This is a genomic window from Microbacterium sp. X-17, from assembly GCF_039615055.1.
Window position 1 is genome coordinate 12,379 of record NZ_JBDHNI010000013.1, and the last position, 48,463, is coordinate 60,841.

A 48,463-nucleotide genomic window follows, 5' to 3' on the forward strand; every position below is an offset into this window, starting at 1 on the left:
CCCGACCCGCCACGGGCTCGTACGCGACCTCCGTCCACTGGAGATCGAACGGCACCGTGAGCACGATCGGACGACGCTCGACCTCGGCCCGCCGGACCGCGACCGCGATGTCCTCCGCGTACGTGTCCGCCGCACGGACCTGCTCGAACCCGGCCCCGGTCGCGACCACCACTTCGCGCTGCGGGATCTTCTGCAGGTTGTGGCGGTCGACGAGCGCCGTGTCCCCGGCGACGAGCAGCAACGGCGTGCGGTTCCGGACGGCCTCGACGAGCGCCGTGACCGTGTTGGTGAGACCCGGTCCGTGCGTCACGGTCGCGACGCCGAGCCGACCGCTCGTGCGCGCGTATCCGTCGGCGGCCAACACCGCGCCCTCCTCGTTCGAGAACGAGGAGTAGCGACCGGCCGTCACCCGCTCGAAGCTGCTCATGATGTACATGTTCGCTTCGCCGAGCACCCCGAACACCTCGGTGATGCCCTGGTCGGCCAACGCACGCGCGAACGCCTCGTGGAAGTGCATCGTCACTGCTCCTCGCTCCCCTTCGCGTCATTGAATCGTTCCGGCACGCTCACGTGAACATCGGTTCGCTGAACGAACCGATGTTCACTTCTTGGCCGGGCATATCGCAAACGTATCGAGAACCGCATACGGCCCTGCAACACCCATCCGCGTTCACTGGGACGCATGGCGAGCAGGGGTATCTCCGTGTACGGGTGCGGGCCGGACGAGGCCGCCTCGTTCCGGGCGATCGCGCCGCGCTTCGGGGTCGTGCCGACCATCACGGACGAAGCCGTGTCCGTGTCGAACGTCGATCTCGCGCGGGGGAACCGGTGCATCAGCGTGGGCCACAAGGCCCGGCTCGCCCCGCCGGTGCTGCGGGAGCTGAGCCGCGCGGGTGTCGCGTACGTCTCGACGCGGAGCGCGGGATACGACCACATCGACGTCGACTTCGCGCGGAGCGTCGGGATCACCGTCGGAAACGTCGCCTACTCCCCCGACAGCGTCGCCGACTACACCCTCATGCTCCTGCTGATGCTGGCCCGGGACACCCGGTCCGTCCTCCGGCGGGCCGACGCGCACGACTTCCGGCTCGGTGCCGCGCGCGGCAGGGATTTGCGCGACCTGACCGTCGGCGTCGTCGGCACCGGACGGATCGGCACCGCCGTCGTGGCGCGGCTGCGCGGGTTCGGCAGCCGTGTGCTGACGCACGATCGCGGGCCGGCCACGGGCACGGAGCACGTCCCGCTCGACGACCTGCTGCGGGAGAGCGACGCGGTGACGCTCCACACGCCGCTCACCCCGGAGACCCACCACCTCCTCGACCGCGGCCGCCTGGCGCGGATGAAGCGGGGCGCGTTCGTGGTGAACACGGGGCGCGGGGCGCTCCTCGACACGGCGGCCCTCGCGGACGCCCTGGAGAGCGGCGCCCTGGGCGGTGCGGCGCTCGACGTGCTCGAGGGCGAGGACGGCGTCTTCTACGCCGACCACCGCGGAAGCCGCCTCGAGTTCCCGCTGCTCGCGCGCTTGCAGCGGCTGCCGAACGTGATCGTCACGCCGCACACCGCCTTCTACACCGAGCGCGCGCTGGACGACACGGTCGAGAACACGATCCTCACCTGCCTGGCGTTCGAAGGGATATCAGCATGAGCAGACCGAGAGTGGCGATCCTCTTCGGCGGCGACTCGGAGGAGCATCCGATCTCCGTCAAGTCGGCCCGGGAGGTCGCGCGCAGCATCGACACCGCCGCATACGAGCTGATCTACGTCGGGATCACGCGCGGCGGCGCGTGGCGGCTCTGCGCGAGCCCCGACGACGACCTGGATGCCGCCGGCGGCCGGTCCGTCGCACTGTCGCCAGATCGCGGCATGCACGGCCTGCTGGTCGATGGCGAACACTCGCCGATCCGCCTCGACGCCGCGCTCCCGGTCCTGCACGGCCGGCACGGCGAGGACGGCGCGATCCAGGGGCTGCTGGAGCTGGCCGGCATCCCGTACGCGGGCTGCGACCTCCCGAGCTCCGCCCTGTGCATGGACAAGTCGCTGGCCTACGTCGTCGCGCGGAGCGCCGGCATCCGTACGCCGGAGTTCCGGATCGTCACACCGGACGCGGACGTCGACGCGAGCGCGCTCGCGTATCCGGTGTTCGTGAAGCCCGCCCGCTCCGGCTCGTCGTTCGGCGTCAGCCGGGTGGATCGAGCTGAGGATCTCGCCGCCGCCGTGGCGGATGCCGCGGCCTACGACGCGAAAGTGCTCGTCGAGGGGGCGGTCGCCGGCAGCGAGGTGGGATGCGCGATCCTCGAGACCGAGCGGGGGCTCGTCGTCGGCGAGGTCGATCAGGTACGCCTCTCCCACGGCTTCTTCCGGATCCACCAGGAGGATGCGCCGGAGCAGGGCTCCGAGAACGCGACGATCGTCGTGCCCGCCGACGTCCCGGCCGAGACACGCCGGCGGGTCCAGGAGGCGGCGAAACGGATCTACCGCGCCCTCGGCTGCCGGGGGCTCGCGCGCGTCGACATGTTCCTCACCGCCGACGGCGAAGTGGTCCTCAACGAGGTGAACACGATGCCCGGGATGACCTCGTACAGCCGCTACCCGCGCATGATGGCGGCCGCCGGGCTCTCCCTCACCGCCGTGATCGACGGGATGCTGTCGTTCGCCCTGCGCGGAGGCCGGTCGTGAACCGGGACTTCGTCCTCGTGGACGAACTGGTATCCGGCATCCGCTGGGACGCCAAGTACGCGACGTGGGACAACTTCACCGGCCGCCCGGTCGACGGGTACCTCGCGAACCGGATCGTCGGCACGAAGGAGCTGTGCGCGGCGCTCGCCCGCGCACGCGACGACGCGGCATCCCGCGGATTCGGCCTGCTCCTGTGGGACGGATACCGCCCGCAGCGCGCCGTGGACTGCTTCCTGCGCTGGTCCGCGCAGCCGGAGGACGGCCGCACGAAGCGCCGCCACTATCCGAACATCGACCGCGCGGACATGTTCGCGCGCGGGTACGTCGCGGCGAAGTCCGGCCACAGCCGCGGCAGCACGGTCGACCTCACGCTCTACCGCCTGGACACCGGCGAGCTGGCCGCGATGGGCGGCGACCACGACCTCATGGATCCGGTGTCGCACCACGGCGCACCGGGCATCGCCCCGGCCGCGTCGCGCAACCGCGCCCACCTCCGCGCGGTCATGGAGGCAAGCGGCTTCCGCCCGTACGCGAGCGAGTGGTGGCATTACACCCTGGCCGACGAGCCCTACCCCGACACGTACTTCGACTTCCCGATCGCCTGACGCCCCCGCCCCCGGCGCGGTTCTGGCCTCCTCCGCCCACCGCCTCCTTCTCGCGACGAAGGGAGGAAATGTGACGAGCGGAGGATCGATTCGAGGTATTCGCTCCTCCCTTGGTGTCATCTCCTCCGCTCGCTACGCGGCGGGGAGGCGGACCGTCACACGGAGGCCGCCGGCCTCGCCCGGCTCCAGCATCAGCGTCCCGTCGTGGGCACGCACGATGCTGTCGACGATCGCGAGGCCGAGGCCCACGCCGGGGTGGTCGCCGCGGATGCGCTCGCCGCCGCGCTGGAAGGGCTCGGCCAGCGTCGCGACGAGCTGCGGGGCGAGCTGCGGTCCGCTGTTCTCGACCGTGAGCACCGCGAACGCGCCACGGGTCTCGGTCGCGATCCGCACCGTGCCCCCGGCCGGGAGGTTGTGCACGATCGCGTTGTGGAGGAGGTTCGTGCCCACCTGAAGGAGCAGCGCCCACGAGCCGAGGACGGGGGCCGCCTCCACCGCGGTCTGCACCGTCACGCCCTGCTTCTCCGCGAGCGGAAGCAGGCTCTCGACGGCCTCCTCCGCGACGAGCGACAGGTCGACCGCCTCCGGCACGAACGCGCGCCGCTCGGCGCGGCTGAGGAGCAGCAGCGCCTCGGTGAGCTCGATCGCCCGCGTGTTGACGACGCGGAGGCGCTCGATGAGCGCGGCCGTGTCGCGTTCCGGATCCGCGCGCGCGACGTCGAGGAGCGTCTGCGTGATCGCGAGCGGCGTGCGCAGCTCGTGCGACGCGTTCGCCGCGAACCGCTGCTGCTCGGCGACGTGCGCCTCCAGCCGCGCCAGCATGGCGTCGAAGCTGTCGGCCAGCTCGCGGAACTCGTCCTGCCGTCCGTCCAGCTCGATCCGGTGCGAGAGCGACCCGTTCGCGGCCCGGCGTGTGGCATCCGTGATCCGCCGCAGCGGGGCGAGCATCCGGCCGGCGAGGAACCACCCGCCCGCGACCCCGATCACCAGGAGGAAGGCGAGCGCCCAGGCCGCGGCGGGCACGAAGGCCCGCTCGAGGTCACCGCGGTTGGGGATGAAGGGGCCGAAGTTCGTGATCTCCCCCGACGGCACGTAGCGCAGGAGGAAGACCCAGACGACCGTGAGCAGCACGGCGCCGGCCAGCAGCACGAGACCCGCGTAGCTGAGGGTGAGCTTGAGGCGGACGCTGATCCCCGGCGCCCGGGTCATCGCTGCGCGTCCGGGTCGATGCGGTAGCCGACGCCCGGCACGGTCGCGATGAGCCACGGCTCGCCGAGCCGCTTGCGGAGCGCCGACACCGTGATGCGGACCGCGTTCGTGAAGGGATCCGCGTTCTCGTCCCACGCGCGTTCGAGGAGCTCCTCCGCGCTGATGACCCCACCCTCGGCGCCGACCAGCACCTCGAGCACCGCGAACTGCTTGCGGGTGAGAGCCACGTAGCGGCCGTCGCGGAACACCTCGCGGCGGAACGGATCCAGCCGGAGCCCCGCGATCTCCCGCACCGGTGGCCGGCTGTGCGCCCGGCGGCGGTCGAGCGCGCGGAGCCGGAGCACGAGCTCCGGCAGCTCGAACGGCTTGGTGAGGTAGTCGTCGGCGCCGATCCCGAAGCCGGACGCCTTGTCATCGAGCCGATCCGCGGCGGTCAGCATGAGGATCGGCATCCCGGTGCCGCCGGCGACGATGCTGCGTGCAACGTCGTCGCCGGACGGCCCGGGGATGTCACGGTCGAGGACCGCGATGTCGTAGGCGTTGATGCCGAGGAGCTCGAGCGCGGTGTCGCCGTCACCCGCGATGTCCGCCGCGATCGCCTCGAGGCGGAGCCCGTCGCGGATCGCCTCCGCCATGTAGGGCTCATCCTCGACGATCAGCACGCGCATGATCCGATGCTACGAGCGGCGGCATATCGCGGGCGTACCGAAAACCCGGTCAGTGCGCGACGACGACCGTCTCGCTCGGCTGCGCGGTCTCCGGCTCGTTCCCGCGGCGGCGCCGCGCGATGAGCTCGGACGGCAGGATGACCGCGACCACCAGCACGAGCGCGATGACGAGCATCCCGGCCGCTCCGGCGAGTCCGAGGTTGACGGTGCCGACGAGCTGCGTGACCCGGTCGCCGCCGGACACGCCCGCGGTGAGGGCCACGAGGACCGCGAGCCCGATCGACAGGCCGAGCTGCTGCGCGGTGTTCGTCATGCCCGATGCCGCACCGGCATCCTCGGTCCGCACGCCCTGCAGGCCGTAGTCCGTCATCGGGGCCAGGGCGAGGCCCTGACCGGCGCCGACGAACATCATCGGGATCGCCAGGTCGACGAAGAACGAGCTGTCGGCGTGGACGAACGACAGCCAGGCCATGCCGACGAGCGTGAGCAGGACGCCGATGCCGAGCGTGGTGAAGAGTCCGATCCGGTTGACCACCGCGGTGACCGCCATCGCCACCGCGAAGTTGACGACCGTCATCGGGAGGAAGCCGAGGCCGGCTTCCAACGCGTTCCAGCCCAGGACCTCCTGGAGGTACTGCGTGAGGAAGAAGAAGAAGCCGATGAACGCGCCCATGTAGAGCAGCCGGATGGCGTAGGCCGACGACCGCACGGCGCTCGCGAAGAGGCGCAGCGGCATGATCGGCTGCGGTGCCCGCCATTCGTTGACGACGAACCCGCCGAGCAGCAGGATCCCCGCGACGATCGGGACGATCGTGGTGGGCGCCGCCCAGCCGCTCAGGGCCGACTCGACGATCCCGAAGATGAGCGCGCTCATGCCGAGCGTGGAGAGCACGGCGCCGGCGATGTCGAACCGCCCCTTGATGCGGTTCGCCTCCGGCACGAAGCGGGCGGTCAGCACGATCATGACGATGCCGATCGGCACGTTCAGCAGGAAGCCGGCGCGCCACGAGATGAGCTCGGCGAACGCGCCGCCGAGGATGAGGCCGAGGCTCGCGCCGATGCCGGCGACCGCCGCGTACAGCATGACCGCGCGCGAGCGCTCCGGCCCCTCGTCGAAGGTCGCCATCAGCAGGGAGAGCGACGTCGGTGCGACGATGGCCGATCCGATGCCCTGCAGGGCGCGGGCGGCGATCATGAACGCGGGATCCATGGCGACCGCCACGAGGACCGACGCGATCGTGAAGATGACGAGCCCGACGATGAACAGCCGGCGGCGGCCGAGGATGTCACCGGCCCGCGCTGCGAGAAGGAGCAGGCCGCCGAAGGTGAGGGTGTACGCGTCCTGGACCCAGGCGAGTCCGGCGGCGCTGAACTGCATCTCGTCGCGGATCGCGGGGAGCCCCGTGAAGATGATCGAGTTGTCGAGGATCACCATGAAGAAGCTGATCAGGATGATGGCCAGGATGGCCGTCTTGTGGACCGACGTTCGCGGCCGTGCAATCGATGTCATGAGTTCCGTATCTCGGTGAAGGGACGCGCGCATCGAGAAGACGCGAGCGCGCACTCTTCATCCAAGGACGGCAGCGACAAAGCTGGGAGTCCCCCGTGTGCCAGGTACTGGAGGACCTCCCCTCCCGAGACGACTCAGCGGGAGGCGCGGGACGGGGTCGGGACGCCGAGCTCGTCGAGGAGGGCCAGCACCCGGCGTTCGATCTCGTCGCGGATCGGGCGGATGTCGGAGAGCTCGAGCCCCGCGGGATCGGCCAGCACCCAGTCCTCGTACCGTTTGCCCGGGAAGACGGGGCACGTGTCGCCGCAGCCCATCGTGACCACGACATCCGCCGTGCGGACGACCTCGTCGGTCCAGGGCTTCGGGTACTCGCGGGAGATGTCGATGCCCCGCTCGCTCATGGCCGCGATCGCCTGAGGGTTGACCTCGGCGGCCGGCTCCGATCCTCCCGACCACGCCACGGCGTTCTCGCCGGCGTAGTGCTGGAAGAAGCCGAGCGCCATCTGCGACCTGCCCGCGTTGTGCACGCAGAGGAACAGGACCGTGGGCGTGCTGTCAGGGTTCATGATGTCTCTCTCCTAGGACGCCACGAGGCGGGGCGCGACGTCGGTGATGCGGTGGTCCAGCTCGGCGTAGGCGGCCTCGAACGCGGCATCCGTGCCGACGCGGACCGGGTCGGGGATCGACCAGTGCAGATTCGCGCTGACTCCCGGACGCTCATGCGCGTTGTCGCACACCGTGATCACGAAGTCCGATCCGGTGAGGACCTCGCCCAGCGCCCGAGGCCGGGCGTTCTCCAAGACGAGACCGTGGCGCGCGGCGACCGCGACTGCTCCCGGCGCGATCCGCTCGGCCGGGAGGGTCCCTGCAGAGGCGGCCGGGATGTCGCTCCGGGCCGACCACAGCGCGGCGGCGAGCTGCGAGCGCGCGGAGTTCGCGGTGCAGACGAACACCACCTTCGAGGCACGGACGGCCGCGCTCGGAACGAGTCCGTCGAGGGCGTCGCCCATCAGATGGATGTAGCTACGGCGGCGATCCGCCTCCGACGTGGTCCGGGCGATCATGCCGACCGATTCCAGCACGTTCAGGTGGTGCGCGACGAGGTTCGACCCGAACCCGAGCGCGAGACGGATCTCCGTCGGGGAGAGGTCGCCGAGCGTCAACAGGTCGACGATCCGCAAACGCGCCGCATCGCCGAGCGCCGCGTGCTTCGCCGCACGCGCTGCGACCTCGGGAGGAAGCTCATCGTTCATTGCCTCAATCTTGACTGAGCTATCTCGGATTCGTCAAGATGTCAGCGATGAACCACACACCCCTCTGGCGTCCGCTGCTCGCGGAGTTCCTCGGCACCGGCCTCCTCGTCGCGATCGTGGTCGGCTCCGGCATCGCCGCCCAACGCCTCTCCCCCGGCGACGTCGGCCTCGAACTCCTGGAGAACTCCCTGGCGACGGCATTCGGGCTCGCCGTGCTGATCGCGCTGCTGCAACCCGTCTCCGGCGCGCACCTCAATCCCGTGGTCACGCTCGCCGACCGCGCGCTCGGCGCGCGACTCGCCCCCGGAAAGATCGTCGCGTACCTGCTCGCTCAGACCGCCGGAGCCATCGGCGGTGCGGTGCTCGCGAACGCGATGTTCGAGGTCCCGACCACGCTGTCGATGAAGGATCGCGCGACGCCGGGCGCCTTCCTCGCCGAGGTGGTCGCCACGGCCGTTCTGCTGCTCGTCATCTTCGGCCTCGTCCGCGCGGGTCGCGTCCTCCTGGTCGCACCCGCGGTCGGCGCCTACATCGGTGCCGCGTACTGGTTCACCTCGTCGACGTCGTTCGCCAACCCCGCGGTCACGATCGGCCGCATCTTCACCGACACGTTCGCCGGCATCGCCCCGATCTCCGCCCTGTGGTTCCTGCTCGCTCAGGTCCTCGGCGCGGCGGTCGGCGTCTCCCTCATCGTGCTCCTCTTCCCGATCCGTCGAACCGCCCCCACATCCTGACCCCGCGCGATCCGGACGGGCTCAGGCGCCGACGGCCGTCTCGGCGTGCGCCCGGGCGCGCTGGCCGAGCCACGCGAGGCTCGGCTTCGGCGTGCGGACGAACGTCTCGCGGTCGACAGCGATGAGACCGAACGTGGGCTCCCAGTGGCCCCACTCGTAGTTGTCGAGCAGGCTCCAATGCAGGTAGCCGCGCACGTCGATGCCGTCCGCGACCGCGTCCTCGAGACCGGCCAGGGCGCCCTCGGTGTACGCGATCCGGCGGGTGTCGTCATCCGTCGCGATGCCGTTCTCGGTGACGAGCAGCGGGATGCCGCCACCGACCTCCCACGCGTGACGGAGCGCGATGCCGAGCGCGTCCGGACGGTACGCCGACCCGACGAGCGTGTTGTCCGGGTGCGGCGGATGCGGCACGGGCCCGTTCGCGTCGACCGGCTGCGAGGAGTACGACTGCACGCCGATGAAGTCGTCGCCGGCCGATCCCTCCAGGTAGAGGTCCTCCCACACGTGCGACACCTCGGCGTACGTCGCCTCGTTGCCCGGCGTCGGGGTGAAGGCCTGGTTCGCGATCGTCCAGCCGACCTTGGCGGTCGTCCGCGCGCGCAGGATCCCGACGGCCTGGCGATGGAGCGCGATGAGCGCGCGACCGACCTCGGGATCGGGCGTGGGCAGTGAGGCGACGAGGCCTGCGTGATCCGACGTGTCGACCTCCAGCGTGGGGCTCTGCCACTCGTCCATCGCACCGGACGCGGCCAGCTCCGCGAACGCCGTCATGAGCGCGAGCATGTTCGGCTCGTTGAACGTGATGATCCACTCCACGCCGTCGAGGATCTCCGTCACCCGCTCGACGTAGGCACCCCAGCGCTGCGCCGCGGTCGGGCCGGTGAGCCCGCCGCCCTCGTCGGCGAACCACGCCGGCGACGTGAAGTGGTGGAGCGTGACGACCGGGGTCAGGCCGAGCTCGAGCGCGGTGTCGATCATCCGCCGGTAGTGTGCGAGCTCCGCGCGGGAGAACAGGTCCGGACGCGGCTGGATGCGCGCCCACTCGATGCCGAACCGGTACGCCGTGAGGCCGGCGTCCGCCATCAGCTGCATGTCCTCGCGATAGCGGTGGTAGGAGTCGCAGGCGTCGCCGCTGTATGTCGCGCCGGGCATGCGGGTCTCGGTGCGCCAGAAGTCGGCGTTGACGTTGTTGCCCTCGACCTGGTGCGGCGCCGTCGCGGCGCCCCACAGGAATCCGGGTGCGAGCGTGGTCATCGGAATGCCTCCAGAGTGATGGGATCGGTGCCCGCCGCGTTCAGCGGGCACCCTTGACCGGGATGATGGCGATGCCGGCGATCGCCACGAGCACGAACGCGGCGACCCAGATGAGTCCGTAGCCGCCGGTGAGCGCCACGATCTGCGCAGCGAGGATGGGGCCGAGCGCCTGACCGAGGTTGCTGCCGAGGGCCGCGACGCCGAGGTCGCGCCCGGCGGCGTTCGGGTCCGGGAGCACGTCGACGAACAGCGCCTGGTCGATCGGCAGGTAGATGCCGAACGCGATGCCGGCGGCGATCGCCTGGATGAACAGCGCCGGCACCGCGGGCCACACGAACGGCACGATCATCGACAGCGACATGAGGATCGACGCGGCGATCACGAACGGCTTGCGACGGCCGATCCGGTCCGAGATGCGCCCGACGACGATCACCGCGATGAGCGTGCCGGGGACGCCGGCGAGGCTCAGCAGCGGGACGAGGCCGGTCGCGGCCTCGACGCTGAGCGTCGGGCGCACGTAGCTCTGCAGCATGTACAGCGCGAGCGCGGTCGACACGGTGTAGCCGAACGTGAGGAGGAGCCGGGCGATCCACACCCAGCGGAAGTCCGCGGCGCGCAGCGGGATGAGGAAGCCCTTGAAGAACGCGCCCCACTTCAGCGGCGGGATGGCGAGGTCCTTCGACGAGCGGTCCCGCAGGATCAGCACGAACAGCACCCCGAGCAGGGCCACCGCGGCCGCGAACACGAAGTAGAGATCGAGGCCCACCGCGCCGAACGCGATGCCCGCGCCGACGCCGCCGATGATGCCGCCGGCGAACGTGCCGAGCGCGACCATGCTGGAGACGGTCCCGCGCTTCCGCTCGGTCACCCGGTCGGCGAGCGTGGTGTTGAGCGGCGCGAGCGCCATGTTGAGCACGACCTGTGCGATCGTCCACAGGATCGCCGCGAGCGCGATGGTCGGCGCGAAGCGCAGACCGGCGAGGAACGCCCCGCCGACGAGCACGCCGAAGAGGATCCAGGGCGCGCGCCTGCCGATCCGCGAGCGCGTGCGGTCGGACAGGACGCCCACGATCGGCTGGATCAGCATGGTGCCCACGACACCGATCGCCGTGACGAGCGCGAGCGACTGCGCGCGAGCGCCGTCGAAGCCGGCGAGGATGCTGAGCTGCCGCGCCTGGTCGGCGGTCGCCGTCGCCGTGCCGGCCGCGATGTCCTGCTGGAGCTGCTGCAGTTGCTGGAGGTTGACGGTCGCGTCGGAGCCGACGAACCAGTTCGCGAACTCGATGATCTGCACCTGGTTCGGCAGGAGGATCGTCGAGACGCCCGCCCAGATGGCCGTGAACGCCGCCGTGCTCAGGGCGAACCAGAGCGTGTAGCGCCGCAGCGGTGCGCCCCGCAGGTACTTCATGGAGGTGCCGACGGTGGTCGGCTCCTCGATCGTGGCGAGGTCGGTGCCGACCGCCTTGGTGGTGAGTGCTACTCGTGCCATGTCAGTTCCCAATCTTCATTGATTCGGTTCAGTGCTCGGCGGCGGTGCCGTCGAGAAGGGCGGAGAGGCCGCCGTCGCCGCCGAACTGCGCGACGCGCGCGAGCGGGATCGAGGCCAGCATCCGCATCATGTCCATGCCGAGCGTGTCGCCCGCCGCGGCGTCGACGCCGCCGGTCCCGGCCGCGAGCAGCGGCAGGATGGTCTCCGCGGCGGCGGGGTCGGCCATGATCTCGCCCAGCGTCGTGGATCGGGACACGATGAGCGGACGCTCGTCGCCGACGACGGCGACGGAGCCGGAGAGCCGGATGTCGCGGCTCGATGCGGCCGCGTGGACCTCGTACTCCCCCGTCTCCAGCGTCCACGCGCCGTTCCGGAGGTCCCAGTAGGCGAGGTCGGCACGACGGAGGAGGACCGTGGCGGTCACGCTCTCCCCCGGCTGCAGGGTGACGTCCGTGAAGCCCTTGAGCTCGCGGACCGGCCGCCGCACGGCCGAGTCGGGCTTGCCGACGTAGAACTGCACGATCTCGCGTCCGGCCCGCGTGCCGGTGTTGGTCACCCGGACCGCCGCCGTGATGCCGTCGTCGCACGCGGCCAGCTCCAGCCCGGAGTACGCGAAGGTCGTGTACGAGAGGCCGTGGCCGAACGGATACGTCACGGCGAGGTCGCGCGCGTCGTACCAGCGGTGCCCGATGTGGAGCCCCTCGCCGTAGAGGATGCGGGAGTTCTCGCTCGGGAAGTTGAGGTAGGCCGGGACGTCCTCGATCCGTTCCGGAACGGTCTCGGTGAGCTTGCCCGAGGGGTTTGCCGCGCCGACGAGGACGTCCGCGATCGCCGCGCCGCCGCCCTGGCCGAGGAGCGCCGCGGCGAGGATGGCCCGCGCGGTGCCGGCCACCGGGGCGAGGCGCACGACCCCGCCGTGCGAGAGGACCACGACGATCGGCGTGCCGGTCGCCGCGAGTACGTCGAGCAGCTCGCGCTGGTCGGCCGGCAGCTCGATCGTGTCCCGGTCGAAGCCCTCCGACTCCTGCCGGGCGCCGAGGCCGAGGAAGAGCACGACGACCTCGGCCCGCGCCGCCGTCGCGACGGCTTCGGCGCGGAGCGCCGCGGCGTCCAGGCTGTCGTCGGTCGTGAAGCCCCGCGCGAACTCGACCCGGTCGAACCGGGTGCGCAGCTCCTCGAGCGGCACGTCCACGCGCGTCGGGTTGACGTGCGAGCTGCCGCCGCCCTGGTAGCGGGGCTGCTCCGCGAACTCGCCGATGACGGCGATCCGCCGCTCCCGCGCGAGCGGGAGGATCCCGTCCTCGTTCTTCAGCAGCGCGATGGACTGGGACGCCGCCTCGCGGGCCAGCGCGTGGTGCGCCTCGTGATCGACCGTCACCTCGCGGCGTGCGGCCCGGGCGCGGAGCGCGAGCTCGGCGACCGCGTTCGCGGCGCGATCCACCGCCGCCAGGGACAGGCGTCCGTCCTCGGCCGCCGCGAGCGCGAGCGCGTCGGACGCGCCGCCGTTGCCGGGCATCTCGAGGTCGAGTCCCGCCTCGACCGCGGCGACCTTGTCGTCGACTGCGCCCCAGTCGCTGACGACGACGCCGTCGAAGCCCCACTCGTCGCGGAGGAGGCGCGTGAGGAGCCAGTGGTTCTCGGCCGCGTAGACGCCGTTGATGCGGTTGTACGAGCACATGACCGTCCACGGCCGGGCATCCTCGACGACCCGCTGGAACGGACGGAGGTAGAGCTCCCGCAGCGTGCGCTCGTCGATCTCGGAGCTGGAGCGCATCCGGTCGTCCTCGGACTCGTTCGCCACGAAGTGCTTGACCGAGGCCCCGACGCCCTGCGCCTGGAGTCCGGTGACCCACGCGGCGCCGAGCGCGCCGCTCAGGATCGGATCCTCCGAGAAGTACTCGAAGTTGCGTCCGGCCCGGGGGTCGCGCTTCAGGTTCACGCCCGGCCCGAGCAGCACGCTGACGCCGGCTGCCTGCGCCTCGCGTCCGAGCGCCTCGCCGATGCGACCGGCGAGGGCTGTGCTCCAGGCCTGCGAGAGGCCGGCCGCCGGCGGGAAGCAGGTCGCGGGGAGGCTGCCGCCGAGGCCGAGGTGATCGCCGCCGTCCGCCTGCATCCGGAGTCCGTGCGGTCCGTCCGTGAGGTGGATGGCCGGGATCGCGCCGACCGCCTCGGTCTTCCAGAACGAGGCGCCGCTGGCCAGCGACACCTTCTCGGCGAGCGTCAGGTCGGCCGTTGCGGGAGACGTCTTCGTCACGGGGTTCCCTCTTCGTCGGGGGGCAAGAACGAAGAAACTGTACGTCATACACTTTTTTGATGCAAGCGCCGCCGTGAGGTGCCTATAGTGGCGGAATGGCCAGGAAGGGCACGTACGCGAAGGGCGTCGCGAAGCGCGAGGAGATCCTCGACACCGCGCTCGATGTGATCGCGCGCACGGGGTACTCGAGCGCGACCGTCAAGGAGCTCGCGACCGCGGTGGGGCTCACGCAGATGGGGCTGCTGTACTACTTCGGGACGAAGGAGGCGCTCTTCGCCGAGATCGTCCGCCGGCGCGACGAACGCGACTCGGCGGAGTTCGACCACGGCGGGCTGCCCGCGGCCGGAGGTCCGCAGGACCTCGGTGCCGAGCTCGCGAAACTCGTGAAGCACAACGCCGACGTGCCCGGTCTCGTGCAGCTCTACAACAGCCTCACCGCGGAAGCCGCGACGCCCAGGCACGAATCGCACGAATACTTCACGCAGCGCTACCAGCAGGTGGCGGTGCGGATGTCGGTCGTTCTCGAGCAGATGCAGAAGGACGGCAGCCTGCGCGCCGACATCGATCCGCGGATGATCATCGCGATGAGCAGCGCCCTGATCGACGGCCTCCAGACCCAGTGGCTCTTCGACCCGACCCTCGACATGGCCCGCCACGTCGAGTTCTTCTGGGAGACGATCGATCTCGCCTACGGAACGCGCCGCGATCAGTAGCGCTCCCGTGCGGGCCCCGCGCCGCGGCGCACAACTCCTGCACCCACCCCCGCAGAGACGGTCCCAGGCGCGGAACCGCGCGGGAGCCGGGCCCGGGTGAGCCCCGGAGTGCAGGAGTTGTGCGGGACGGACCCGAGCGACTCAGGCGGGCGCGGCCTCCGCGAGCGACCGGAGTGTGAGCGCCAGCACGTGCGCGGGGCTGTCGACGTCGTCGTGCTCCGCCCACCAGATCATCGCCGAGAGGCCGGCGGCGACGAGGGTGCGCGCGACCAGTTCGGGCGGCGCCGACAGGCCCGTGGCGCGGCCCACGGCGGCGGTCATCCGCTCGTGGAGGGTGTCGAGAGTCGTGTGCCGCATGAGCGCGGGGGTCGCGCCCACGAGCCTGAGCCGCCGTCGTAGCGAGGTCACCTGCGCCGGGTCCGCCAGCTCCGCCGGCGTCCGGAACACCCGATGCACGATCTGAGCCAGCGTCTGGGGCTCCGGGTCCGCGGTGACGGCACGGAACGCGCGATCCAGCCCGTCGTCCAGGTCGTCCCACACGAGGTCGGCCTTCGAGGGGAACAGCCGGAACAGGGTCTGCTTGCTGATCCGGGCAGCATCCGCGATCTCGTCGACGGTCGTCTGCTCGTACCCGCGCTCCTCGAAGAGTCGCAAGGCGGTCTCGCGCACGGCGGCGCGATCGATGGTGGCGGGTCTTCCGCGTGGTTTGCCCATTTATGTTACCCAGTACTATATTTCAGATGCTCACACGAACCTACCGGTTCACGAAGGGACGGACAATGACGACGCTCGAAGGAAAAGTAGCGATCATCACGGGAGCACGCCGCGGCATCGGCCGGGCCGAGGCACTGACGCTCGCGGGCGCCGGCGCGAAGGTCGTGGTGTGCGACATCGTGTTCGACGACGAGATGACCTCCTTGCAGGACGAGATCGCCGCCGCGGGAGGCGAGAGCCTGGCGTTCGCGTGCGACGTGACGAAGAAGGACGACATCGACCACGTCGTGGCGCAGACGATCGCGACGTACGGGCGGGTCGACATCCTCGTCAACAACGCGCAGACCGGCCTGACGCCGGTGCCGTGGGAAGAGCTGAGCGACAAGCTGTTCACGCAGTCGTTCGAGTCCGGGCCGCTGGCGTCGTTCCGGTTCATGCAGGCCTGCTTCCCGTACATGAAGGCGCAGGGCTGGGGCCGCATCATCAACACGTCGTCCGGCGCCTCGCGCGGCGGGGTCCCGAACTTCGGCCACTACGCCGCGGCGAAGGGCGCCATCGCGTCGCTCACGTACGCGGCCGCCACGGACTGGGGCCAGTACGGCATCACGGCGAACGTGATCTACCCGGCGATCCTCACGCCGGCGCTGAAGGGATACCTCGAGGCAGAGCCGTCGCGCCGCGCGGAGATGGAGGCGCGCGTTCCGGTGCGCTACGTCGGCGACCCGCTCGACGACCTCGGCCCGATCGTGCTCTTCCTCGCCAGCGACGCCTCCGGCTACCTCACCGGCCACCCGTTCTTCGTCGACGGCGGTGCCGGCCAGGGTCCGCGCTGATCGGGACTTCGCGCCGGACGTGCGCGGGCCGCTATTCTCGCGGTCGTGTGCACCCGGATCCTGTGGAATGACAATGGCGTCGCGAACGCCGTAAGCCGCTGCATGGACTGGGCGGTGACCGACGAGCCCGAGCTGTGGTTCGTGCCGCGCGGCACGGCCCGCTCGGGCGGCGACGCCGAGACCGCGCTGGAGTGGGTGTCGGCCTACTCCAGCTTCGCGGTCAGCATGTGGGGCGTCGGCACGGTCGACGGGCTGAACGAGAAGGGCCTCGCCGCCCACGCCCTCTACCTCGAGCCCGAGGACAACGGCGGGGCGGCGGATGACGGCCGTCCGTCGGTCGCGCACACGCTGTGGGCGCAATACCTGCTGGACACCTTCGCCACGGTCGCCGAGGCGGTCGCCGCGATCGACGACGTGCGGATCGCGTTCCCGCCCCTGCGCGGCGAGCACCTCGGCATCCACATCGCGATCGAGGATGCGAGCGGCGATTCCGCGATCATCGAGCCGATCGACGGGGAGCTCGTCGTGCACCACGGACCCGAGCACACCGTGATGACGAACTCTCCCCCGCTGGACCAGCAGCTCGAGAACCTCGCGCGGTATCGCCCCTTCGGCGGCGAGCTGCCCCCGCCCGGCGACATCACGTCGCGCGACCGCTTCGTGCGCGCCTCGTACTTCCTGCACTATCTCCCGGCCCCCGCCTCGGCCGAGCAGGCCATGGCGGGCGTGTTCCAGCTCATCTCGAACGTGTCCGTGCCGTTCGGCGCGCCCTACGACGACGGCGGTGTCTACCCGACCTGGTGGCACTCGGGCGCCGACCTGACCCACGGCACCTACTACTTCGGCGCGACGGACAGCCCGAGCATCTTCTGGCTCGACCTCGATGCGCAGAAGGACGGCCGCGAGGTCCTGCGGCTCGACCCGCGCGATCCGTCGCTCGTCGGCGAGGCGTCGGCCCGTTTCGAGCCCGCCACCCTCCGCTACTGATCCGCCGACGGCTCAGCGTGCGGGCGCGGCGAACGGCTCGACGAGGTAGTGGACGTTGCCGACGCCGTCGCGGAAGGCGGCCTCCCAGGCGCCGAGCGGGGGTCGCAGGCCCGCCTGCATCGGCACCACCGTGGTCGCCGGCGGCGCCACGAACTCGACGCCGGCGGCGCTCAGCTCCTCGTAGGCGCGGCGGCAGTCGTCGGTCGTGAGCCCCCACCCCGGCATCTCGTGCCGGCCGAGGGCGGCTCGCAGCCCGACGGCGTGGAGGTCGTCGAACCAGGCGTTCGGCACGAGCAGACACGCCTGCACCTCCGGGTGCGCGGGGTGGTGGATGGTGACCCAGCGGTTCTCGCCGTTCGCGCTCACCTCGTCGGCCCCGACCTCGAAGCCCAGGACGTCGCGGTAGAACATCACCGCCTCGTCGACGTCGGCAACGAAGAGGTCGAGCATGAACACCCCGCCGAGGGCCGCGGGGTGGGCGCCGGCCGCGGGGATAGCCGGCCACTTCTCCCGATCGTCGGACAGCGTGCCCGGCTCGATGAGGATGTGGAGGTTTCCGCATCCGTCGGTGATCAGGGCCTCCACCTCGCCGAGCTGACGCCGGAAATCGCGGGAGACGTCCGGCGCGCGGCGCACCGGCTCCTGCAGGAACCGCACCCCCGCCTCGGTCAGCGCACGGTGGCTGCGGTCCATGTCGGTGGTGACGAGGCCGAGCGAAGCGTGTTTCGCGATGGAGAGCGCGTGCTCGAGGCCCGTTCGCAGAACCGGGCTCAGCCGCCCCCCCGGCCGGGTGAGACGCAGCTGCAGCGACGGATTCGCCGGATGCCCGACGGTGAGCCATCCCTCCGCCGGCCTAGAACCGGGGAGGTCCGCGACCGTGTCGAACCCGAACGTCTCGACGTAGATACGCTGGGCCGCGTCGACGTCGAGCGCGTAGACGTCGGCGACGGAGATCCCGGTGACGGCGCGATCGGCATCCCTCGGCCCGTTCATCGCGCCGCTCCCACGCGCCGTTCGATCCAGTCGATGATCACGTCGGCGACGACCGTGTTGTTGCGGTCGAACATCATCATGTGGCTGTTCCCTCGGATGTCGTGCTCGGGCAGATGGACCACGTCGACGCTGCCGCCGACCCGCTCGATGCGCAGGGCGAGCTCGCGGGCCGCGAGCAGCAGCTCGGTCCACACCACCCCGGGGAACACCTCGGCCTTGTCGAGGTTGTCGCCGAAGAGCATGAGGATCGGCACGCAGGCGAGCAGCTCCACCTCCTCGTCGGTGTACTCGCGGCAGAGCCCCTCGATCATCACGGTCCCCCGCACACTGGTGGGGTCGGCGAAGACCGCCTCGAACGGGAAGGCACCGGACTCGGAGTGCCCCACGACCACCGCGCCGCCGATGTCTCGCGCGAGCTCGGCGACGCGCAGCGAGGTGGGGTTGGGCGCGGGGCGCACGGCATAGGCCGGGATCTGATGCTTCGTCAGTTGCTCGAAGGCCTCGGCGGGGAACTCGTTGCCCTCGAACGGCACCCCCAGCTCGGGGCCGATGCGGTTCACGGTCCAGCACGCCTCGTTGCTCACGCGATAGAACGTGGGCGCCTGATCGGCCGGCAGCGTCCCGTCGTGCACGTCGTTGATGGGGCCCTGACGGAAGCCCGATCGGGCCCGGCCGACCTGGTCGGCCAGGTACACCGGGAATCCGCGTCGCGCGAAGTACTCGTCCCAGCCCATCCGCCCGTCGGGGGTCGTCCGCCAGGAGCTGGCGGAGATGCCGCCGCCGGGGACCATGACCACGGCGGTGTCGTTCCCGGTCACGGGGATCAGGTACTCGACGTACATCGGATCGTCGACCACGTGCCCCCCTCCCAGCTGGCCCAGCTGGGAGGGGGTCTGCGCCACCCCCGTGTCTCCGCCGACGTAGAAGTTGCCGATCCGCTCCAGCACGAGCGGACCTCTCCGTGCGGCATCCTGCTCGATCGCCATCGCGTGTCCTTTCACTCGGCGGGCGCGTCCACGGCGTGCCGGTCGACGTGCCGACGCGGCACGAGGAACAGCCACACCACGCCCAGCGCGAGGATGAGCAGCCCGCCGAGCAGGAAGCCGAACGAGATGTTCGGCAGCGGGATGACGCCGTTCTCGTCACCCGTGCCGATGACGTTGATGACGATCGCCGTCGACACCGACGCCACGAGCGACCCGGCCGCGTACTGCATGCCGACCGTGACCGCGACGTTGTCCTGCCGCGTGGATGCGGCGGTGAGGGCCATGCTGCAGTGGTACACGGTCAGGAGGCCCAGCCCGTAGACGAAGACCCACACGAAGAACTCCCCGTAGGAGTCGTTGAACCAGGCCAGACCGACGAACGCGCAGGTGGTGACGACGGCGCCGCCGAACATGACGACGCGCGGACCGAACGCCCGGAGCAGCAGGCCCGACGTGACCCAGGTCACTGCCGCGGCCGGGAGCAGCATCAGCAGGGGCAGCGTGGACTCCAGCACGCCGAGCCCGAGCCCGTAGCCCGAGCTCTGCGGCGCCTGGAGCATGATCGGCATGAGCGAGAACATGAACGCGGACGTCAGGTAGATCGACCAGGCCCCCGTGTAGCCGCTCAGCATCAGTCGGGCATCGTCGCGGTGGAACGCCATCAGTCGGTGCGGGTTGCGCACCTGCTGCACGACCCACAGCACGCACAGCACCGCGGCCACGATCAGCACCGTGACGGTACGCGGGTCGCCGTACCCGTCGTCGATGCCCCACGACATCCCCAGCAGCAGCGCGAACAGCCAGAGACCGAGCCCGATGCCGCCGACGAGGTCGAACCGCACCGCGTCACGGGACACCTGCGCCTCGGGGGTCGCGATGACCAGCCCGATGAGCAGGACGTAGCCGGCCGCGGTGACCCAGAAGATCGCTTGCCACGGGATGCCGCTGACGATGAAAAGGCCGCCCAGGAGCGAGGCGACCGCGACCACCGCGAAGGAGGTGGTGGCGTTGAGGAAGGAGAACCGCTGCACCTGTGCCGCGGATGCCCGCGGGCGGATGAGGCCCCAGACCAGCGCCACCGCGGCCAGGCCCATGCCCATCATCACGCGGCCGATGAGAAGGACCGGGAACGACCAGGCGAAGCCCGCGAGCACCGCGCCCACCAGTCCGATCCCGGAGATGATCAGGAGCATGCGGCGCTGACCGAACGAGTCGCCGGCGCGGGCGAGGAAGCCGGAGAACGCCGCCCCGGCGAGGGTGTAGCCGTTGAGGATCCAGCCGACGTCGGCGGCGTTCAGGGAGAGGTCGTGCATCATCGTGGCGATCAAGGGGCTCAACGCCGAGCCCTGCATGTCGTTCACGATGACGGCGGTGACCATGGTCGCCGCCAGGAGTGCGACGAGCGCGCGCGTCGCCGGCACCGCGTGTGCGATGGCGACCCCGCTGCGGGGGCGTACGTCTGTCATGTCAAACCTCGGTTCAGATATGAAGCGGGTACTGCAGGTCATCGGTCGCCCGCGCGGGCGCGACCGTATTCCTGACGAGGCATGTAGCGCCTGTCAGGACGGAGAAGCAGGTCAGGAGGGCGTGATCAGGAGTCGACGACCGCGTCGTTGCCGGCCGCGTCATAGCGGGCGTGGACGCCCACGGGGAGGGTGATCGACTTGGCGTTGGAGAACGCGCGCAGACCCTCGATGCCGAGCTCGCACCCGTATCCGGAGTTCTTCACCCCGCCCAGGGGCAAGTCGATCGCGGTGTCGGCGAAGGGCTCGTTGACGCTGACCATCCCGGTGTCGAGGCGCTTGGCCACCTCCACCGCGCGGCCGACGTCGCGGCTCCAGACCGATCCGCTCAGGCCGAACGGCGAGTCGTTCGCGAGCTCGATGGCCGCCTCCACGTCCGGGACGCGGAACAGCATCGGCACCGGTCCGAAGATCTCCTCGTAGTAGACCGGGCTCGCCGCGGTGATCCCGGTCAGGAGGGTCGGCTGGACGAAGGCGCCGGTGTCGGGGACCGGGACTCCGACCTCCGTCGCGGTGGCGCCGGCCGCGACGGCCGCGGCGATCTGCGCCTTGACGCGATCGGCCTGGGCCTGGGACGACAGGGGCGCGAGCGTCGTCTCCGGCAGGAACGGATCCCCCGGCTGGAGTTCGGCGATCGCGGCGGTGAATCGCTCGACGAAGGCGTCGTAGACGGCGTCGAGAACGATCATCCGCTTCGCGGAGATGCAGACCTGGCCGCTGACGAAGAACTTCGCGAACATGGCGCCGGTGATCGTCTCGTCGAGATCGGCGTCGTCGAGCACGATGAACGCGTCGGATCCGCCGAGCTCCAGCACCGACTTGCGCAAAGCGGCCCCCGCCTTCGCCCCGATCACCCGCCCGGCGCGCTCGCTGCCGGTGAGGGTCACCGCGCGCACCCGGGGATCGGCGATGATGCGGTCGATCTGGTCGTGGGTGGCGTAGAGGTTCTGCCAGACGCCGGCGGGCAGCCCCGCGTCGCGAAGCAGCTCGATCAGCGCGGCGGCGCACTGGGGCACGCTCTCGGCGTGCTTGAGGATGACGACGTTCCCGGCGACCACGGCGGGCGCGAAGCCGCGGATCGCCTGGTAGATCGGGCCGTTCCAGGGCTCGATCTCGAGCACGATCCCCTCGGGCTGATAGACGACCATGAACTCCTGGTCGGCGATCGAGGACGCGATCGGCACGGGCTGCAGGGCCTCGGCGGCGTTCGCGGCCACCCAGCTGAGGATCGCGCCGGACAGGTCGCGCACCTCGACGAGCGATTCCGAGTACAGCTTCCCCATCTCGAGCGTGCTCAGTCGCGCGAGCTCGTCGGCGCGCTCGTCGATGAGCTCGGCGGCCCGGGCGATGATCGCGGCACGCTCGGCCAGGGGCACGGACCGCCACGACTCGAAGGCGTCCTGGGCGGCATCCAGGGCCGCATCCACCTCCTCGTCGGTGGCGAACGGGAAGCTCTCGACGAGCTCGTTGGTGTACGGGTTCACGCTGGCGTAGCGCGGCGAGAGTGCGGTGGTAACGGTCACGAGAGGACTCCTCAGAGGGGTGCGGACGGCGGTGTCGAGCCCGGAGCGAAAGAGCCGACGCTGAGCGAATCGGACGTTAGCCAACTCTCGGAAGCCCGCGAACGATGCTCGGTCCGCTGAGCGGAACGCTCCCCGCCTCCCCGGTTACCGCCGCGCGTCGACGATCAGCCCGAACAGGCGCGTCGCATCCGCACGATCCACGGGCTGATCGGCCATCATCGCCGCGGTCTGCAGACCCGAGATCGCCGCCGCGAGCAATCGCGCCGTCTCGGCGTCGACGAGGCGCAGGAGACCGGTCGGGATCACCTGGTCCCACCGGGCGCTGATCGGCCGCAGATCCTCGATCCACAGCGCGGCGTAGTAGAGCTCGTTCTTGACGATCAGGTCAGCGGGAACCGCGCTGTGCCGGCCTCCCGTCCGGGCGGCGATCAGGTCGGCCAACCGGGTCGGAAGGGTCTCGAGCGTGACATCGCTCAGCCACTCGTCGAAGTCGGCGCGCGACTGTCGCAGCGCGTCCTCCATCACCTCGGCGAGCAGCAGCTCGCGGGTCTTGAAGTAGTACGTCGTGAGTCCCACCGACACCCCGGCCTGGGCGGCGACCGCGCGGTGGGTCAGGCCCGTGATCCCCCGCTCAGCCAGGACGGCGAGCGTCGCGGCGCGGATCTGCTCCCGACGCGAGACCGCGTCGCCGGCGTCGGGCTCTTCGCGTGGTGGCATCGCTCCATCCCATCGCATCGGGAAGAGCGCGGGCTCTTGACACGCCTGGCACATCGTCCCTACGCTCTCGACCATCGCGTTTGAACAAACGTTCAATACCCCAGGACTCGACCGGCAGGAGGCCGCGTGACCATCGACACTTCCCCGCTGCGCTCCCCCCAGACCGAGTTCACGGGGCCGCCGCGCGACTGGTACTTCGGCGAGGAGTGGTTCCGCCGCGACATCGAGGCCGTCTTCCGTCCGCGGTGGCAGGTCGCCGCCCACGCCGAGCAGCTCCCCGAGCCGGGCGACTTCCGGACGTACGCGATCGGCGACCACCAGTGCGTGATCGTCCGCGACCGCGACGGGCGCATCGCCGCCTACCAGAACGTCTGCTCGCACCGCGGGGCCCAGCTGTGCACGGCACCGTCGGGCACGCTCCCGGGGCGTCGCGCCATCGTCTGCGGGTACCACGGCTGGACGTTCTCGCCCACCGACGGAGCGGTTCAGGGAGCCCCCGCCATGCACGAGGACTTCGACCGTTCCGCCTGGGGCCTCCAGCCCGTGCACGTCGACGAATGGCTCGGCCTGATCCTCGTCTGCTTCGACGACGACCCGCCCCCCACCATGGCCGAGCAGCTCGGCGTCAACGACTTCAACGGATACCTCCCCGACGGCATCCGGCTGGCCGAGGCGCGGACGTTCCGCTTCGAGGCGAACTGGAAGATCATCGCCGAGAACAACAACGAGTGCTACCACTGCGCGATGAACCACCCCGAGCTGACGTCATCCATCGACTGGCGCAGCATGGAGCTGCACGGCGACTTCGAGGAGTACGTCGGTGGGCGCGCGGCGGCGACCGACGCCCGACACAGCCCCTCGATCGGGGAGGCGACCCTCACGATCGGCAACGGCAGCGTCTGCGCGGTGCCGCTTCCCCAGACGGACCCCTCCCCAGACGCGGAGAAGAAGACGTGGGGAGCCAGCTGGGAGCCCGGGTGCGGCGTGCGCCTGTCGTACGAGCACGGGTTCGTCCAGATCGTCCGCCCCACCGGGCCGGCCACCACCGAGGTCGACACCTACTGGCTCGTCGCGAAGGATGCCGTCGAGGGACGCGACTACGACCTGGCGGAGTTCACCGAGCTGTGGGACGCCACGGTGCAGCAGGACCGCGACCTCTGCGAGATGGTCCAGCGCGGCATGCAGAACCCCGCCTACCGACCGGGGCCGCTGAACCGCCGTCACCAGGCGAGCAACGCCGGGTTCCTCTCCTGGTACGAGACGCAGATCGCGGCCCGCTTCCCCGAGGTCTTCGCCGAGCTCGCGTGACACCTCTTTATATGTACGAATCCCGCGGGTACCTATATGTACGAGTCCCGCGGGTATCTATATGTGCGAGTGCCGCGGGTGCATACGCACGAGTCCCGCGGTCACGCTCAGCGGGCGCCGAGCAGCTCGCCGAGCTTCGCGTAGAAATCGGCCGGATCACCGGCGAGCGACGCCTTCACCATGGCCGACCAGTCGTCGACGATCACTTCGATGGAGCCGTTCGACAGACCGTCGAGCGAGCGACGCGGCACGTCCCGGGGGTCGATCTTCGGCCCGTCGTATCGCGCGGAGAGATCCGTGTCGGCGGATCCGAGCAGCACACCCTGGACGAACGTGCCCTGCGGCGCGAGCTCCAGGCGCACACTATTGGTCATGCTCCATTCGGCCGCCTTGGCGGCCGAGTAGGAGCCGCTGGCCGGCGTCGCGAACCACGACAGCGCCGAGAGGACGTTGACGATCGCGCCGCCGCCGTTCGCGGCGAGCAACGGGCTGAAGGCGCGAATCACGTCGAGGGTGCCCCAGAAGTGCGTGTCCATCTCACGGCGCACGTCGGCGAGGTCGCCCGTGACCAGGCGGGCGCCGGTCGAGATGCCGGCGTTGTTGACGAGGAGGGTGACATCGCCTGCGGTCGCTGCGGCCGCGACGACCGACTCGTGATCGAGCAGGTCGAGTCGCAGCGGCACCACCCGGCTGTCGTCGATGTCGAGGCTCTCCGGACGGCGCGCCGTCGCGTAGACCTTGCGCGCACCGCGCTCGAGGAGTTCGAGGACGAACTCGCGGCCGATGCCGCGGTTGGATCCGGTGACGAGGGCGATCTGGTCGGCGACATCCATCTGACCACCTTAAGACGCCACGTCGATGTCACGGGCCGCTCAAAAGGTAACGCAAAGGGCGCGCACAGAACCGTGCGCGATTCATGCAGATGTCATTCGGGTTTCAGGGTTTGGCCACATCCGATCGAGAGCGTTCTTAGGGAGCGCGGGTGACAGGGGGCGCTTGTCAGGGCGCCACCACTCGCGCCGATGAGGGAGGAATCCTATGAACAGCAAGGTGAAAACTCGGGCGGTCGTTGCCGCCACGGGCGCCGTGGCCCTGGCCGCGGCGCTCACGAGCCTCACGACCGCGAGCAGCGCCTCGGCGACGGCCCACCCGGCGGGAGCGGGCCGATCCCCGCACGTGCTGCTGATCTCGGTGGACGGCATGCACCAGAGCGACCTCGACTGGTATGTCACGCAGCATCCGAACTCGACACTCGCAAAGCTGACTCATGGCGGCAGCGAGTACACGAATGCGGCAGCCTCGAACCCGTCGGACTCCGACCCTGGCGGCACCGCCCTGATGACGGGCGCCAACCCGAAGACGACGGGCGTGTACTACGACGTCGAGTACAGCCACAAAGTCGACGAAGCGGGCGCCCCCTGCACCCCCGGCCAGCCCGCGACGGGCGGCGACGTCATCTACGACTCGCCCGACGACGCGCTCGCCTCGGTCAGTGACCTCATTCCGGGCGCCAGCGGCTCGTTCCCCTCGTTCGACGAGAACGGCAGCGTGTTCGCGAACGGCGTCGACACGAATCCCGCCGCGATCATGAACCTGACCTTCGACCCGAAGACGTCGCTGAACCCGGCGACGTTCCCGGTGGACCCGAAGACCTGCTCGCCCATCACGCCGTGGGATTACCTCGGCGCCAACACCATCTTCCAGGTGGCCCACGATGCGGGCCTTCGCACCGCATGGTCGGACAAGCACGAGGTCTACGCGTCGTTCAACGGCCCCGGTTCGAACGGCCAGAGTATCGACGACCTCTTCTCGCCGGAGATCGACTCTCAGGCGGTCATGCCGAACGGCGTCCCCTATCCGCAGGATGACGACTGGGCCCACATCGACGCCGCGACCAAGCAGTACGACGGCTACAAGGTCCAGGGCATCGTGAACGAGATCGACGGCTTCGACCACTCGGGGAAGACGCAGGTCGGCACGCCCGCGATCTTCGGCATGAACTTCCAGACCGTCTCGGTCGCGCAGAAGATCCGCTCGACCCCGACGACGCTCATCGGCCCGGACGCGCAGGGCAACTACACCACGAGTGCCCCGGAGGCGGGCGGCTACCAGTGGGTCGACGGGAAGCTGATCCCGGGTCCGGTCCTCTCGAGCGCTCTCGACTACGTGGACGCCCAGCTGGGCCGCATGGTCAGCTCCATCCACAAGGACGGGCTCAACGGATCGACGACCATCATCGTCACCGCCAAGCACGGCCAGTCGCCGCAGGACCCGAACCAGCTCGTGACCGTCCAGGACGGCCCGATCATCGACGCGATCAACGCCGAGTGGGCGAAGACCCACCCGACGAACACGAACCTGATCGTCGCCGGCACCGACGACGACCTGTGGCAGTCCTACCTGTCGGACAACTCGCAGGCCGCCGACGACTTCGTGAAGACCTACCTCTGGGATCACACCGCGCAGGGTTACGACGTGAACAAGAATCCGGTCACCGTCCAGCACTCCGGCCTCGCAGAAATCTGGGCCGGCAGCCAGGCCGCCGCGTTCTTCGGCGTCGCCGTCGACGACGGCCGCTACCCCGACGTGTTCGGCAAGGTCCAGGAGGGCGTCGTCTACGCGAAGCCGACGAAGCTCGCCGAGCATGGCGGCATGAACACGGGCGATCGCCACGTCCTGATGGTCGTCAACGGCCCGGGTGTACCGGCCCAGGTGAACTCCGCCGCGGTCGAGACCACGCAGGTCGCACCGACGATCCTCGCGGCGCTCGGGCTCGACCCTGCCGCGCTGACCGCGGTGACGAGCGAGGGCACCCAGGTCCTCCCGGGCATCGACGTCCCCCGGGGGCACTAGCCGCTAAACGACCATGCCCGGGTGAGACAACTCTCACCCGGGCATTGGTCGGGATGACAGGATTTGAACCTGCGACCCCTTGACCCCCAGTCAAGTGCGCTACCAAGCTGCGCCACATCCCGATGCCCGCCGGAGCGGACAACTCACCCATCCTACCCGGTCGGTCGTGCGGGCTGCGAACACCTGCCCGGGCACAACTCCTGCAATCCGGGCGCGCCGGGCGGGGCCGGCCGCGGGTTGGCGCAGGGGCGAGGCCGCGGCGGGCCGGGAATGCAGGAGTTGTGCGGCGGCGCGAGCGGGCACACCGCCCGCGCCGGTCACAGGGCCAGGCGGCGCGGGCGGCTGCGGGCGGCATCGACCTCCAGGGCCACCACGACCACGGCCAGGAGCACGGCGGCCACGAGGAACTCGCCAGTCGGGAGGATGCCGGACGCCGCGATCAGCACCGCCGCGGCCACCGTGACCGCCGACACCCAGGGGGCGACGTGGTGGCGCAGCAGCAGCAGCCACGCGAAGAACAGGAACACGGCGATCGGCAGGGTCAGTGCGAGGCCGGCGACGGCGTCCGGCACCGCGGCGGCGCCGGTCAGATTGTCGATCTCCACCTCGACCCCCGCGGAGACCGCGCCGACCGCCGCGAAGATCACGTAGTGCAGATAGCCGAAGGTGAAGGCGCGGCGCGAGGACGTGAGGGTTCCGTGCTGCTCCCGCGCGAAGTAGATCCACCAGATGGCGGCCGTGATGACGATGCCCGACACCGCGAGCCACAGCAGCTCCCCGACATGCTCGCCCTCGCCGAGCGCGTCGAAGATCGCGTTGGCCGACGCGAGCAGGCTCTCGCCCAGCAGGAGGAGCGTGAACAGCCCGTACCGCTCCGCGATGTGGTGCGGATGCCACTGCGTGCGGCCCTGCCGCTCCGCCCACACCGGCACGGCGAGCTCCGCCGCGGCCAGCACGAAGAACGTCCAGAACTGCGGCGTGCCGTCGATCAGATAGAGGCGAGCGACCCACAGCACCTGAACGATCGCGATGCCGATCGCGAACCGCATCGCAGAACCTCGCTTGGCCGGATCCGAGATCGCCGCGCGCACCCACTGCGCCACCATCGCGAGGCGCATGATGACGTACCCCCACGTGACGACGAGGAAGTCGAAGTCGACCATCGCGCTGTGCACGCCGGCCGCGAGAACCAGCACGCCGCCCATCTGCACGACCGTGAGGAGGCGGTAGAGCCAGTCGTCCGTGTCGAACGCCGACGCGAACCACGTGAAGTTCATCCACGCCCACCACACGGCGAAGAACACCATGAGGTAGGCGAGCACGCCCTGGCCGACATGATCGCCGCTGATCAGGTGGTGCAGGTTGCTCGACGCCTGCGACACCGCCACGACGAACACCAGGTCGAACAGCAGCTCCAGCGGACTCGCGACCCGATGGTCCTCGCCGCGGTCGCGGCTCACCATCCGTCGAAGCCCCACGCGCGTCAGGAGATCCGGCATACCCCCACGTTTAGCATGTGTCGGGTGGACACCGTGCGGATCGACGCCTGGCTCTGGGCGGTCCGCGTCTACAAGACCCGGTCCGCCGCGACGACCGCCTGCCGCGCCGGCCACGTCCGGGTCGGCGGCGAACGGGCGAAGGCGGCTCAGCCGGTCCGCCCCGGGGACGAGATCCGCGTCCGCATCGCCGGTTTCGACCGGATCCTCGTCGTGCGCCGCCTGATCGCGAAGCGCGTCGGCGCGCCGGAGGCCGCCGAGGCGATGGAGGATCGCACCCCGCCGCCTCCCCCGCGCGAGCTCGCGATGGGGGTCCGCGACCGCGGCGCCGGGCGCCCGACGAAGCGCGAACGCCGCGACATCGACCGCCTCCGCGGCCGCGACTGAGGCCGCGTCAGGCCGGCAGACGGTCGAGCAGCCACCGCACGCCGTGCGTGCGGGCGCCCTCGCCCGCGACCCGAGCGAGCAGCTCCTTGTCGCTCGAGACCACCGTCACCTGCCGCCCGGCCGCGACCAGCCGGCGCGTCTCCGCGACGATCGCGTCGTCGCCGTGGCCCTCCGCGCGGACGACGGTGACCCGCGGCACCGCGATGTCCACCGCCCGGGCGGCGCCCTCGAGCACGACGGACACCTCCGGGAACCACCGGGACTCCGGCAGCCCGAGCCCGTCGGCCTCGATCCCCGCGAGCGCGAGCGCGTCGATGCGTTTCAGCAGCCGCTCCGCCGCGGCCGGGCGGTCGCGCCACCACCCGTCCGGGATCGCGCCCACGACGTTCGCCGCATCCACCACGAGCGCGGGGCGCACGGCGACGAGCTCGCGCAGCCGATCCCACGCGGCCTCGAAGCCCGGGTGCAGCGGCCGCGCGCCGACGACGTCCGGCTGCACCCACGCGAGCGCGAGGCTCTCCGGGTCGTTGATGACGGGCTGGAACGGCTCGACCACGTCGGCGACGAGCGTCGTGTACGACCAGTAGCCGACGTCGAACACGCTCTCCAGCCGCGGGACGACGGCGCTGGTCGGCACGCCGGCCTCCTCGTGCGCCTCCCGCAGGGCGCCATCGGCGGCGGACTCGCCGTCGTGCCGCGCGCCGCCGGGCAGCGCCCACGTGCCCCCGAAGTGGCTCCATGCCACGCGGTGCTGCAGCAGCACGCCGCGATCCGGGTCGACCGCGAGGAGACCGGCCGCGCCGAAGCGGCCCCAGAACTTTCCCGCCGGACCCTCCACCCACGCGTCGCCCGGATCGCGCGGACCGTGGGGTCTCCGCGGCGAGCCGGGCTCGGGCAGGATGATCGTCACGCCGTTCAGCCTTTCCCTCAGCGACTGCGACGCTCGCGCACGCGCATGTTGAGCACGATCGGGGTCCCCTCGAACCCGTACAGCTCGCGCAGCCGCCGCTGGATGAACCGCCGGTATCCGGCATCCAGGAATCCGGTCGTGAACAGCACGAACGTCGGCGGTCGCGTCCCCGCCTGCGTCCCGAAGAGGATGCGCGGCTGCTTGCCGCCGCGGACGGGATGCGGATGCTCGGCCACGAGCTCCGACAGGAACGCGTTGAACTTCCCGGTCGGGATGCGCTGGTCCCACGACGCGAGCGCGGTCTCGAGCGCCGGGACGAGCCGGTCGAGATGGCGTCCGGTGCGCGCGGAGATGTTGACCCGCGGGGCCCACGCGACGTGCGCGAGGTCCTGCTCGATCTCGCGTTCGAGGTACCGGCGCCGGTCCTGGTTCTCGAGCTCCTGCGTCGCCAGGAGGTCCCACTTGTTGAACGCGAGCACGAGCGCGCGGCCCGACTCGAGCACGAGGTCGATGATCCGCACGTCCTGCTCGCTGAGCGGCTCGGACACGTCGAGCACGACGACCGCGACCTCCGCCTTCTCCAGCGCCGCCGACGTCCGCAGCGACGCGTAGAAGTCGGCGCCCTGCTGCAGGTGCACGCGGCGGCGGATCCCGGCGGTGTCGACGAAGCGCCACATCGTCCCGTCGAGCTCGACGACCTCGTCGACCGGATCGCGGGTCGTGCCGGCGAGCTCGTTGACGACGACGCGCTCCTCGCCCGCGGCCTTATTGAGCAGCGACGACTTGCCGACGTTCGGCCGGCCGAGGATCGCGACGCGCCGCGGCCCGCCGATCTCCTGCTTGGCCACCGCAGAGATCTCCGGCAGCACCTTCACGACCTCGTCGAGGAGGTCCGCGACGCCGCGGCCGTGGATGGCGGAGACCGGATGCGGCTCCCCCAGCCCCAGGTTCCACAGCGCGGCCGCCTCGGGCTCCTGCCGCGCGTCGTCGATCTTGTTGGCGACGAGAAACACGGGCCGGCCGCTGCGACGCAGGAGGCGCACGACGTGCTCGTCGGTCGAGGTCGCCCCGACCATCGCGTCCACGACGAACAGCACGACGTCCGACAGCTCGATCGCGATCTCCGCCTGCTGCGCGACGGAGCGGTCGATGCCGCGCGCGTCGGGCTCCCACCCGCCGGTGTCGACGAGCGTGAAGCGGCGATCCATCCACTCCGCCTTGTACGTCACCCGGTCGCGCGTCACGCCGGGCGTGTCCTCCACGACCGCCTCGCGGCGGCCGAGGATGCGGTTGACGAGCGCGGACTTGCCGACGTTCGGGCGCCCGACGATCGCGACGACCGGCAGGGCGGGCAGGTACTCGACCCCGTCCTCGCCGAACTCGCCGCCGGCGAGCAGCGCCGCGTCGTCCTCGTCGAGGTCGTAGTCCGCGAGGCTCGCCCGCAGGGTCGCGGCCCGCGCCTCGGCGAGGTCCTCGTCGAGGTCGGCGAGCGTCTCCGCGAGGTGGTCCTCGCCGGGCTCGAAGTCCTCGGTGTCGCGGTCGTCTGTCATGAAGTGCTCCCTGGGGCGGCGTGCACGAGCGCGAGGATCGCCGCGACCGTCTGATCGAAATCGAGGTCCGTGGAGTCCACGACCTCGACACCCTCTGCCGGGGTGAGGAAGTCGACGACCTTCCCGTCCGACGCGTCGCGCCGCTCGATGGCCTCGGCGACGCCGTCGCGCTGGTGGACCGGGAGCTCGGCGCTGCGTCGCGCCGCCCGCACCTCGGCATCCGCCGTCAGGAGCACGCGCACGGGCGCATCGGGCGCCACGACCGTCGTGATGTCGCGCCCCTCCACGACGATGCCCTCGCACGCGCACTCGTCCATCAGCGCGCGGAAGCGCTCGTTGATCGCCTCGCGCACCGGCACGACGCGCGCGACGCCGCTGACCGCGGCGGAGACGCGCGGCTCTCGGATCGCGGTGGTCACATCGCGGTCGCCCACCCGCACCCAGGGGTCGCCCGGGTCGAGCGACAGGTCGATCCGCGCGTCGTCCCACGCGGCGATCACGGCCTCCGCATCCGCCGTGTCCCGACCGGTCTCGAGCGCGTGCCACGCGACCGCGCGGTACATCGCGCCCGTGTCGAGGTAGCCGAAGCGCAGCTCCTTCGCCACCCGGCGGGAGACGCTGGACTTGCCGCTGCCCGCGGGTCCGTCGACGGCGACGACGAGTTCAGTCATTCGTGGCACTCGCGATCCGCCATCCACGGGCTTCGAGCCCCTCGATCGCACCGCGGACGGCGTCCGGGACGACGCTGATCTCCGCCAGGCCGAACGGCGCCCCCGGCGAGTGCTCCAGGCGGAAGTCTTCGACGTTGACGCCGAGCTCCCCCAGCTCGCCGAACAGCCGCCCGAGCTGACCGGGTCGGTCGTCGACCATGACCACGACGCTCTCGAAACGGCCGCTCTGCCCGTGCTTGCCGGGCAGGCGCGCGACGCCCTCGTTGCCGCGGCCGATCGTCTCGGCGACCGTGCGCCGGGAACCGGGTGCCGCAGGGTCCCGCAGCGCGTCGGCGACCCGGGAGAGGTCCGCCGCGACCGCGTCGAGGATGCCGACGACGGGCGCCGCGTTCGCGTCGAGGATCTGGACCCAGAGCTCCGGGGCGGATGCCGCGATCCGCGTCGTGTCGCGAACGCCCTGGCCCGCCAGGCGGAGCGAGGCGAGCGGCGCGTCGGCGAACCGGCCGGCGAGCAGGCTCGCGACGAGCTGCGGGACGTGCGACACGAGCGCGACGGACGCGTCGTGCTCCTCGGGCGTCATCTCGACCGGGGTCGCGCCCAGGTCGAGGACGAGGCCCTCGACGAGCGCGAGGTCGACCGGGGACGTCTCCTGGTCTCGGCACACGACCCACGGACGGCCCAAGAAGATGTCGGCGCGCGCGGAGATCGCGCCGCCGCGCTCCCGGCCCGCGAGCGGGTGCGAGCCGATGTAGCGGCGGAGGTCGACCCCGCGCGCGCGCAGCTCGCGGAGCGGAGCGAGCTTGACGCTCGCGACATCCGTCACGACGGCCTCGGGGTACGCGTCGAGCTCGCGCGCGATAACGTCCGCGGTCACGTCCGGCGGGACGGCCACCACGACGAGCGACGGTCGGTCGCCCTCCGCAGCCGCGCGGCCGGCGCCATAGTCGATCGCGAGGCTCAGCTGCGCGGGCGACGTGTCGTCGAGGACCACGTCGACGTCGAGCGCCCGCAGCGCATGGCCGATGCTCGCGCCGAGGAGCCCGGCGCCGACGATCCGGACGGTCCCGCTCGTGCGCGCGGCCGTGCTCGTCTGACTCACTGGATCTCCTCGGAGGCGCGCGACAGGGTGAGCAGCGCGCCGCGCTCCACTGTAGTCAACTCGCGAGCGCGTCCGACCGGCAGGGGCCCGAGGTGCAGCGGGCCGAACTGCCGGCGCACGAGCTCGGTGACCGGATGCCCCACCTCGGCCATCATGCGGCGCACGATCCGGTTGCGGCCGGAGTGGAGCGTGAGCTCGACGAGGCTCTCCCCCGGCGACGCGTCCAGCAGGCGCGCCTTGTCGGCCGCGATGTCGCCGTCCTCGAGGGTCACGCCGCGCGTGAGCCGCGCGATCGTCTGCGGGGTCACCCGGCCGGTCACCTTCGCGATGTAGACCTTCGTGACGCCGAACGACGGATGCGCGAGCACGTGCGCGAGCGCGCCGTCGTTCGTGAGGACGAGCAGCCCGCTCGTCTCCGCGTCGAGCCGGCCGACGTTGTAGAGGCGCTCCTCCCAGTCCCGCGTGAACTCGCGCAGGTCCCGGCGGCCGTGCTCGTCACGCATCGTGCTGACGACACCGGTCGGCTTGTTGAGCATGACGTAGCGCTTCGACGGGTCGAGCTGGATCGCCGTGCCATCGACGTCCACGAGATCCGTCTCGGGCTTGACGCGCGTGCCGAGCTCGGTGACGACCACGCCGTTGACGCGCACGCGCCCCTCGACGATCAGCTGCTCGGAGACGCGGCGGGAGGCGACGCCCGCCGCGGCGAGGACCTTCTGCAGCCGCTCGCCCTCGGTGCTCGCGTCGGTCACCGCACGGCCTCGCTCTCGAAGCCGTCGGCGCCGTCGTCGAGCAGCGGCGAGATGTGCGGCAGCTCCTCGATCGCGTTGATCCCGAGGTTCTGCAGGAGCGCGTCGGTCGTGCCGTACAGGATGGCGCCGGTCTCGGCATCCGTCCCGACCTCGGTGACCAGCCCCCGGGCGGTGAGCGTGCGCACCACCGAGTCGACGTTGACGGCGCGCACCTGCGCGACCTGCCCGCGCGAGACCGGCTGCTTGTACGCGATGACGGCCAGGGTCTCGAGCGCCGCCTGCGACAGGCGCGACGGCGCCTGGGCGTTCACGAACTCGGTCACGAGGTCGTCGTGCTCGGCCCGCACGTACAGCCGCCATCCGCCGCCCACCTCGCGCAGCTCGAACCCGCGCCGCGGGCCGCCCGCCTCGCCGTCGTAGTCGGCCACGAGCGTCTCGACCGCCTGCCGCACCGCCGCCACGGGCGCACCGACCGCGGCCGCGAGGCTCACGAGCCCCTGCGGCTCGTCGACGACGAGGAGGATCGCCTCCAGCCGGCGGGCGACATCCTGCGCCGCTCCGGTGTCACTCGCGCCCGTTTTCTGGGCCTCCAGCTGTGCGGATCTGACACCGGAGGGGCTCGGTGCGGGGTCAGTGGTCATAGTCGGCTCCCAGGGTGGCGAGGTTCTCGTCGGACCAGCGGTCGGCGGTCCAGCGCAGCGTCAGCTCGCCGAGCGGCTCGAGCTGCTCGAACGAGAGGGCGGCATGGCGGTAGAGCTCCAGGACCGACAGGAACCGCGCGACGACGACGCCCGCCTCCTGCACGCCCGTGATGAGGTCGCGGAAGGACAGCGAGCCGGCGCTGCGCAGCAGCGTCACGACGACGGCGGCCTGTTCGCGGATGCTGACGAGCGGCGCGTGCAGGTGGTCCAGCCCGACGACCGGGATCTCCTTGGGCGTCAGAGCGAGCAGCGCGAGCGCGGCGAAGTCGCCGGCCGACAGGGTCCAGACGAGCTCGGGCGCGGCGGCCCGGTACTTCTCCTCGAGCCGCACGCTGCGCGCGTGCCGGGTGCCCTCGGCATCCAGCCGCTCCGCGAACCACGTCGACACCTGCTTGAACGCGCGGTACTGCAGGAGCCGGGCGAAGAGGAGGTCGCGGGCCTCGAGGAGCGCCACGGACTCGGCGTCCACCAGCTCGCCCTGCGGCAGGAGCCCGGCGACCTTCATGTCGAGCAGCGTCACGGCGACGACGAGGAACTCGGATGCCTCGTCCAGCTCGGCCCCCGGCAGGTACGAGAGGAACTCGTCGGTGACCGCGCTCAGCGCGATCTCGGTGATGTCGAGCTCACGCTTCGAGATGAGGGTCAGGAGGAGATCGAAGGGCCCGTCGAAGCCGGCGAGCGAGACCCGGAATCCCGCGTCGTCAGGCGACGGCGCCACGGGCGACCAGCTCCCGCGCGAGCCGCAGGTAGGCCTGTGCCGCCGGATGCTCGGGGGCGAACTCGGTGATGGGCACGCCGGAGACCGAGGCATCCGGGAACTTCACGGTGCGGCCGATCACCGTCTCGAGGACGTCGTCGCCGAACGCCTCGACGACCCGCTCGAGCACCTCGCGCGAGTGCAGGGTCCGCGCGTCGTACATCGTGGCCAGGACGCCGTCGAGCTCGATCGCGGGGTTGAGCCGGTCGCGCACCTTGTCGATCGTCTCGATGAGCAGGGCGACGCCGCGGAGGGCGAAGAACTCGCACTCCAGCGGGATGATGACGCCGTGGCTCGCCGTGAGCGCGTTGACGGTGAGGAGGCCCAGCGACGGCTGGCAGTCGATGAGGATGACGTCGTACTCGGGCGCGAGCTTGCGCAGCACGCGGGCGAGGATCGTCTCCCGGGCGACCTCGTTGACGAGCTGCACCTCGGCGGCCGACAGGTCGATGTTCGCCGGGATGATGTCGAGCCCCGGCACCGCGGTGGTCACGATCGCGTCGTGTGCGTCGCGCTTCGGGTCGATCAAGAGGTCGTAGATCGTCGGGATCTCGTGGGTCGCGATCCCGAGGCCGGCCGACAGTGCCCCCTGCGGGTCGAAGTCGACCGCCAGCACCCGGCGGCCGTAGTCGGCGAGGGATGCCGCGAGGTTGATCGTCGTCGTGGTCTTGCCGACGCCGCCCTTCTGGTTGCAGAGGGCGATGATGCGGGCCGGGCCGTGCGATTCGAGCGGCGGCGGCGTGGGGAAGCCGCGGTAGGGGCGGCCCGTCGGACCGAGGGGGGTCTCGCTCGTCGCCTTCGCCGTGCTCACCGCACTCCCTCCGCCCGCCGCATTCCGTCGATTCTAGCGACGGCCCGGCCCCGCCGCCCGTACCCCGACCGCGCGCCACGCCGCACCCACCCCGCGCCCCCCCCTTCCCCGCACCTGCCACTGTTCCTCGCACGCGCTACGGATATTCGCGGAGCGCGCGCGAGGAAAGGTAGCGCGTCCGCGGCGGCACAGGCGCTGGCCCGCACGCGCGGGCACGGGGTCAGCGGGCCCGGGGATGGGCCGTGGCGTAGACGTCGCGGAGGGCGTCGACCGAGACGTGCGTATAGATCTGGGTCGTCGCGACCGAGGCGTGACCGAGGAGCTCCTGCACGACCCGGACGTCGGCCCCGCCCTGCAGCAGGTGCGTCGCGAACGAGTGCCGCAGGGTGTGCGGGGACACGTGCGCCGTGAGGCGCGCACGCTCCGCGGCGTGCCGGATGACGAGCCACGCGCTCTGCCGCGAGAGCGGCGCCCCGCGGATGCCGAGGAACAGGCGCGGGGTCGCGCGCCCGCGGCGCGCCAGCTCGGGCCGCGCGCGCGTGAGATACGCATCGAGCGCGGCGCGCGCGTACGAGCCGACCGGCACGATCCGCTCCTTCGAGCCCTTGCCGCGCAGGCGCAGCACGTCTCCCTGCGCGACGTCGTCGACGTCGAGCTGCACGACCTCCGACACCCGCGCGCCGGTCGCGTACAGCAGCTCGAGCAGGGCCCGATCCCGCAAGTGCGCGAGGTCGGAAGCATCAGCGACCCCAGGCGCGGGGCCCGCGGCATCCAGCAGCGCCTCGACCTGCGCGATGGTCAGCGCCTTCGGCAGGCGCTGCGGCTGCTTCGGCGGGGTGAGCCGGGCCGCGGGATCGTCGTCCGCGATCCCCTCGCGGGCGAGGAACCGGTGGAACCCGCGCACGGAGGACTGCAGCCGGGCGAGGCTGGACGCTGCGACGGGCGGATCGGCCGTGGCACGCTCGGCCGCGAACCGCGTGACCATCGGCGCCGTCACGTCGACGGTGTCCGTGACCCCCGAAGCGCTGAGCCACGCGAGGTAGCCGTCGAGGTCGCGCCGGTAGGCGGCGACGGTGTGGTCCGCGAGTCCGCGCTCGACCGAGATGTGACGCAGGTACTCGTCCAGCGCTCGGTCGAGCTGCACGCTAGCGCCGCCGCAACCGTTCGGCCGCGGCGAGCGCCCCCGTCGCGAGGATGCCGTTGCGCATGCGCCCGGAGAGGACCGCGTCCACGACGTCGGCGATCGGCACCCACTCGACGCGGATGTCGGCCTCCTCCTCCGCGCGCGGGTGCGGCTCGCCCGCTGAGGTCAAGTCCCGCGCGAGGAACAGGTGCACGACCTCGTTGTTCCCGCCGGGCGTCGTGAAGACCGAGACGAGCGGCTCCCAGGTGGCGGCCACGAGGTCGGCCTCCTCGGCGAGCTCGCGCTGCGCTGCGGCGAGCGGCTCCTCGCCGACGACGTCGAGGAGCCCGGCGGGCACCTCCCAGTCCCGCCGGCGGATGGGATGCCGGTACTGCTGGATCAGCAGCATCCGGTCGTCCGCGTCGACCGCCACGATCGCCGCGGCGCCGGGGTGCGCCACGTACTGCCGCACGATCCGTTCCCCGTTGTAGAGGAACGCGTCAGAGCGGACGTCCCACACCCGGCCCGCGTAGACGACGTCGCTCGAGACGATCTCGGGCGAGACCGTCTCGTCGCGCAAGTCGGCGCTCACGCGCCCTCGACCTCCACGTCGAACAGCTCGCTCGCGCGGTGCCGCTCCAGCGCCGCCCCCACGAGGCCGCGGAACAGCGGATGCGGCGCCGTCGGCCGCGAGCGCAGCTCGGGGTGGGCCTGGGTCGCGATGTAGAACGGGTGCACCGCGCGCGGCAGCTCGACGTACTCGACGAGGTTGCGGTCCGGCGAGAGGCCGGAGAACACGAGGCCCGCCTCGGCGAGCTGGTCACGGTAGGCGTTGTTGACCTCGTAGCGGTGGCGGTGCCGCTCGGACACCCGCTCCGCGCCGTACAGCTCCGCGGCGAGCGATCCCTCGCGCAACTGCGCGGGGTAGAGCCCGAGGCGCATCGTGCCGCCGAGGTCGCCGTGGTCGAGGATGTCGACCTGCTCGGCCATCGTCGCGATCACCGGATACTGCGTGTCCGGGTCGAACTCGCTCGACGACGCCCCGTCGAGCCCGACGACGTGACGCGCGTACTCGACGACCATGCACTGGAGGCCGAGGCAGATGCCGAGCGTCGGGATGCCCTGCTCGCGCGCGAACCGCAGCGCCCCGAGCTTGCCCTCGATGCCGCGGATGCCGAAGCCGCCCGGGATGACGATGCCGTCGACGTCGGCGAGCGCGCGCTCGGCGCCTTCCGGCGTCTCGCACAGGTCGGAGGGGATCCAGGTGACGCGCACGTGCGTCTCGTGCGCGAACCCGCCGGCCTTCAGCGCCTCAGTGACCGAGAGGTATGCGTCCGGGAGGTCGATGTACTTCCCGACCAGCCCGATCGTGACCTCGTGCTTGGGGTTGTGGACCGCCTGCAGCACGCGGTTCCAGCGCGCCCAGTCCACACCGTCGGCCTTCTCGAGGCCCAGCGTGCTGACGATGTAGTCGTCGAGCCCCTGCTCGTGCAGGAGGCTCGGGATGTCGTAGATGCTCGGCACGTCGATCGCGTTGACGACCGCGCGCTCGTCGACGTCGCACATGAGCGCGATCTTGCGCTTGTTCGCGTCCGTGACCGGGCGGTCGCTGCGGAGCACGAGCGCGTCGGGCTGGATGCCGATCGAGCGGAGGGCGGCGACCGAGTGCTGCGTCGGCTTCGTCTTCTGCTCGCCCGAGGCGCCCATGAACGGCACGAGGGAGACGTGCACGAAGAAGACGTTCGCGCGGCCCAGCTCGTGGCGGATCTGCCGTGCCGACTCGATGAACGGCTGCGACTCGATGTCGCCGACCGTGCCGCCGATCTCGGTGATGATGACGTCCGGCGCCGGATCCTCCGTCGCCTGCAACCGCATGCGCCGCTTGATCTCGTCCGTGATGTGCGGGATGACCTGCACGGTGTCGCCGAGGTACTCGCCGCGGCGCTCGCGCGCGATGACCTGCGAGTAGATCTGCCCGGTCGTCACGTTCGCGGCCTGGCTCAGCTCGATGTCGAGGAACCGCTCGTAGTGCCCGATGTCGAGGTCGGTCTCCGCGCCGTCGTCGGTGACGAACACCTCGCCGTGCTGGAACGGGTTCATCGTGCCCGGATCGACGTTGAGATATGGATCGAGCTTCTGCATGACGACCCGGAGACCCCGGGCGGTCAGGAGATTGCCGAGACTGGCGGCCGTGAGCCCCTTACCGAGGGAGGAGACGACACCACCCGTCACGAAGATGTGTCTCGTGGTGTGGTTCGGGGCCTCGCCGGGAATCTGCATCACGGATCTTCATTCTATGTCGGCGCGGACGGGGGTGGCCCTAACTCTCCCCCGCGTGTGCGAGAGTCAGCAGCTCGCGGGCGTGGGTCAGGGCGACGTCCGAGTCGGTCAGGCCCGACAGGAGCCGGGCCATCTCGGTCTCGCGGTCGGCCGCCGTCAGCCGCCGGACGCTCGACGCCGTCACGGTGCCGTCGCTCGACTTCTGCACGGTCAGGTGGTTGGTCGCGAACGCCGCGACCTGCGCGAGGTGCGTCACCGCGATCACCTGCGCGCTCTGCGCGAGGCGCGCGAGGCGCCGGCCGACCTCGATCGCGGCGGCGCCGCCGATGCCGGCGTCCACCTCGTCGAACACGAACGTCGGCACGGGATCGGTCGCGGCGATCACCACCTCGATCGCCAGCATGATGCGGCTGAGCTCGCCGCCGGACGCGCCGCGCGACACCGGCCGCGGCTCGGCACCCGGATGCGGCGCGAGGAGGATCGCGACCTCGTCGCGGCCCGCGTGCGACTCGGCGGCGGGCGAGACCCGCACGACGACCTCGGCGTCGGGGAGCGCGAGGGCGCGCGCCTCGACGGTGACGGCCGCACCCAGCCGGGCCGCGGCCTCGGTGCGCGCCGCCGTCAGCTCGGCGGCGGCGGTGTCGAGCCGCGCGAGGGCCGCGTCGCGCTGCGCGCGCAGGCGCTCGATGCGGTCGCCGTCGTCGTCGAGCTCCAGGAGCCGGGCCGAGCCGGTCTCCGCGAACGCGATCGCCTCGTCCAGAGACCCGTGCACGCGGATGACGGCGGCGAGCTGCGCGCGACGCTCCTCGACGGCGGCGAGCTCGTGCGGGCCGGCGTCGTCCAGGTCGGCGAGGTAGGCGGACAGGCTCGTGGCGAGCTCCGCGGCCCGGTAGCCGAGGTCGGCGGCGAGCTCCGCGAGCTCCTGCAGTGCCGTGTCCGGGGCGCGTTCGAGCGACCGCCGCGCCTCGGCCAGGAGCGTCGACGCGTCCGGCGCCTCGGACTCCCCGGCGATCGCCTCGTGCGCGACGGACGCGGCGATCCGCAGCTCCTCGACGTTCGCGAGCCGCTCCGCGCGCTGCGCGAGCTCGACGTCCTCGCCCGCGACGGGCGCGAGCTGCTCGAGGTCGGCGAGCGCGGCACGGATCTCCTCGGCCTCGCGCCCGCGGGCGTCCCGGTCGCGCTCGATCGTGTCGGCCTCGTCCGCGAGCGCGCGGTACTCCGCGAGCTCGGCGCGGAACCGTTCGAGCAGGTTCGCGACCGGTGCCCCGGCGTAGCGATCCAGCGCGTCGCGCTGGGCGGATGCCGCGCGCAGGCGCAGCTGATCGGACTGCCCGTGCACCACCACGAGCTCGTCCGCGAGCTCGGCGAGGACGCCCGTCGGGACGGGGCGTCCGCCGAGCGTCGCTCGGCCCCGGCCCTGGACCGAGACGGCCCGCCCGACGAGGAGCTCCGCCGTGCCGTCGCCCAGAAGCTCGAGCTCGCCGCCCGCCTCGCGGACGCGTTCGGCGGCGGTGCCACCCTCCGCGATGCGCCAAATGCCGTCCGCCGTCGCCTGGGCCGAGCCCGAGCGGACGACGCCCGTGTCGGCGCGGTGGCCGAGCAGGAGCCCGAGGCCCGTGACGACCATGGTCTTCCCCGCGCCGGTCTCGCCGGTGATCGCGGTGAACCCGGGCCCGAGCGGCAGCGAGGCGTCGTCGATGACGCCGAGACCGCGCAGGCGCATCTCCTCGATCATGCGCGCGGCTCCGCGTCCGGCCCGCGCCAGCCGGTGACGGGCAGCTGGAACTTGCGCACGAGCCGGTCGGTGAAGGCGGCCGGGTGGAGGCGCGCGAGCCGCACCGGCCGGTCCGAACGCCGCACGACGACGCGGGCCCCGGGCGGCAGCTCGTGCGAGCGGCGCCCGTCGCACCAGAGGATGCCGGTGCCGTTGGTGCGCCGCAGCACCTCGATCGCGACCGAGGTCTCGGGCCCCACGACGAGCGGATGGGCGAACAGGGCGTGCGCGGCCAGCGGCACGACGGCCATCGCCTCGACGGTCGGCCAGATGACCGGCCCGCCGCCGGAGAAGTTGTAGGCGGTCGAGCCGGTCGGCGTCGACACGACGATGCCGTCGCATCCGAAGGTCGACAGCGGGCGGCCGTCGATCTCGATCACGACCTCCAGCATCCGTTCGCGACTGGCCTTCTCGACGGTCGCCTCGTTGAGCGCCCAGGTCTCGTAGACGACGGCGCCGGCCTCGTCCTTGAGCCGCACGGAGAGCGCGAGCCGCTCCTCGACCCGATAGTCGCGGTCGATCGCGCGGCGGACCGCCTCATCCATGTCGTCGCGCTCGATCTCGGCGAGGAAGCCGACGTGGCCCATGTTGATCCCGAGGACCGGCGCGGTGCCCTCCCGGACGAGCTCGGCGGCCCGCAGGATCGTCCCGTCGCCGCCGAGGACGATCGCCAGCTCGATGTCGGCGACCGCCACGTCGCGGCCGAGCACGGCGATCGACGCGCACTGCGGCAGCACCGTGACGAGCTCGTCGATGTCCTCGCCAGCGAGGACCGGCCGGGCACCGGCATCCTGCAGCGCCGTCAGCACGCGCTGAGCGGCCTCCACGGTCTCGGCGCGATGGGCGTGAGCGACGACGAGGATGTTCCGTTCGTTCATCGCTCCCCCGTCAGGCCGGCCACAGTCTCGGCCCATTCTTCCGGATCGCGCGCGTCTCCCGGCCGTAGGTGGAGGAGGAATTCGCGATTGCCGTGCGTGCCCGCCAGCGGCGACGCGATCACGCCGTGGGTCGCAACGCCCGCCGCGGCTGCCGCGCGGATGACGGAGAGCACCGCCTCCGCGCGCAGGCGCGGATCCGTCACGACCCCGTCGCCGATCGCCGCGCGCCCGACCTCGAACTGCGGCTTGACGAGCAGGACGACGTCCGCGTCGCCCGCGGCCGTGGCCGCGACGGCGGGCACCACCTGGGTGAGCGAGATGAAGGAGAGGTCCCCGGTCACGACGCTGGGCCGTGCGTCGACGCCGCTCGCCGCGGCGAGGGACGCCGGGGTCATGTGGCGGACGTTGAACCCCTCGACCGCGACCACACCCGGATCCGCCGCGACGTCGCGTGCGAGTTGCCCGTGGCCGACGTCGACCGCGATCACGGGATCTGCGCCGCGCTCGCGCAGCACCTGCGTGAATCCGCCGGTGGACGCACCCATGTCGAGCGCGACCCGCCCCGACACGGCGATCGGGAACGCGTCGAGCGCCGCGAGAAGCTTGTGCGCCGCCCGGCTGACGTAGGCGTCCGCATCCGCGACCGCCAGCACCACACCTTCGGTCACCGGAGTCGCCGGCTTCACAATGACCGACCCGTCGGCCGTCACGACACCCTTCGAGAGAAGACGCTGCGCGTGCGTGCGCGAACGAGCCAACCCCCGTGCCACCAATGCCGCGTCGGCGCGCTGCGTCACACGCCGCCGTCCGGTGCCGTCTGGATCCGGCGTGCCAGCTCATCGTGCATCGCGGCGTATCCTGCCGCACGTTGCCCGAGAGGCTGGGCCTCGATCACCTCGAGCGCCGACATCAGGTCGTCGGAGCCGTCGTCGGCGAGCTCATCGCGATCGGCCATGCGCCCAGGATACCGAAGGCACGGGAGCCCGCCTCCGATACCAAAGTCACGTCTTGATCGACTTTCGTGCATGGCCCGCCGACGTCTGCGGTGCCTACCCTCGGGGTCATCGGCGAACACAAGGAGGACTCCAGATGAGATTCAGTCGTACAGCCGCGTTAGGTCTTGCACTTGCTGGCGCTCTCGGCCTGCTCGCGCCCGGCGCAGCTCACGCAGCAACACCGGCACCGACCGATCTACGTCAGAACGGAGCCGTGTCCCCCGCGATCGATGAGCTTCCTCCATCGGAAGCGAACGTCGCACCTAGGGTCAGCATCGATGAGAACGAGGTGACCGTCTCGCTCGACGGCGCGCAGATCGGATGGCATCTCCCCGGCGACCCCGTCGCTCCCCAGGACATCGCTCGTATCCCGAGCGCGAGATCCAGCGAGTCAGGCGGCCCACTGCTGAGCACGGTCGATCGCGGCGCGACCTTGAGCAGTTATGCGACTGACGACGGCGCGCAGACGCTCATCGAGATTCCGTCGGCCTCTGCTCCTCACGAATATCGATTCCCGCTCAATCTTCCCGATGACACTCAAGCAGCACTGAACTCCGACGGCTCGGTGATCATCGTGGGCCCGACCGGACCAGTGGGCTTCTACAAGGCGCCATGGGCGGTCGACGCGACGGGCCGGGCCGTCCCCACAGACTTCCGCATCGAGGGCAACACGCTGATCCAGACCGTCCACTTCGATGAGAGCGTCGCGTTCCCCGTCGTTGCGGATCCGGATTTCGGGGGCGAATGGTGGGGTTGGTATTGGCAAGCGACCCGGGCCGAAACACAGCAGCTCGCTGCCGCTTCTGGGGACATCCAGTCGCTGGTAGGAGTCCTCTCCTCGTTCTGTGGGGCCATCCCGAATCCACCTGCTTCTGTCGCGTGCGCGATCGCGGCGAACGGGGTCGCCCTCAGCTATGCGTGGAGGATCCGCGACGCCAATGCGAACGGCCAGTGCGTTGCGTTCAACCTGCCCTGGGCCTCGATCGCGAATCCCTTGCTTGTGCAACCGAACTTGACGGTCGTAGCCTGCAGAAGGTGATGCCATGAAGGTGACGGAACGCCTCTTCTACGCTCTCTGGCTGGGTCTGACCGTGTATCTCTTCCAGGTCGCGGAGCCGCGGCCCCTGGGCTGGTACGTTCTCGGACCGATCGCGATCGCCGTGATCTTCTTCGTGGCACAAACCTTCTGGGAGCGCCGCAGGCAGCGACGCCAGAACGATCTGAACACGCCTCAGGATCCTGACTCCAAGAGTCGGTGAGGACGAGAAGCAAGGGGCGCCTATCAGACGGTGTGGAACGGGTCGGCATACAGGCGTTCCGGAACGCGGAATCCGAAGATCTGGCGACCCGACGCCCAGATCGCGGCGGACGCGGCGCGCAGCAGGTCGATCCCGCGTTCGCCCTCCGACACGATAAGGATGTCGGGACCCTCGATCCGGACGGCGGACGTGCCCACGGTCGTCGTGTCGCCGCGCACGACGGTGCGGGGATACGGCTCGTGCAGCTCCCGCAGATCGCTCAAGATGTATGTCGGACGCGAGCCCCCGGGGGCGGCCAGCACGTGCTTCGGCCGGTCGATGCCGGTGAGGACCAGGGCCGACTCCAGGCCGGCGCGGCTCGCGCCGGCGATGTCGGTGTCGAGGCGGTCGCCGAGGACCAGCGGATGCTGCGCCCCGAAACGCGCGACGGCCTCCTCGAAGATGGGGGTCTCCGGCTTGCCGGCGACGGTCGCGAGGCGACCGACCGCCGTGTGCACGGCGGACACGAGCGTGCCGTTGCCCGGCGCGATCCCGCGCGCCTGAGGGATCGTCCAGTCGGTGTTGGTCGCGATCCAGGGGATCCCGCCCTCCTCTTCCGGCACCTTGAGCGCGAAAGCCGCCTCGGCGAGCTGCGTCCACCCGACGTCGGGGGCGAAGCCCTGCACGACCGCGGCCGGGTCGTCGTCCGCGCTGCGGGTGGTGACGAAACCGGCCTTCTCCACCTCGACGACGAGTCCCTCGCCCCCGACCACGAGCACGCGGGCGCCCTCGGGCAGCCGATCGCGCAGGAGACGGACCGCCGCCTGCGGACTCGTGACGATGTCGTCCGGCGTCGTGTCGGCGAGACCCAGCTCGCGCAGGTGCGCGGCCACGGAAGCATCCGTCCGCGATGCGTTGTTCGTGATGTATCCCAGCCGGCGCGTTCGGCCCGCGCGGGTGAGGCTGTCGACGGCGTGCGGGATCGCGCCCGGCCCGGCGTAGACGACGCCGTCGAGGTCCGCGAGCACGACGTCGACATCGTCGAGCGGCGTCGCTGTCGCGCGGCGGAACAGTCCCATCAGCTGTCGTCCTCTTCGTCATAGACGACGACCTCGTCCTGCACGCCGCTCGCGTCGTCGAGCGCTTGCTCGGCGATTTCCGCGCGCCGATGCCACTCCTCCGCCTCGGCATCGCGGCCGAGCTCCTCGAGCACGGTCGCGCGAGCGCCGAACAGCGCGGGACTCCAGGGGAACGCGCGATTCGGATCGAGCTCGGCGATGTCGAGCTCGGACAGCGCCCGCTCGGGCTCCCCGAGATCGAGGCGCGCGCCGGACATCGCGATCGCGAGCTCGGCGCGGATGGCGGGCGTGAGGGTGGTCCGATCGACCGCGCGGCCCACCTCGAGCGCGCGATCCGGGCGTCCGACGCCGCGCTCACTGTCGACCATGAGCGCGATCTGGTCGTCGCGACCGGAGATACGGCGGTAGGTGCGCAGCTCGCGCAGCGCCAGAGCGAAATCGCCGACGGCGTACGCGGTGATCGCGGCCGTCTCCCGCGCGATCGCGATCCGGCCCGCGTGCGACACCGCCGCCAATGCGTGCTGGTGCGCGAGAGCGGGGTCATCCTCGATGTGACGGGCGGCCATCGCAAGGTGCCGCGCGACGCGCTCGGCGTTCTCCTTGCTGAGGGTCTTCAGCTCGTTGCGCGCCGACGACGGCAGCTCCTGCGGGGTGACGTCGTCCGGCAGAGCCGGGTCACGGGGACGGTCGTCTCGCGGCCGATCCTCACGCGGGCGATCGTCCCGGGGACGGTCGTTACGGGAACGATCAGTGCGGGGCCGATCCGGACGCGCACGGTCTTGACGCGGTCGGTCCGTCCGCGGACGATCCGGCCGTCCCGTGGGCTTCCGATTGCCCCGCGCTCGCTCGTCCGACATGACCCCTCCTGTATAAACGACGAAGGCCCGCTCCAGCAATGGAGCGGGCCTCCTCGAAAGAAGTCCGGCGGTGTCCTACTCTCCCACAGGGTCCCCCCTGCAGTACCATCGGCGCTGAGAGGCTTAGCTTCCGGGTTCGGAATGTAACCGGGCGTTTCCCTCTCGCTATGGCCGCCGAAACACTATTGATGTTTCAGTCTGCACAACAAAGTCTAAATGTCATGCGGTTCTCGACCGTACATCGAGAACCACTCAGTGGACGCAAGCATCTTCAAACGAAGGTGTTATCAAGTCATCGGCTTATTAGTACCGGTCAGCTTCACGTGTTACCACGCTTCCACATCCGGCCTATCAACCCAGTAGTCTGGCTGGGAGCCTCTCGCCCGAAGGCATGGAAATCTCATCTTGAGGCCGGCTTCCCGCTTAGATGCTTTCAGCGGTTATCCATCCCGAACGTAGCTAATCAGCGGTGCTCTTGGCAGAACAACTGACACACCAGAGGTTCGTCCAACCCGGTCCTCTCGTACTAGGGTCAGATCCTCTCAAATTTCCTACGCGCGCAGCGGATAGGGACCGAACTGTCTCACGACGTTCTAAACCCAGCTCGCGTACCGCTTTAATGGGCGAACAGCCCAACCCTTGGGACCTACTCCAGCCCCAGGATGCGACGAGCCGACATCGAGGTGCCAAACCATGCCGTCGATATGGACTCTTGGGCAAGATCAGCCTGTTATCCCCGAGGTACCTTTTATCCGTTGAGCGACAGCGCTTCCACAAGCCACTGCCGGATCACTAGTCCCGACTTTCGTCCCTGCTCGACCTGTCAGTCTCACAGTCAAGCTCCCTTGTGCACTTACACTCGCCACCTGATTGCCAACCAGGTTGAGGGAACCTTTGGGCGCCTCCGTTACTTTTTGGGAGGCAACCGCCCCAGTTAAACTACCCACCAGGCACTGTCCCTGAACCGGATTACGGTTCGAAGTTAGATATCCAGAGTGACCAGAGTGGTATTTCAACAATGACTCCACGTGAACTGGCGTCCACGCTTCAAAGTCTCCCACCTATCCTACACAAGCCACACCGAACACCAATACCAAGCTGTAGTAAAGGTCACGGGGTCTTTCCGTCCTGCTGCGCGTAACGAGCATCTTTACTCGTAGTGCAATTTCGCCGAGTTCGCGGTTGAGACAGTTGGGAAGTCGTTACGCCATTCGTGCAGGTCGGAACTTACCCGACAAGGAATTTCGCTACCTTAGGATGGTTATAGTTACCACCGCCGTTTACTGGGGCTTAAATTCTGAGCTTCGCTTACGCTAACCCTTCCTCTTAACCTTCCAGCACCGGGCAGGCGTCAGTCCGTATACATCGTCTTGCGACTTGGCACGGACCTGTGTTTTTAGTAAACAGTCGCTACCCACTAGTCTCTGCGGCCTCCAAACGCTTTCGGAGCAAGTCCTAATACGTCGAAGGCCCCCCTTCTCCCGAAGTTACGGGGGCATTTTGCCGAGTTCCTTAACCACGATTCTCTCGATCTCCTTCCGAAGTTACGGGGGCATTTTGCCGAGTTCCTTAACCACGATTCTCTCGATCTCCTTGGTATTCTCTACCTGACCACCTGAGTCGGTTTAGGGTACGGGCGGCTAGAACCTCGCGTCGATGCTTTTCTTGGCAGCATAGGATCACCCACTTTTTATCCGCATCGTGTCTCAGCCGTAAGAGCTGCGGATTTGCCTACAGCTCGGCCTACGCACTTGCACCAGGACAACCATCGCCTGGCTTGGGCTACCTTCCTGCGTCACACCTGTTAATACGCTAACCGCACCAGCATGGGGTCGTGCGCTAGCCAGCGGACCGCTCCCCGAAGGGTTGAGTCCGAAGATTCGGGCACTTAGCACCACTGGATTGATTGGGGCGGTTCTTCGCCGGTACGGGAATATCAACCCGTTGTCCATCGACTACGCCTGTCGGCCTCGCCTTAGGTCCCGACTTACCCAGGGCAGATTAGCTTGACCCTGGAACCCTTGGTCTTTCGGAGGACGTGTTTCTCACACGTCTTTCGCTACTCATGCCTGCATTCTCACTCGTGTCGCGTCCACGGCTGGGTTACCCCGCCGCTTCACTCGCGACACGACGCTCTCCTACCCATCAACACGGCTGGACCACGAAGGCCTACCACTAATGTCAATGCCACAACTTCGGTGGCGTGCTTGAGCCCCGTTACATTGTCGGCGCGGAATCACTTGACCAGTGAGCTATTACGCACTCTTTCAAGGGTGGCTGCTTCTAAGCCAACCTCCTGGTTG

The 48,463-nt window shown here is 70.4% G+C and carries 46 protein-coding genes, 1 tRNA gene and 2 rRNA genes; 12 read left to right on the plus strand and 37 right to left on the minus strand.

Annotation, left to right across the window (positions count from 1 at the left end):
- The coding region (locus tag ABCS02_RS34110; protein WP_345840217.1) for a thiamine pyrophosphate-binding protein at positions 1 to 517 on the minus strand (517 nt) is incomplete at its 3' end.
- 165 nt (positions 518 to 682) lie between these two features.
- On the opposite strand from ABCS02_RS34110, the gene ABCS02_RS34115 reads away from it, so the two are divergent.
- Genes ABCS02_RS34115 through vanX form a run of 3 tightly spaced genes read left to right on the plus strand, consistent with a single transcriptional unit; the run spans position 683 to position 3,281 of the window.
- On the plus strand, positions 683 to 1,645 hold the full coding sequence (locus ABCS02_RS34115) for an NAD(P)-dependent oxidoreductase (RefSeq protein ID WP_345840173.1): 963 nt from the start codon (positions 683 to 685) through the stop codon (positions 1,643 to 1,645).
- Positions 1,642 to 2,676 carry a D-alanine--(R)-lactate ligase gene (gene vanA / locus ABCS02_RS34120; protein WP_345840174.1) on the plus strand — a complete coding sequence of 345 codons (1,035 nt, stop codon included), beginning with the start codon at positions 1,642 to 1,644 and terminating at the stop codon, positions 2,674 to 2,676. The genes ABCS02_RS34115 and vanA overlap by 4 nt, the downstream gene beginning before the upstream one ends.
- Positions 2,673 to 3,281 (plus strand): D-Ala-D-Ala dipeptidase VanX, encoded by a 609-nt coding sequence (gene vanX / locus ABCS02_RS34125; protein WP_345840175.1) that lies wholly within the window; start codon positions 2,673 to 2,675, stop codon positions 3,279 to 3,281. The genes vanA and vanX overlap by 4 nt, the downstream gene beginning before the upstream one ends.
- A 132-nt stretch (positions 3,282 to 3,413) precedes the next feature.
- On the opposite strand, the gene ABCS02_RS34130 is transcribed toward vanX, so the two are convergent.
- The 5 genes from ABCS02_RS34130 to ABCS02_RS34150 all read right to left on the minus strand — a co-directional run bounded on the left by ABCS02_RS34130 (position 3,414) and on the right by ABCS02_RS34150 (position 7,921).
- Positions 3,414 to 4,490 (minus strand): HAMP domain-containing sensor histidine kinase, encoded by a 1,077-nt coding sequence (locus ABCS02_RS34130; protein WP_345840176.1) that lies wholly within the window; start codon positions 4,488 to 4,490, stop codon positions 3,414 to 3,416.
- Complete coding sequence (locus ABCS02_RS34135) at positions 4,487 to 5,158, minus strand: response regulator transcription factor (protein WP_345840177.1); 672 nt, start codon at positions 5,156 to 5,158, stop codon at positions 4,487 to 4,489. Before ABCS02_RS34135 ends, ABCS02_RS34130 begins: the two co-directional genes overlap by 4 nt.
- Positions 5,159 to 5,207: 49 nt before the next feature.
- On the minus strand, positions 5,208 to 6,668 hold the full coding sequence (locus tag ABCS02_RS34140; RefSeq protein WP_345840178.1) for an MFS transporter: 1,461 nt from the start codon (positions 6,666 to 6,668) through the stop codon (positions 5,208 to 5,210).
- Positions 6,669 to 6,802: 134 nt separating this feature from the next.
- Entirely contained in the window at positions 6,803 to 7,234 is a 432-nt protein-coding gene (locus ABCS02_RS34145) for an arsenate reductase ArsC (protein ID WP_345840179.1), read from the minus strand.
- A gap of 12 nt (positions 7,235 to 7,246) precedes the next feature.
- Positions 7,247 to 7,921 carry an ArsR family transcriptional regulator gene (locus ABCS02_RS34150; protein ID WP_345840180.1) on the minus strand — a complete coding sequence of 225 codons (675 nt, stop codon included), beginning with the start codon at positions 7,919 to 7,921 and terminating at the stop codon, positions 7,247 to 7,249.
- A 47-nt stretch (positions 7,922 to 7,968) separates the two neighbouring features.
- On the opposite strand from ABCS02_RS34150, the gene ABCS02_RS34155 reads away from it, so the two are divergent.
- Positions 7,969 to 8,655 carry an MIP/aquaporin family protein gene (locus ABCS02_RS34155; RefSeq protein WP_345840181.1) on the plus strand — a complete coding sequence of 229 codons (687 nt, stop codon included), beginning with the start codon at positions 7,969 to 7,971 and terminating at the stop codon, positions 8,653 to 8,655.
- A 21-nt stretch (positions 8,656 to 8,676) separates the two neighbouring features.
- On the opposite strand, the gene ABCS02_RS34160 is transcribed toward ABCS02_RS34155, so the two are convergent.
- The 3 genes from ABCS02_RS34160 to ABCS02_RS34170 are packed head-to-tail and all read right to left on the minus strand — an operon-like array spanning position 8,677 to position 13,652.
- Entirely contained in the window at positions 8,677 to 9,909 is a 1,233-nt protein-coding gene (locus ABCS02_RS34160) for a family 1 glycosylhydrolase (RefSeq protein ID WP_345840182.1), read from the minus strand.
- A 40-nt stretch (positions 9,910 to 9,949) separates the two neighbouring features.
- The gene (locus ABCS02_RS34165) at positions 9,950 to 11,398 is read right to left on the minus strand and encodes an MFS transporter (protein WP_345840183.1); all 1,449 of its coding nucleotides are present in this window, start codon (positions 11,396 to 11,398) and stop codon (positions 9,950 to 9,952) included.
- Positions 11,399 to 11,426: 28 nt separating this feature from the next.
- Positions 11,427 to 13,652: a glycoside hydrolase family 3 C-terminal domain-containing protein gene (locus ABCS02_RS34170; RefSeq protein ID WP_345840184.1), complete on the minus strand. Its 2,226-nt coding sequence runs from the start codon at positions 13,650 to 13,652 to the stop codon at positions 11,427 to 11,429.
- Positions 13,653 to 13,747: 95 nt separating this feature from the next.
- Between ABCS02_RS34170 and ABCS02_RS34175 the strand changes: the two genes are divergently transcribed.
- On the plus strand, positions 13,748 to 14,365 hold the full coding sequence (locus tag ABCS02_RS34175) for a TetR/AcrR family transcriptional regulator (protein ID WP_345840185.1): 618 nt from the start codon (positions 13,748 to 13,750) through the stop codon (positions 14,363 to 14,365).
- A 141-nt stretch (positions 14,366 to 14,506) separates the two neighbouring features.
- Here the strand turns inward: ABCS02_RS34175 and ABCS02_RS34180 are convergent, their stop codons facing one another.
- Positions 14,507 to 15,079, minus strand: a complete 573-nt coding sequence (locus ABCS02_RS34180; RefSeq protein ID WP_345840186.1) for a TetR family transcriptional regulator — start codon at positions 15,077 to 15,079, stop codon at positions 14,507 to 14,509.
- Between the two features lie 26 nt (positions 15,080 to 15,105).
- On the opposite strand from ABCS02_RS34180, the gene ABCS02_RS34185 reads away from it, so the two are divergent.
- Positions 15,106 to 15,912 carry an SDR family NAD(P)-dependent oxidoreductase gene (locus ABCS02_RS34185; protein ID WP_345840187.1) on the plus strand — a complete coding sequence of 269 codons (807 nt, stop codon included), beginning with the start codon at positions 15,106 to 15,108 and terminating at the stop codon, positions 15,910 to 15,912.
- Positions 15,913 to 15,957: 45 nt separating this feature from the next.
- Positions 15,958 to 16,899, plus strand: a complete 942-nt coding sequence (locus ABCS02_RS34190) for a linear amide C-N hydrolase (protein WP_345840188.1) — start codon at positions 15,958 to 15,960, stop codon at positions 16,897 to 16,899.
- A gap of 12 nt (positions 16,900 to 16,911) precedes the next feature.
- Here ABCS02_RS34190 and ABCS02_RS34195 read toward each other — a convergent pair whose 3' ends face one another.
- From ABCS02_RS34195 to ABCS02_RS34215, 5 genes are all read right to left on the minus strand, one after another.
- Positions 16,912 to 17,892 (minus strand): VOC family protein, encoded by a 981-nt coding sequence (locus ABCS02_RS34195; protein WP_345840189.1) that lies wholly within the window; start codon positions 17,890 to 17,892, stop codon positions 16,912 to 16,914.
- Positions 17,889 to 18,878, minus strand: coding sequence for a hypothetical protein (locus ABCS02_RS34200; protein WP_345840190.1), 990 nt, complete (start codon positions 18,876 to 18,878; stop codon positions 17,889 to 17,891). Before ABCS02_RS34200 ends, ABCS02_RS34195 begins: the two co-directional genes overlap by 4 nt.
- An 11-nt stretch (positions 18,879 to 18,889) precedes the next feature.
- Complete coding sequence (locus ABCS02_RS34205) at positions 18,890 to 20,344, minus strand: MFS transporter (RefSeq protein ID WP_345840191.1); 1,455 nt, start codon at positions 20,342 to 20,344, stop codon at positions 18,890 to 18,892.
- Between the two features lie 125 nt (positions 20,345 to 20,469).
- Complete coding sequence (locus ABCS02_RS34210; protein WP_345840192.1) at positions 20,470 to 21,924, minus strand: aldehyde dehydrogenase family protein; 1,455 nt, start codon at positions 21,922 to 21,924, stop codon at positions 20,470 to 20,472.
- Positions 21,925 to 22,068: 144 nt separating this feature from the next.
- Positions 22,069 to 22,641, minus strand: a complete 573-nt coding sequence (locus ABCS02_RS34215; protein ID WP_345840193.1) for a TetR family transcriptional regulator — start codon at positions 22,639 to 22,641, stop codon at positions 22,069 to 22,071.
- Positions 22,642 to 22,767: 126 nt separating this feature from the next.
- Here ABCS02_RS34215 and ABCS02_RS34220 point away from each other — a divergent pair, with 126 nt between their 5' ends.
- Positions 22,768 to 23,949, plus strand: coding sequence for an aromatic ring-hydroxylating dioxygenase subunit alpha (locus ABCS02_RS34220; protein ID WP_345840194.1), 1,182 nt, complete (start codon positions 22,768 to 22,770; stop codon positions 23,947 to 23,949).
- A gap of 107 nt (positions 23,950 to 24,056) precedes the next feature.
- Here the strand turns inward: ABCS02_RS34220 and ABCS02_RS34225 are convergent, their stop codons facing one another.
- Entirely contained in the window at positions 24,057 to 24,782 is a 726-nt protein-coding gene (locus ABCS02_RS34225) for an SDR family oxidoreductase (RefSeq protein WP_345840195.1), read from the minus strand.
- A 205-nt stretch (positions 24,783 to 24,987) separates the two neighbouring features.
- Between ABCS02_RS34225 and ABCS02_RS34230 the strand changes: the two genes are divergently transcribed.
- Positions 24,988 to 26,802, plus strand: a complete 1,815-nt coding sequence (locus tag ABCS02_RS34230; RefSeq protein ID WP_345840196.1) for an alkaline phosphatase family protein — start codon at positions 24,988 to 24,990, stop codon at positions 26,800 to 26,802.
- A gap of 45 nt (positions 26,803 to 26,847) precedes the next feature.
- Here the strand turns inward: ABCS02_RS34230 and ABCS02_RS34235 are convergent.
- Both ABCS02_RS34235 and ABCS02_RS34240 read right to left on the minus strand, forming a co-directional pair.
- Positions 26,848 to 26,924: transfer RNA gene (locus ABCS02_RS34235), tRNA-Pro, on the minus strand.
- Between the two features lie 195 nt (positions 26,925 to 27,119).
- Positions 27,120 to 28,301 (minus strand): low temperature requirement protein A, encoded by a 1,182-nt coding sequence (locus tag ABCS02_RS34240; protein WP_345840197.1) that lies wholly within the window; start codon positions 28,299 to 28,301, stop codon positions 27,120 to 27,122.
- A gap of 24 nt (positions 28,302 to 28,325) precedes the next feature.
- Here ABCS02_RS34240 and ABCS02_RS34245 point away from each other — a divergent pair, with 24 nt between their 5' ends.
- A complete protein-coding gene (locus tag ABCS02_RS34245; protein ID WP_345840198.1) occupies positions 28,326 to 28,685 on the plus strand; it encodes an RNA-binding S4 domain-containing protein in 360 nt (119 codons plus the stop codon).
- Positions 28,686 to 28,692: 7 nt separating this feature from the next.
- On the opposite strand, the gene ABCS02_RS34250 is transcribed toward ABCS02_RS34245, so the two are convergent.
- The 15 genes from ABCS02_RS34250 to ABCS02_RS34320 all read right to left on the minus strand — a co-directional run bounded on the left by ABCS02_RS34250 (position 28,693) and on the right by ABCS02_RS34320 (position 42,946).
- Positions 28,693 to 29,595, minus strand: coding sequence for an NUDIX hydrolase (locus ABCS02_RS34250; RefSeq protein WP_345840199.1), 903 nt, complete (start codon positions 29,593 to 29,595; stop codon positions 28,693 to 28,695).
- Positions 29,596 to 29,612: 17 nt separating this feature from the next.
- Positions 29,613 to 31,145, minus strand: coding sequence for a ribosome biogenesis GTPase Der (der, locus tag ABCS02_RS34255; RefSeq protein WP_345840200.1), 1,533 nt, complete (start codon positions 31,143 to 31,145; stop codon positions 29,613 to 29,615).
- Positions 31,142 to 31,816: a (d)CMP kinase gene (gene cmk, locus ABCS02_RS34260; RefSeq protein ID WP_345840201.1), complete on the minus strand. Its 675-nt coding sequence runs from the start codon at positions 31,814 to 31,816 to the stop codon at positions 31,142 to 31,144. Before cmk ends, der begins: the two co-directional genes overlap by 4 nt.
- Complete coding sequence (locus tag ABCS02_RS34265; protein ID WP_345840202.1) at positions 31,809 to 32,915, minus strand: prephenate dehydrogenase; 1,107 nt, start codon at positions 32,913 to 32,915, stop codon at positions 31,809 to 31,811. The genes cmk and ABCS02_RS34265 overlap by 8 nt, the downstream gene beginning before the upstream one ends.
- Positions 32,912 to 33,667 carry a pseudouridine synthase gene (locus ABCS02_RS34270; RefSeq protein WP_345840203.1) on the minus strand — a complete coding sequence of 252 codons (756 nt, stop codon included), beginning with the start codon at positions 33,665 to 33,667 and terminating at the stop codon, positions 32,912 to 32,914. The genes ABCS02_RS34265 and ABCS02_RS34270 overlap by 4 nt, the downstream gene beginning before the upstream one ends.
- Positions 33,664 to 34,308, minus strand: a complete 645-nt coding sequence (scpB, locus tag ABCS02_RS34275; protein WP_345840204.1) for an SMC-Scp complex subunit ScpB — start codon at positions 34,306 to 34,308, stop codon at positions 33,664 to 33,666. Before scpB ends, ABCS02_RS34270 begins: the two co-directional genes overlap by 4 nt.
- Entirely contained in the window at positions 34,298 to 35,086 is a 789-nt protein-coding gene (locus ABCS02_RS34280; RefSeq protein WP_345840205.1) for a ScpA family protein, read from the minus strand. The genes scpB and ABCS02_RS34280 overlap by 11 nt, the downstream gene beginning before the upstream one ends.
- The gene (locus tag ABCS02_RS34285) at positions 35,070 to 35,936 is read right to left on the minus strand and encodes a ParA family protein (RefSeq protein WP_345840206.1); all 867 of its coding nucleotides are present in this window, start codon (positions 35,934 to 35,936) and stop codon (positions 35,070 to 35,072) included. The genes ABCS02_RS34280 and ABCS02_RS34285 overlap by 17 nt, the downstream gene beginning before the upstream one ends.
- Positions 35,937 to 36,156: 220 nt before the next feature.
- On the minus strand, positions 36,157 to 37,080 hold the full coding sequence (xerD, locus tag ABCS02_RS34290; protein WP_345840207.1) for a site-specific tyrosine recombinase XerD: 924 nt from the start codon (positions 37,078 to 37,080) through the stop codon (positions 36,157 to 36,159).
- Between the two features lies 1 nt (position 37,081).
- Positions 37,082 to 37,651 (minus strand): NUDIX hydrolase, encoded by a 570-nt coding sequence (locus ABCS02_RS34295; protein ID WP_345840208.1) that lies wholly within the window; start codon positions 37,649 to 37,651, stop codon positions 37,082 to 37,084.
- The gene (locus ABCS02_RS34300) at positions 37,648 to 39,339 is read right to left on the minus strand and encodes a CTP synthase (protein WP_345840218.1); all 1,692 of its coding nucleotides are present in this window, start codon (positions 39,337 to 39,339) and stop codon (positions 37,648 to 37,650) included. The genes ABCS02_RS34295 and ABCS02_RS34300 overlap by 4 nt, the downstream gene beginning before the upstream one ends.
- A 40-nt stretch (positions 39,340 to 39,379) precedes the next feature.
- Positions 39,380 to 41,074: a DNA repair protein RecN gene (gene recN, locus ABCS02_RS34305; RefSeq protein WP_345840209.1), complete on the minus strand. Its 1,695-nt coding sequence runs from the start codon at positions 41,072 to 41,074 to the stop codon at positions 39,380 to 39,382.
- The gene (locus tag ABCS02_RS34310; RefSeq protein ID WP_345840210.1) at positions 41,071 to 41,991 is read right to left on the minus strand and encodes an NAD kinase; all 921 of its coding nucleotides are present in this window, start codon (positions 41,989 to 41,991) and stop codon (positions 41,071 to 41,073) included. Before ABCS02_RS34310 ends, recN begins: the two co-directional genes overlap by 4 nt.
- Entirely contained in the window at positions 41,988 to 42,788 is an 801-nt protein-coding gene (locus ABCS02_RS34315; RefSeq protein WP_345840211.1) for a TlyA family RNA methyltransferase, read from the minus strand. Before ABCS02_RS34315 ends, ABCS02_RS34310 begins: the two co-directional genes overlap by 4 nt.
- Positions 42,785 to 42,946, minus strand: a complete 162-nt coding sequence (locus ABCS02_RS34320) for a hypothetical protein (RefSeq protein ID WP_345840212.1) — start codon at positions 42,944 to 42,946, stop codon at positions 42,785 to 42,787. The genes ABCS02_RS34315 and ABCS02_RS34320 overlap by 4 nt, the downstream gene beginning before the upstream one ends.
- 254 nt (positions 42,947 to 43,200) lie before the next feature.
- On the opposite strand from ABCS02_RS34320, the gene ABCS02_RS34325 reads away from it, so the two are divergent.
- Both ABCS02_RS34325 and ABCS02_RS34330 read left to right on the plus strand, forming a co-directional pair.
- Entirely contained in the window at positions 43,201 to 44,025 is an 825-nt protein-coding gene (locus tag ABCS02_RS34325; protein WP_345840213.1) for a hypothetical protein, read from the plus strand.
- A 4-nt stretch (positions 44,026 to 44,029) separates the two neighbouring features.
- Positions 44,030 to 44,245 (plus strand): hypothetical protein, encoded by a 216-nt coding sequence (locus ABCS02_RS34330; RefSeq protein ID WP_345840214.1) that lies wholly within the window; start codon positions 44,030 to 44,032, stop codon positions 44,243 to 44,245.
- 23 nt (positions 44,246 to 44,268) lie between these two features.
- Here the strand turns inward: ABCS02_RS34330 and ABCS02_RS34335 are convergent, their stop codons facing one another.
- From ABCS02_RS34335 to ABCS02_RS34350, 4 genes are all read right to left on the minus strand, one after another.
- Positions 44,269 to 45,303, minus strand: a complete 1,035-nt coding sequence (locus ABCS02_RS34335) for an HAD-IIA family hydrolase (RefSeq protein ID WP_345840215.1) — start codon at positions 45,301 to 45,303, stop codon at positions 44,269 to 44,271.
- On the minus strand, positions 45,303 to 45,869 hold the full coding sequence (locus tag ABCS02_RS34340) for a hypothetical protein (protein WP_345840216.1): 567 nt from the start codon (positions 45,867 to 45,869) through the stop codon (positions 45,303 to 45,305). Before ABCS02_RS34340 ends, ABCS02_RS34335 begins: the two co-directional genes overlap by 1 nt.
- Before the next feature lie 353 nt (positions 45,870 to 46,222).
- Positions 46,223 to 46,339, minus strand: a 5S ribosomal RNA gene (gene rrf, locus ABCS02_RS34345).
- 104 nt (positions 46,340 to 46,443) lie between these two features.
- Positions 46,444 to 48,463, minus strand: a 23S ribosomal RNA gene (locus tag ABCS02_RS34350); the annotation flags it as partial.

What these genes read in the sequence shown, in the direction of transcription:
- ABCS02_RS34135 (WP_345840177.1), bottom strand. Translation starts at nt 5,158, where the DNA reads ATGCGCGTGCTGATCGTCGAGGATGAGCCCTACATGGCGGAGGCGATC.
- ABCS02_RS34200 (WP_345840190.1), bottom strand. Translation starts at nt 18,878, where the DNA reads ATGGCGATCGAGCAGGATGCCGCACGGAGAGGTCCGCTCGTGCTGGAG.
- ABCS02_RS34300 (WP_345840218.1), bottom strand. Translation starts at nt 39,339, where the DNA reads ATGCAGATTCCCGGCGAGGCCCCGAACCACACCACGAGACACATCTTC.
- ABCS02_RS34240 (WP_345840197.1), bottom strand. Translation starts at nt 28,301, where the DNA reads ATGCCGGATCTCCTGACGCGCGTGGGGCTTCGACGGATGGTGAGCCGC.
- ABCS02_RS34230 (WP_345840196.1), top strand. Translation starts at nt 24,988, where the DNA reads ATGAACAGCAAGGTGAAAACTCGGGCGGTCGTTGCCGCCACGGGCGCC.
- vanA (WP_345840174.1), top strand. Translation starts at nt 1,642, where the DNA reads ATGAGCAGACCGAGAGTGGCGATCCTCTTCGGCGGCGACTCGGAGGAG.
- ABCS02_RS34205 (WP_345840191.1), bottom strand. Translation starts at nt 20,344, where the DNA reads ATGACAGACGTACGCCCCCGCAGCGGGGTCGCCATCGCACACGCGGTG.
- ABCS02_RS34180 (WP_345840186.1), bottom strand. Translation starts at nt 15,079, where the DNA reads ATGGGCAAACCACGCGGAAGACCCGCCACCATCGATCGCGCCGCCGTG.
- ABCS02_RS34145 (WP_345840179.1), bottom strand. Translation starts at nt 7,234, where the DNA reads ATGAACCCTGACAGCACGCCCACGGTCCTGTTCCTCTGCGTGCACAAC.
- ABCS02_RS34150 (WP_345840180.1), bottom strand. Translation starts at nt 7,921, where the DNA reads ATGAACGATGAGCTTCCTCCCGAGGTCGCAGCGCGTGCGGCGAAGCAC.
- ABCS02_RS34160 (WP_345840182.1), bottom strand. Translation starts at nt 9,909, where the DNA reads ATGACCACGCTCGCACCCGGATTCCTGTGGGGCGCCGCGACGGCGCCG.
- ABCS02_RS34320 (WP_345840212.1), bottom strand. Translation starts at nt 42,946, where the DNA reads ATGGCCGATCGCGATGAGCTCGCCGACGACGGCTCCGACGACCTGATG.
- ABCS02_RS34310 (WP_345840210.1), bottom strand. Translation starts at nt 41,991, where the DNA reads ATGAACGAACGGAACATCCTCGTCGTCGCTCACGCCCATCGCGCCGAG.
- der (WP_345840200.1), bottom strand. Translation starts at nt 31,145, where the DNA reads ATGACAGACGACCGCGACACCGAGGACTTCGAGCCCGGCGAGGACCAC.
- ABCS02_RS34185 (WP_345840187.1), top strand. Translation starts at nt 15,106, where the DNA reads ATGCTCACACGAACCTACCGGTTCACGAAGGGACGGACAATGACGACG.
- ABCS02_RS34215 (WP_345840193.1), bottom strand. Translation starts at nt 22,641, where the DNA reads ATGCCACCACGCGAAGAGCCCGACGCCGGCGACGCGGTCTCGCGTCGG.
- ABCS02_RS34335 (WP_345840215.1), bottom strand. Translation starts at nt 45,303, where the DNA reads ATGGGACTGTTCCGCCGCGCGACAGCGACGCCGCTCGACGATGTCGAC.
- scpB (WP_345840204.1), bottom strand. Translation starts at nt 34,308, where the DNA reads ATGACCACTGACCCCGCACCGAGCCCCTCCGGTGTCAGATCCGCACAG.
- ABCS02_RS34140 (WP_345840178.1), bottom strand. Translation starts at nt 6,668, where the DNA reads ATGACATCGATTGCACGGCCGCGAACGTCGGTCCACAAGACGGCCATC.
- ABCS02_RS34130 (WP_345840176.1), bottom strand. Translation starts at nt 4,490, where the DNA reads ATGACCCGGGCGCCGGGGATCAGCGTCCGCCTCAAGCTCACCCTCAGC.
- ABCS02_RS34330 (WP_345840214.1), top strand. Translation starts at nt 44,030, where the DNA reads ATGAAGGTGACGGAACGCCTCTTCTACGCTCTCTGGCTGGGTCTGACC.
- ABCS02_RS34195 (WP_345840189.1), bottom strand. Translation starts at nt 17,892, where the DNA reads ATGAACGGGCCGAGGGATGCCGATCGCGCCGTCACCGGGATCTCCGTC.
- recN (WP_345840209.1), bottom strand. Translation starts at nt 41,074, where the DNA reads ATGATCGAGGAGATGCGCCTGCGCGGTCTCGGCGTCATCGACGACGCC.
- ABCS02_RS34165 (WP_345840183.1), bottom strand. Translation starts at nt 11,398, where the DNA reads ATGGCACGAGTAGCACTCACCACCAAGGCGGTCGGCACCGACCTCGCC.
- cmk (WP_345840201.1), bottom strand. Translation starts at nt 31,816, where the DNA reads ATGACTGAACTCGTCGTCGCCGTCGACGGACCCGCGGGCAGCGGCAAG.
- ABCS02_RS34225 (WP_345840195.1), bottom strand. Translation starts at nt 24,782, where the DNA reads ATGGATGTCGCCGACCAGATCGCCCTCGTCACCGGATCCAACCGCGGC.
- ABCS02_RS34175 (WP_345840185.1), top strand. Translation starts at nt 13,748, where the DNA reads ATGGCCAGGAAGGGCACGTACGCGAAGGGCGTCGCGAAGCGCGAGGAG.
- ABCS02_RS34115 (WP_345840173.1), top strand. Translation starts at nt 683, where the DNA reads ATGGCGAGCAGGGGTATCTCCGTGTACGGGTGCGGGCCGGACGAGGCC.
- ABCS02_RS34340 (WP_345840216.1), bottom strand. Translation starts at nt 45,869, where the DNA reads ATGGCCGCCCGTCACATCGAGGATGACCCCGCTCTCGCGCACCAGCAC.
- ABCS02_RS34155 (WP_345840181.1), top strand. Translation starts at nt 7,969, where the DNA reads ATGAACCACACACCCCTCTGGCGTCCGCTGCTCGCGGAGTTCCTCGGC.